The organism is Streptomyces sp. NPDC039480, assembly GCF_055597165.1.
In genome coordinates this window covers 332460-390130 of sequence record NZ_JBVITX010000007.1, presented here as the reverse complement: position 1 = coordinate 390130, position 57671 = coordinate 332460, and the positions used below count along the sequence as shown (strand labels likewise).

Annotated in this window: 41 protein-coding genes (1 of these 41 only partly in view); 21 read left to right on the top strand and 20 right to left on the bottom strand. The window is 72.3% G+C overall.

What is annotated here, in order from left to right; all coding sequences use genetic code 11:
• The 6 genes from ACZ56E_RS23685 to ACZ56E_RS23660 form a co-directional block, all read left to right on the top strand.
• Positions 1-1529, top strand: partial view of a transglycosylase domain-containing protein gene (locus ACZ56E_RS23685; RefSeq protein WP_471217045.1) — the 3' portion only. 415 nt of this gene lie to the left of the window's left edge; 1529 of the gene's 1944 nt are visible here — the last part of the coding sequence; its start codon lies off the left edge, out of view; it ends in the stop codon at positions 1527-1529.
• Positions 1530-1645: 116 nt separating this feature from the next.
• The gene (locus tag ACZ56E_RS23680; protein ID WP_471217043.1) at positions 1646-3439 is read left to right on the top strand and encodes a trypsin-like peptidase domain-containing protein; all 1794 of its coding nucleotides are present in this window, start codon (positions 1646-1648) and stop codon (positions 3437-3439) included.
• Complete coding sequence (locus tag ACZ56E_RS23675) at positions 3436-5925, top strand: tetratricopeptide repeat protein (RefSeq protein WP_471217041.1); 2490 nt, start codon at positions 3436-3438, stop codon at positions 5923-5925. The genes ACZ56E_RS23680 and ACZ56E_RS23675 overlap by 4 nt, the downstream gene beginning before the upstream one ends.
• Positions 5874-7568 carry a VWA domain-containing protein gene (locus ACZ56E_RS23670; RefSeq protein WP_471217039.1) on the top strand — a complete coding sequence of 565 codons (1695 nt, stop codon included), beginning with the start codon at positions 5874-5876 and terminating at the stop codon, positions 7566-7568. The genes ACZ56E_RS23675 and ACZ56E_RS23670 overlap by 52 nt, the downstream gene beginning before the upstream one ends.
• On the top strand, positions 7565-8746 hold the full coding sequence (locus tag ACZ56E_RS23665) for a hypothetical protein (RefSeq protein WP_471217037.1): 1182 nt from the start codon (positions 7565-7567) through the stop codon (positions 8744-8746). The genes ACZ56E_RS23670 and ACZ56E_RS23665 overlap by 4 nt, the downstream gene beginning before the upstream one ends.
• Positions 8743-10059 (top strand): extracellular solute-binding protein, encoded by a 1317-nt coding sequence (locus tag ACZ56E_RS23660; protein ID WP_471217035.1) that lies wholly within the window; start codon positions 8743-8745, stop codon positions 10057-10059. The genes ACZ56E_RS23665 and ACZ56E_RS23660 overlap by 4 nt, the downstream gene beginning before the upstream one ends.
• 9 nt (positions 10060-10068) lie before the next feature.
• Here the strand turns inward: ACZ56E_RS23660 and ACZ56E_RS23655 are convergent, their stop codons facing one another.
• Both ACZ56E_RS23655 and ACZ56E_RS23650 read right to left on the bottom strand, forming a co-directional pair.
• On the bottom strand, positions 10069-11919 hold the full coding sequence (locus ACZ56E_RS23655; protein WP_471217033.1) for an MFS transporter: 1851 nt from the start codon (positions 11917-11919) through the stop codon (positions 10069-10071).
• A gap of 180 nt (positions 11920-12099) precedes the next feature.
• Entirely contained in the window at positions 12100-14457 is a 2358-nt protein-coding gene (locus ACZ56E_RS23650; RefSeq protein ID WP_471217031.1) for a D-alanyl-D-alanine carboxypeptidase, read from the bottom strand.
• A 219-nt stretch (positions 14458-14676) separates the two neighbouring features.
• Here ACZ56E_RS23650 and ACZ56E_RS23645 point away from each other — a divergent pair, with 219 nt between their 5' ends.
• From ACZ56E_RS23645 to ACZ56E_RS23635, 3 genes are all read left to right on the top strand, one after another.
• Positions 14677-15441, top strand: coding sequence for a GOLPH3/VPS74 family protein (locus tag ACZ56E_RS23645; protein WP_362999208.1), 765 nt, complete (start codon positions 14677-14679; stop codon positions 15439-15441).
• A 392-nt stretch (positions 15442-15833) separates the two neighbouring features.
• Positions 15834-16691: a helix-turn-helix domain-containing protein gene (locus tag ACZ56E_RS23640; protein WP_468610413.1), complete on the top strand. Its 858-nt coding sequence runs from the start codon at positions 15834-15836 to the stop codon at positions 16689-16691.
• A gap of 247 nt (positions 16692-16938) precedes the next feature.
• Complete coding sequence (locus ACZ56E_RS23635; RefSeq protein WP_471217029.1) at positions 16939-17148, top strand: DUF397 domain-containing protein; 210 nt, start codon at positions 16939-16941, stop codon at positions 17146-17148.
• A gap of 182 nt (positions 17149-17330) precedes the next feature.
• Here the strand turns inward: ACZ56E_RS23635 and ACZ56E_RS23630 are convergent, their stop codons facing one another.
• Positions 17331-18170, bottom strand: a complete 840-nt coding sequence (locus ACZ56E_RS23630; RefSeq protein WP_471217027.1) for a hypothetical protein — start codon at positions 18168-18170, stop codon at positions 17331-17333.
• A 99-nt stretch (positions 18171-18269) separates the two neighbouring features.
• Here ACZ56E_RS23630 and ACZ56E_RS23625 point away from each other — a divergent pair, with 99 nt between their 5' ends.
• Together ACZ56E_RS23625 and ACZ56E_RS23620 are read left to right on the top strand one after the other, a co-directional pair.
• Positions 18270-19064 (top strand): SDR family oxidoreductase, encoded by a 795-nt coding sequence (locus ACZ56E_RS23625; RefSeq protein WP_471217025.1) that lies wholly within the window; start codon positions 18270-18272, stop codon positions 19062-19064.
• Between the two features lie 267 nt (positions 19065-19331).
• On the top strand, positions 19332-20912 hold the full coding sequence (locus ACZ56E_RS23620; RefSeq protein ID WP_471217023.1) for a sodium:solute symporter family protein: 1581 nt from the start codon (positions 19332-19334) through the stop codon (positions 20910-20912).
• Between the two features lie 504 nt (positions 20913-21416).
• On the opposite strand, the gene ACZ56E_RS23615 is transcribed toward ACZ56E_RS23620, so the two are convergent.
• Positions 21417-22913, bottom strand: coding sequence for an MFS transporter (locus tag ACZ56E_RS23615; RefSeq protein ID WP_471217021.1), 1497 nt, complete (start codon positions 22911-22913; stop codon positions 21417-21419).
• Positions 22914-23063: 150 nt separating this feature from the next.
• On the opposite strand from ACZ56E_RS23615, the gene ACZ56E_RS23610 reads away from it, so the two are divergent.
• Positions 23064-23501 (top strand): MarR family winged helix-turn-helix transcriptional regulator, encoded by a 438-nt coding sequence (locus ACZ56E_RS23610; RefSeq protein ID WP_471217019.1) that lies wholly within the window; start codon positions 23064-23066, stop codon positions 23499-23501.
• Between the two features lie 6 nt (positions 23502-23507).
• On the opposite strand, the gene ACZ56E_RS23605 is transcribed toward ACZ56E_RS23610, so the two are convergent.
• The 3 genes from ACZ56E_RS23605 to ACZ56E_RS23595 all read right to left on the bottom strand — a co-directional run bounded on the left by ACZ56E_RS23605 (position 23508) and on the right by ACZ56E_RS23595 (position 30661).
• Positions 23508-24626 (bottom strand): ADP-ribosylglycohydrolase family protein, encoded by a 1119-nt coding sequence (locus ACZ56E_RS23605; protein WP_468610427.1) that lies wholly within the window; start codon positions 24624-24626, stop codon positions 23508-23510.
• A gap of 187 nt (positions 24627-24813) precedes the next feature.
• A complete protein-coding gene (locus ACZ56E_RS23600) occupies positions 24814-28215 on the bottom strand; it encodes a tetratricopeptide repeat protein (protein ID WP_471217016.1) in 3402 nt (1133 codons plus the stop codon).
• A gap of 49 nt (positions 28216-28264) precedes the next feature.
• Positions 28265-30661: a tetratricopeptide repeat protein gene (locus tag ACZ56E_RS23595; protein WP_471217014.1), complete on the bottom strand. Its 2397-nt coding sequence runs from the start codon at positions 30659-30661 to the stop codon at positions 28265-28267.
• Positions 30662-30844: 183 nt separating this feature from the next.
• Between ACZ56E_RS23595 and ACZ56E_RS23590 the strand changes: the two genes are divergently transcribed.
• From ACZ56E_RS23590 to ACZ56E_RS23580, 3 genes are all read left to right on the top strand, one after another.
• Positions 30845-32275: a hypothetical protein gene (locus ACZ56E_RS23590; RefSeq protein WP_471217012.1), complete on the top strand. Its 1431-nt coding sequence runs from the start codon at positions 30845-30847 to the stop codon at positions 32273-32275.
• A gap of 65 nt (positions 32276-32340) precedes the next feature.
• The gene (locus ACZ56E_RS23585; protein ID WP_471217011.1) at positions 32341-33747 is read left to right on the top strand and encodes an FG-GAP-like repeat-containing protein; all 1407 of its coding nucleotides are present in this window, start codon (positions 32341-32343) and stop codon (positions 33745-33747) included.
• 14 nt (positions 33748-33761) lie between these two features.
• On the top strand, positions 33762-35174 hold the full coding sequence (locus ACZ56E_RS23580) for an FG-GAP and VCBS repeat-containing protein (RefSeq protein ID WP_471217220.1): 1413 nt from the start codon (positions 33762-33764) through the stop codon (positions 35172-35174).
• Between the two features lie 204 nt (positions 35175-35378).
• Here ACZ56E_RS23580 and ACZ56E_RS23575 read toward each other — a convergent pair whose 3' ends face one another.
• Both ACZ56E_RS23575 and ACZ56E_RS23570 read right to left on the bottom strand, forming a co-directional pair.
• A complete protein-coding gene (locus ACZ56E_RS23575) occupies positions 35379-37976 on the bottom strand; it encodes a bifunctional FO biosynthesis protein CofGH (protein ID WP_471217009.1) in 2598 nt (865 codons plus the stop codon).
• A gap of 175 nt (positions 37977-38151) precedes the next feature.
• Entirely contained in the window at positions 38152-39015 is an 864-nt protein-coding gene (locus ACZ56E_RS23570) for a TIGR03619 family F420-dependent LLM class oxidoreductase (RefSeq protein WP_471217007.1), read from the bottom strand.
• Between the two features lie 86 nt (positions 39016-39101).
• Between ACZ56E_RS23570 and ACZ56E_RS23565 the strand changes: the two genes are divergently transcribed.
• The 3 genes from ACZ56E_RS23565 to ACZ56E_RS23555 all read left to right on the top strand — a co-directional run bounded on the left by ACZ56E_RS23565 (position 39102) and on the right by ACZ56E_RS23555 (position 41667).
• Entirely contained in the window at positions 39102-39530 is a 429-nt protein-coding gene (locus ACZ56E_RS23565; protein ID WP_471217005.1) for an ankyrin repeat domain-containing protein, read from the top strand.
• Between the two features lie 61 nt (positions 39531-39591).
• Complete coding sequence (locus ACZ56E_RS23560) at positions 39592-39963, top strand: antibiotic biosynthesis monooxygenase family protein (RefSeq protein ID WP_471217003.1); 372 nt, start codon at positions 39592-39594, stop codon at positions 39961-39963.
• A 150-nt stretch (positions 39964-40113) separates the two neighbouring features.
• Complete coding sequence (locus ACZ56E_RS23555; RefSeq protein ID WP_471217001.1) at positions 40114-41667, top strand: CehA/McbA family metallohydrolase; 1554 nt, start codon at positions 40114-40116, stop codon at positions 41665-41667.
• Between the two features lie 11 nt (positions 41668-41678).
• On the opposite strand, the gene ACZ56E_RS23550 is transcribed toward ACZ56E_RS23555, so the two are convergent.
• The 11 genes from ACZ56E_RS23550 to ACZ56E_RS23500 all read right to left on the bottom strand — a co-directional run bounded on the left by ACZ56E_RS23550 (position 41679) and on the right by ACZ56E_RS23500 (position 53369).
• The gene (locus ACZ56E_RS23550; protein WP_471216999.1) at positions 41679-42311 is read right to left on the bottom strand and encodes a hypothetical protein; all 633 of its coding nucleotides are present in this window, start codon (positions 42309-42311) and stop codon (positions 41679-41681) included.
• 44 nt (positions 42312-42355) lie between these two features.
• Complete coding sequence (locus ACZ56E_RS23545; RefSeq protein WP_471216997.1) at positions 42356-42988, bottom strand: hypothetical protein; 633 nt, start codon at positions 42986-42988, stop codon at positions 42356-42358.
• Positions 42975-43388, bottom strand: coding sequence for a hypothetical protein (locus tag ACZ56E_RS23540; RefSeq protein ID WP_471216995.1), 414 nt, complete (start codon positions 43386-43388; stop codon positions 42975-42977). Before ACZ56E_RS23540 ends, ACZ56E_RS23545 begins: the two co-directional genes overlap by 14 nt.
• An 8-nt stretch (positions 43389-43396) precedes the next feature.
• Positions 43397-44752 carry a hypothetical protein gene (locus ACZ56E_RS23535; protein WP_471216993.1) on the bottom strand — a complete coding sequence of 452 codons (1356 nt, stop codon included), beginning with the start codon at positions 44750-44752 and terminating at the stop codon, positions 43397-43399.
• Between the two features lie 4 nt (positions 44753-44756).
• Positions 44757-45056, bottom strand: coding sequence for a WXG100 family type VII secretion target (locus tag ACZ56E_RS23530; RefSeq protein ID WP_468087081.1), 300 nt, complete (start codon positions 45054-45056; stop codon positions 44757-44759).
• Positions 45057-45221: 165 nt separating this feature from the next.
• Entirely contained in the window at positions 45222-46736 is a 1515-nt protein-coding gene (locus ACZ56E_RS23525) for an aldehyde dehydrogenase family protein (RefSeq protein ID WP_471216990.1), read from the bottom strand.
• Positions 46733-48472 (bottom strand): N-acyl-D-amino-acid deacylase family protein, encoded by a 1740-nt coding sequence (locus ACZ56E_RS23520; protein ID WP_471216988.1) that lies wholly within the window; start codon positions 48470-48472, stop codon positions 46733-46735. Before ACZ56E_RS23520 ends, ACZ56E_RS23525 begins: the two co-directional genes overlap by 4 nt.
• Positions 48473-48583: 111 nt before the next feature.
• On the bottom strand, positions 48584-49711 hold the full coding sequence (locus ACZ56E_RS23515) for an LLM class flavin-dependent oxidoreductase (RefSeq protein WP_468610452.1): 1128 nt from the start codon (positions 49709-49711) through the stop codon (positions 48584-48586).
• A gap of 133 nt (positions 49712-49844) precedes the next feature.
• Positions 49845-50630 carry an SDR family NAD(P)-dependent oxidoreductase gene (locus ACZ56E_RS23510; RefSeq protein WP_471216985.1) on the bottom strand — a complete coding sequence of 262 codons (786 nt, stop codon included), beginning with the start codon at positions 50628-50630 and terminating at the stop codon, positions 49845-49847.
• 21 nt (positions 50631-50651) lie between these two features.
• Complete coding sequence (locus ACZ56E_RS23505) at positions 50652-51560, bottom strand: LLM class F420-dependent oxidoreductase (protein WP_471216983.1); 909 nt, start codon at positions 51558-51560, stop codon at positions 50652-50654.
• 558 nt (positions 51561-52118) lie between these two features.
• A complete protein-coding gene (locus ACZ56E_RS23500) occupies positions 52119-53369 on the bottom strand; it encodes an amidohydrolase family protein (protein ID WP_471216981.1) in 1251 nt (416 codons plus the stop codon).
• A 346-nt stretch (positions 53370-53715) separates the two neighbouring features.
• On the opposite strand from ACZ56E_RS23500, the gene afsR reads away from it, so the two are divergent.
• The 3 genes from afsR to ACZ56E_RS23485 all read left to right on the top strand — a co-directional run bounded on the left by afsR (position 53716) and on the right by ACZ56E_RS23485 (position 57437).
• Positions 53716-56694 (top strand): SARP-family global regulator AfsR, encoded by a 2979-nt coding sequence (afsR, locus tag ACZ56E_RS23495; protein WP_471216978.1) that lies wholly within the window; start codon positions 53716-53718, stop codon positions 56692-56694.
• Between the two features lie 204 nt (positions 56695-56898).
• The gene (locus ACZ56E_RS23490) at positions 56899-57075 is read left to right on the top strand and encodes a sigma-like protein (RefSeq protein ID WP_471216976.1); all 177 of its coding nucleotides are present in this window, start codon (positions 56899-56901) and stop codon (positions 57073-57075) included.
• Between the two features lie 188 nt (positions 57076-57263).
• The gene (locus ACZ56E_RS23485; RefSeq protein WP_471216975.1) at positions 57264-57437 is read left to right on the top strand and encodes a hypothetical protein; all 174 of its coding nucleotides are present in this window, start codon (positions 57264-57266) and stop codon (positions 57435-57437) included.
• Positions 57438-57671: the final 234 nt, after the last annotated feature.

Sequence of the window (57671 nt, the reverse complement as noted above, 5' to 3'; positions counted from 1 at the left end):
AGGAGACGCAGGGCGGCTCCACCATCACCCAGCAGTACGTGAAGAACACCTACCTCTCGCAGGACCAGACGGTCACGCGGAAGGTCAAGGAGTTCGTGATCGCGCTGAAGGTGGACCGCGTGAAGGAGAAGGAGGAGATCCTCAAGGGGTATCTCAACACCAGCTGGTTCGGGCGGGGGGCCAACGGGATCGAGGCCGCCGCCCACGCCTACTACGGCATCCCCGCCAAGAAGCTGAACCCCAGCCAGGGCGCACTCCTCGCCGCCCTCCTGAAGGGCGCCGAGCTGTACGACCCCTCGGTCGGCGCCGCCAACCACGAGCGGGCGCGGCAGCGCTGGGCGTGGATCCTCGACCGGCAGGTCGACGTGGGGCTGATGAGCAAGAAGGAGCGGGCGAAGTACCGCACCTTCCCCGAGCCCCGCCGCCAGTCGCGCTCCACCAGCCTCGGCGGCCAGACCGGCTACCTCGTCGACGTCGCGAACCGGTACGTCAAGCAGCACACCGGCCTCACCGACGAGGAGCTGGCCCGCGGCGGCCACGAGATCCACACCACCTTCGACAAGGACGAGGTGCGCCGCCTGGAGCGGGCCGTGCGGCGCGTCATCGACCGCGACCTCGACCCGAAGAAGCGCCCGGCCGACCGGCACGTGCAGGTAGGCGCCGCGTCCGTGCGGCCCTCCGACGGGGCGGTCGTCGCGCTGTACGGCGGGCCCGACGCGACCCGGCACTTCACCAACAACGCCGACACGTCGGGGGTGCCGGTCGGCTCGGCGTTCAAGCCGTTCGTGCTGGCCGCCGCGTTGCAGCACGGGGTGTCGGTGCGGGACGAGCCGCCGGTCGCCGAGGCCCACCTGAAGGGCCGCGTGCCCGGCGTACGGCAGAACGTCCTGGCCGACAGCCGCTACGCCGCCGACGGCACCCTGCGTCCGGCCGCCGGGCTCCCCGACCCCGACCGCCCCACGCTCCGCGAGGCCCTGGTGTCGGGCGGCAACGCGACGTACGTACGCCTCGGCGGGGACGTCGGCCGGGACACGGTCCGCCGGACGGCCGTCGCGGCCGGGCTGCTGCGGCACAGCATGGCCCGCCTGGAGCCGACGTTCTCCATCGGCACGTCGACGCCCAGCGCGATCCGGATGGCTTCCGCGTACGGGACGTTCGCGAACGACGGCGTGCAGCGCGACCCCTACTCCGTGACGAAGGTCGTGAAGGACGGCGAGGAGCTGCCCGGGCTTGCCCCGCCGTCGTCCCGGCGCGCGCTGGACCCGCAGGTGGCGCAGGAGGTCACCGGCGCGCTGCGGACGGGCGGCAAGAAGCTGGGGCTGAACGTCGCGGCGGGCCGCACCGGCGACCAGGACCGCCTCAAGTCGGCCTGGTTCACGGGCTTCACCGAGGACCTGTCGACGGCGGTGACGATGTTCCGGGTGCGTCCCGGAGAGCCGCGGCTGCTGCCGATGTCGGGCGTCGGCGGCGCGAAGTCGCAGCGCGGCAGCGTTCTGCCGCCGCGGATCTGGCGGGAGTACACGGAGTAGGTGGCGGGGAGCGGTCGCGTGCGCTCCGTTCGCGCTCCGCGCGTGCGCGGTCCCCCCACTACCTCCCCATGCAGCCCAGGAGTCATCGGCGTGCACCGCGCCTATTCTGAGGAAGCATGGAGGGGGATGCGGTGTCCGCCGCCGACGGGGTCAACTCTCCGCTTGACCATTCGAGTTGGCGTGTCCGGCTGCGACAGTGGGCTGCCTCGGGCAGCGGTGACGTGCTGGGCGCCGGGGTGCTGTTCGGCACCGACCGGGTGCTCACCTGCGCCCATGTGATCCGCGACCCGGCGACGGGGCTGCGGCCCGACCGCGTGCGGGTCGAGTTCCCGCTGCTCCAGGGCCTGGCAAGGACCCCGCACCGCACCGCGACCGTGGAGGCCGGGCACTGGGTGCCCTCCTTCGGCAAGGCGCAGGGCGACCTCGCGGTGCTCGTCCTGGACCGGCCCGCGCCCGTGCCCTCACCGGTCACCCTGCACCGCACGCTCGACTACCGGGGCGCCACGGTCCTCATCGACGGGTTCCCCGAGTACCAGTCGGGCGGCCAGTGGCTCACCGGTGCCTGCCGGGGGCCCGGCGGGCAGGGCGACGAGCGGGTGCAGATCGACCTCACGGGAGCGGGGGCCGGGGCGGGGGCCGGGTCCGGGCAGCGGCTGCGGGGCGGGTTCAGCGGGGCGGGCGTGCGGGAGGAGGGCACGGACCGGCTGCTCGGCATCCTGGCGCAGGCCGACGAGCGCGGCGAGCACGGGTACATGATCCCGGCGGCGACGGTCGCCAAGTACTTCCGGCGGTTCGCCGAGCGGTACGTGACCGGGCCGCACGCCATCCCCGGCCACCGCGTCGTCTCGGCGGACGCGGCCCGCACGGCCCGCCCGCACGGCCTGCAGCGCACCGTCACCCGCTGGCTGAACGGCGATGCGGACGCCTGGGACACCGAGGTCCTCTTCATCGCCGAGGACGACGACCGGGCACGCCAGGCCCTGTACGTCGTCCTGAACATGGCAGACCGCGAACAGTCGCCCCAACTGGCCGTCCAGCCCGTCGAGGTGGGCGCGGGCGGCGACTCGCTCCTGTCGCGTGCCGGCATCGCACCCCGGGTCGGCAGCATCGGGCTCGTCCTCGACCTGGAGGGCGCCGCCCTGGAGGACCCCGGTCAGCCGGAGCTGCGCGAGGCCCTCGCCGTGCTGCGGCACGAGCTGCGGCACGCGGCACGCCGGCACACCGCCCCGCGCCGCCGCCCCGCCGTCGCCGTGCTCTACGCCGACCGGTCCGCCACCGAACCGGCCGCCGCGGCCCGCATACTCGGCGAACTGGCCGACTCCGGCGCCCGGCTGCTGCTCGTGGTGCGCTCCAGCACGCACGGCTTCACCTACGCCCTCGCGGAGAAACTGCTGCCCGCCGAGCGCGCCGCGCAGTGGCTCCAGCGGCTCGGCACCCGCGTCGACGCCCTCGCCGACAGCGAGCGCAGGGCCCGGCGCCTCTTCCACCGCGTCGAGCCGCACGTAGTCGACCCGCCGGTCGCCACCGGGTACGCGGCGCGGGCCGCGCTGTGGACGGTGCAGCTCAGCAACGAACTGCGGCCGCAGACCGGGCGGGGCGGGCCGCGGTTCCTGGAGAAGCTGTCGTACGCCGAACAGGCCGTGGACACCTACCTGTTGCGGGCCGAGCGCGCCGAGAGCGAGCTACGGGGCGTACTGGACGAGCATCTGCGGCTGCGCGGGCTGCTCCGAGACCATCTGGCGCGGCTCGCCCGGCGCGGCCTCGCCGAGCACCCCGACGCCGTCGGGCCCTACCGCGAGGCGCAGCAGCTCCTGATGGCGGGGCCCTGCCCGCTGGCCGACGCCGAGCGGGCGGTGACGGCGTTCGCCCGGGTGGTACGGCGCCTCGCCGAGGCGGAGGGTGACGCGTGACACCGGTCAGGTCCTGCCCGCACCCCGGCTGCGCGGGCACCGTCACGCCGACCGGGTACTGCCTGGCCAGCGGCGAGCGCGTCGACCCGGACACCGGCCTGCACTCGGCCGCGGAACGGGAGTGGCCCGGCAGCGGCACGCCCCGTCCGCCGGCCGGTGCGGGGCTGCCGGCCGGCTCCGAGCCCCCGGAGTCCTTCCAGGAGTGGATCGTCGCCCCGGGCGTCGCCGCGTCCCCGCCGCGCCCCGCCCGCGTCGTCCTGCCGCCGGAGCACCCCGATCCCACGGTCCTGCCGGAGATCACCCTCCTGGACCGGGCGGACAGCGCGGACGGCACGGGCAGCACGGACACGCCCGCCCTCAGCGGGCTGCCGCTGCCGCCCGGCACGCTGCTCGCCGGGCAGTACCGCCTCGTGCGGCCGCTCGGCTACGGCGGGATGGGCGAGGTCTGCCTGGCCCACGACACCAAGGTCGACGACCGGGCCGTCGCCGTGAAGATGCTGCACGCCGAGCTCGCCGCGGACTCGTACAGCCTCCTCAGGGGCGAGCGCAAGGAACTGGTCGAGCTCAACCACGACGGGTTCATCCGCGTGTTCAACTACGGGCACCACGCCGGGGTGGGCGACTTCCTCGTCCTCCAGTACGTCGACGGGCTCAACCTCGAAGAGGTGCGGGCCCGCGCGCACGAGCACCCCGAGGAGTTCGGCCGCGAACGCTTCCTGGAGTTCGTGCTCGCGTACGGCGTGCGGATCCTCGGCGCGCTCGCCCATCTGCACGCCCCCGAGCGCGGCAAGGTGTACGGCGACCTGAAGCCGCCGAACGTCATGCACGACGGCTCCACCACCAAACTCGTCGACGTCGGCAGCGTCCGCCGCGCCGGCGCGCCCGGCCTCACCACCGCCCTGTACCGCGCCCCGAGCGTCGGCCCGCACGGCGAATCGCAGCCGCAGGACGACCTGTTCAGCCTCGGCGAGACGCTGCGCACCCTGTGCGGCCTCGGCGCCACCCGCCACGATCTGGCGGACCTCGCGGCGCTCGACCCGCTGAACGAAGCGCCCGGCACCGGCCCGGCCGGGCACCACGCCACCGGCAACCACCGCGGCCTCGGCCTGGTCTCCCTCGCCAGGGCCCTGCGCCGCGCCACCCGCACCGCGCGCGCCGGACGCTTCGCCACGGCCCGCGAGATGGACGAGCAACTACGGGGTGTGTTCCGCGAGCTGCGGTCGCTGCGCACCGGCGCCGAGACCTTCGAGCCGTCGCCGCTCTTCCTCCAGTCCCCGTACGCGCTCGACGGCGGGCTCGGCGCCGCCCCCGACGTCTCCCGCTGGGCGGCCCCGCCGACCGCGCCCCAGCACCCCGCGCCCGCCCCGCCCGAGGTCGCCCGGCGCCTTCCGGTGCCGCGCCCCGACCCGGACGACGACCACCACGGCGAGCTCAGCAGGCTCAGCGACGACGACCCCGAGGCGCTGCTCCAGCACACCGGCGACTGGCGGGACTCCCCCGAGGTGCACCTGCTGCGGTGCAGGCTGCGGCTGCGGCTCGCGCCGCGCACCGACGGCGGGGCGCTCACCGGCGCCGAGACCGCCCTCGCCCTGGCCGAGGGTGCGATAGGGCCCGCGCACGCCCCGCACGACTGGCGGCTCGACTGGCACCGCGGGCTCCTCGCGCTGGCCCGCTCCCGGGTGCCGGAGGCCCGCGGCCACTTCGACCGCGTCTACGCCGCGATCCCCGGCGAGTACGCGCCGAAGCTGGCCCTCGGCCACTGCGCCGAACGTCTCGGGCGCCTGCACGAGGCCCTGTCCTTCTACGAGGCCGTGCGGCTGCGCAATCCGTCGCTGGGCAGCGCGGCGTTCGGCGCGGTCCGGGCGCGGCTCGCCCTCGGCGGCCCCGCCGCCCTCACGGACGCCATCGCCGCGCTGGACGCGGTGCCGCAGCACTCCCGGCACCGCACCGCCGCCCGTACGGCCGCCGTGCGTATCCGCGTCGACCACGCGCGGGACGCCGACGGCCTGGCCGCGGCGGTGCGGGCGCTCGCCCAGCTCTTCTCCGCGCACGGGCTGACCGACGAACAGGCCCGCGTACGGATGAAGGCGGAGGTGTGGGGCGCGGCGCACCGCCTGCTCGGCGCGGGCACCGGGACCGGCACCGGCACCGGCGGCGGGACGGAGCGGGGCGGGCCCCGCATGACCGCCTCCGAGCTGCGCGCCGTCGCCGCGCAGGCCGACCCGCTGCTCGAATTCCCCGCCGACGAGCGGGCCCTGCGGACCGACCTGTCCCGCTTCTACCGCGGCCTCGCACACCAGGCCGCGCGGGACGCGCCGGGCGCGGACGACGGCACCGGCATCACCGGCATACCGCTCGCCGAGATCCTCCTGGACCGCGCCTACGCGGTACGTCCCTTCGGCTTCCGGCACTCCCGATTCGGCAAGGACACCCCATGGCTGGGCAAGAAGATCAGGAACTGGCCGCCTCGGTCGGCCTGGAGGTGAGCCAGGTCGTCGAGCTCCCCCGGCCCCGCACCCCGGACGCGGAGGAGACGGCACGGATGTACGCCGTCCTCACGGTGACGGTGCACAGGCCGGGGACGGCGAGGGCGCCGCACGCCGCGAAGGCACCGGGGGCCGCGACGGTGCCGCATCCGGTGGGCGGTACGGCTGACGCGGCGGAGGGAAAGGGCGCGGGCGAGGGGGCGGGTGCGGGGACGGGTGCAGGCTTGGGGGCCGGTGCGGGCGGGGCGGGCGGTGCAGCCGGTGCGGGCAGTGAGGCCGGTGCGGGCAGGGCGGGCGGGACCGCCGGTGCGGGCGGGGCGGCCGGTGCGATCGGTGTGGGCGGTGTGGGCGGTGTGGGCGGCGCAGCCAGTGCGGGCAGGGCGGGCGGGGCGGCCGGTGTGGGCAGGGTGGGTGCGGCGCGGCTTGTTGAGGTGTTGCTTATTGATCACTCCTCCTCGATGGTGATGCCGCCGAGCCGACTCGCCGCCGCCCGCGCCGCCGCCGTCAGCGCGCTGGCCCGTATCCCCGACGGCTCGCTGTTCGCCCTCGTCGCGGGCGGCGACAGGACCGCGATGATCTACCCGAGACGGCCCGGCCTCGCCGTCGCGCACGCCGAGTCGCGGGCCGCCGCCGAGGCCGCCCTGCACGACTGCACCCCGGGCGGCGGCACCGCCATGGGCACCTGGCTGGAGCGCGCCCGGCAGCTCTTCCGCGAGCTGCCCGCCCCGGACGCCGGCGGTTACGTACGCCACGCGCTGCTGCTCACCGACGGCAAGAACGAACCGGGCTACGAGACGCGCGCGGAACTGCACGAGCGCGTCGAGCGGTGCGCGCGGGCCTTCGTCTGCGACGTCGTGGGCATCGGGGACGCCTGGGAGACCGAGGAACTCCTCCTCATCGCGCGGACGTTGGGGGGCCGCATCCGTGCCGTGGCGGACCTGACGCGGCTGCCGGACGAGCTGGCCTCGCTCACCGGGCGGGCCGCCGACCGCGACGTCACCGGCCTCCGGCTGCGCCTCTACCACCGCGCCGGGGTGCGCCCGCACTCCTTCGAACAGGTCCACCCGACACGGGTCGCGCTCAGCCCCGACCACGTCGACCTGTCCGGCGTCGGCACGGGCGCGGGCGGGCCTGTCCACGAGTACGACATCGGCCCGTGCGGCGAGGAGACCCGCGCCTATCTGCTCTGCGTCGGCGTGCCCTACGACCCCGCCCAGACCGGCAAGGAGCTCCTCCTGACGGAGGTGGAGCTGGACACGGACACCGCACCGCCCACCGGCCTGCGGCTCCCCGCGCCCCAGCCCGTGCTGATGCGCTGGACCGACGACGCGGACCTCTACAGCCGGCTCGACCCCCAGGTCGCCCACTACCGGCACGAGGAGGAGCTGCACCGCACCTTCGAGGAGGCCTGCGCCGAGCTGAAGCACGGCAGGCGCGCGGCGGCCGAGACCCTGCTCGGCACGGCCTGGCGGCTCGCCGTCGAGACGGGCGACACCGCCATGCAGGACCACCTGCGCCGCCTCGTCCGCGTCCGGGACCCGGCCCGTGGCGCGGTCGAACTCCGTGACCGCATCACCAAGTTCGACGTGGAGGCGGCCCGTATCCAGTCGAGCACGACGGTCCTCCCCGGCGGCCCCCGATGACCAGCCCCGCACGCACCGCACACACCGCCCCGCCGCTCGTCGGCGAGCTGCTGCGCGCGCTGCGCCGCCACGTGTGGCCCACGCCGCTCGCCGAACGGCCGCGCAACCGCGCCTACTTGCGGGAGCGGCTCATCGCGCTGCCGGTGCTCACCGTCGTCGTGGCCGTCACCTTCGGGTGGGCGTACGGGGACGTGCGGGCGGGGTCGGCGGAGCTGGGGGACAGTTTCGCGCCCGCGCTCGTCGGGCTCGCCGAGGCCGAGACGTCGCTGCGGATCGCCGACCGCGAGGCCGGGGAGAGCCTGCGCGCCGGGGAGGCGGTGCGGCTCGGCGGGCTCAGCAAGCGGTACAGCACGCGCACCACCCGGGCGGTGCAGCGCCTCAACCAGGTGGCCCGCAGCGGCGCCCTGACCACCGCGGAACGCCAGGAGCTCGACGTCGTCTCCGGGCTCGTCGTCGACTACGGCAACTGGATCGCCTTCGCCCAGAACAACGTCGGCGACCCCGCGCTGCGCGACGCCGGACTCTCGTACGCCCGCAGCATGCTCTGCTCCACCCCCGGGCCCGCCGAGGAGACGGACGCGGACGGCTATCCGCCCTGCCGCCCCGACACCGGCTCCGATTCCGACGCGACCGCGGTCGTGGACCGCATCTCCACCCTGGAGGACCGGCTGCGCGGCAGGCTCGCGGACCGGGCGGCGCCCGGCGGCGGCGTGCTCGCCGCGGGTGCCGTCGCCGCGCTCGCCCTCGTCCTGCTCGCGGTCGGCCTGTGGCGCACCCAGTTGTTCCTGCGCCACCGGCTGCGTCTGCACGTCAGCGTCCCGCTCCTTGCCGCGGCCGTGCCGCTGCTCGCGCTGCCGTTCCTGGCGGCCGACGCCGTGCTCGCCCACCGGGCTCAGCAGCGCGTGGTGTCCACGGCGGACGAGCTGGCCGCCCGTACGTCACCCGCGGTCGAGTCGACCATCGACGAGCAGCCCTTCGGCGAGCGCCACCCCCTGCTGATCCAGGTCCTGGAGGAGCGCGTCCGGCGCGACCTGGCCGAGGGCCGCCTCGCCGCGCTGGACGGGGCCGCGCCGTGGGTGACGCCCACCGGTCTGCTCTGCGCGGCCGTCATGGGCGGCACGCTGTACGCCTACCGCCGCGAGTACGTCCTCATCTCCCGTTCAGGAGCCACCGCATGAGCCGCCGCACGAGCCGCCCGCACCCCGTGCTCCGCGCCTGCGTCGCGGCCTGCCTGCTCGCCGTCACGGCCGTCACCGCCGGGGCCTGCGGCGGCACGCGGCCCGACACGCTCGTCGTGCTCGGCCCCTGGACCGGTCCCGAGGGCGACGCGTTCGAGGCGATGCTGCACCGACTCGACGACGGCACGGGCCGGACGTACACCTATCAGGGGACCCGTTCCCTGCGGGAGACGCTCGTCGCCCAGCTGGAGGCGGGCGACCCGCCGGACGTCGCGATCCTCAACAGCATCGGGGAACTCACCGAGTACGCCCGCGCCAACCGCCTCACCCCCCTCGACCGCGCCGCCACCGCCCGCGCCTACCCGCCCTGGGCCCCGCGTCTCGACGTGAACGGCATGCGCCGCACCTACTGGGTGCCGCTGAAGGTCGACCTCAAGAGCCTGGTGTGGAGCAAGGAGGGCCGGTCGGCCGCGGCCCCCGAGTGGTGCGTGGGACTCGCCTCGCAGGCCACGTCGGGCTGGCCGGGCACCGACTGGGTCGAGGACATCCTGCTGCACCAGGCGGGCCCCGCGACGTACACGGAATGGGCCGTCGGACGGCTCAGCTGGCGCGATCCGCGGGTCCGCAGGGCGTGGACGACGTGGGCAGAACTCCTCGGCGACCGCTCCAAGGCGTCGATCGACCGGTCGCTGACCACGTCGTACGAGGGGACGGCGGACCCGGCGAAGGGCGACGGCAAGGGCGCGGGCGGCCCGCGCGGGCTCCTCGACTCCTTCCGGCCCCGCTGCACGCACGAGCACCAGAGCGCCTTCATCCGCTACGTGTACGCGGACAAACGGGTCCGCGTCGACCCGGCGGCGGGCTTCCTCGACGGCAGCCCCGCCTACGACGGTGCCTATGAGGTGGCGGGCGACATGGCCGCCGTGTTCACCGGGGAACCGGCGGCCCGCGCGCTCGTCGACCGCCTGTCGAGCAAGCGGGCCCGCACGCTGTGGCGGGCCGGGGCGGCGGACGAGCTGCGGCCGTTCTTCCCCGACGCGACCGACCCGCAGCCGACCGACCCGACCGGGCGGCGCATCGCGGAGATCCTCACCGACAAGGCCCGCACGCTCTGCTTCGACGCCTCGGACGTGATGCCGCCGGGCGTCCGCGACGCGTTCCACCGGGCCGTCCTGCAGCACTTCAGACAGCCGTCCGGGGACCGGCTCGACGAGCTCCTCGGCCAGCTGGACACCGTGCGCACGGAGGCCGCGGCGGACGCGGGCCCGGGACGGCTGCCCGAATCCGGGATCTGCGCGCCGCCGGGCGGCTGAGAGCCTGTCTCAGCGCGCCAGTTCCTCCGGGCAGGGCGTGCCGCGGGGCAGCTGGTAGGGCGAGCCGAGCCGGTAGGTGCCGGCCTTCGGGGCGAGCAGCTCGACCCACTTGTCGCCGGCCTGGTCCTCGCGGGCCTCCACCAGACAGCCGTGGACGTTCTCGTACTTCTTCGGGCGCTTCTCGTTCAGCTCCCGCTGCCGCTTCGACGCCTCGGTCTCCTGGGGCCGCTCGACGCCCTTGCCCTTGGCGTCGACGACGCTCAGCCACGGCGAGTACGGGATGCGGATCAGGATGCGGCCCGGCTTGTCCACGCGGAGCGTCATCTCGCCCTGCTCGGCGCGCTCCACGACGGCGTTCGGCTCGACGAGCGGCCGCGGGTCGACGACCTCGTACAGCTGCCAGTTGGTGTCGACCCACACCTTCTTCAGATACGGCAGCCCGTCCGTGATGAGCTGCGCCTCGCGCTTGCCGCCGTCGCCGTCGGGCTCGCCCTTGGGGAGCGCCACGTAATGCACGGACCAGCGCTGCAGCCACTCGTGGTAGTTCGCGGAGTTGAGGGTGTCGTCGTAGAAGAGCGGGTTGCGCTCCATGTCGGCCTGCCGGTTCCAGCCGCGCGCGAGCTGGACGTACGCGGGGAGCGCGGACGCCTCGCGGTGGCTGCGGGCCGGCACGACCTCGACCCGGCCCTTGGCCGCGCCCCGCTCCTTCAGCTCGTTCACCAGCGGGGCGACCTCACGCGTCCAGGAGGCGTCGGAGCGGGTGTGCACGATGTCGTCGACGGCCTTGAAGCCGATCCAGCCGGTGAAGCCGACGAACGCCACGATGATCACGTACCACTTGCGGGACTTCGGCACGGTGTACGGCAGCGCGGCGAGCAGCGCGACGCCCGTGAAGCACATCGCGAGGCGCGAGATGTTGGAGCCGATCTGCGAGCTGATCAGCCAGACGCCGAGCACGAACGCCGCGTACACGGCGGTGGTGATCCGCACGGTCTTCCACTGCTTCGGCACGAGGAAGTAGACGAGGACGGCGCTGATCAGCGGCAGCGACGCCGAGCCGAACGACATCGGCTGCGTGCCGGAGAACGGGAAGAGCCACGCGGAGAGACCCACCACGACGGACGGCGCGATGCCCAGCGCGTACGCGCCCGGGTAGCGCTTGCTGAGGAACAGCGCGACGGCGACGAGACCGACGAAGAGCCCGGCCACCGGGCTGCCCATCGTCGCGAGCGCCGCGAACGGGGCGGCGACCAGCGCCTTCGCCCACCGCTTGTACCGCCAGCGGTGCGGCCAGCAGAAGACGGCGGCGACCGCCATCAGCGCGAACATCTGGCCGAGGCCGTAGGTCACGCGGCCCGACACGGCGTTGCACAGCAGCGCGAAGAGGCCCGCGACGACCGGCCACAGCAGCTGCTTCACCGCCCGGCTGCGCATGAGGATCATCGTGAGCAGCGCCGCGGAGACGGTGCCGGCGATCATCATCGTCGTCCGCACGCCGAGCACCGACATCAGGTACGGCGAGACGACGCTGTACGACACCGGGTGCATGCCGCCGTACCAGGCGAGGTTGTACGCCGAGTCGGGGTGCCTGCCGACGAACTCGGCCCAGGCGTCCTGCGCCGCGAGGTCGCCGCCGCTGTTGGCGAAGACGAAGAACCAGACGATGTGCAGCACGCCGGCGACGATCGTCGTGATGGTCACCGGGTGGCGCAGGAAGCGCTGCTGCCACGGGGCGTCGGGCCCGCTCTCGGGCGCGCGGCGCTGGGCCGGCAGCTTTATTCGCGCACCGGTGCGGCGGCCGCCGCCCTGCTCAGGCGCGGCGGCGGCGTCGTCGGCGCGCGTCGGCTCCGCAGTGGCCACTGGAGGCTCTCCCCGTGTCGTCCTTGTATCCGGAGTACCCGGGGTTTCGTGCCGACGAGAGTTCGTCCCGGAACACTCGTCCTCCGCCCCGGCGTACCACCCCCGAGCTTGTGACGCTAGCACGCGCGCGCGAGGGGAGGCCCGGGGGCGGACCTCCCCTCGCGGTGCTCTGCCGCAGTCTCAGCCGACGCGGGTCAGCTTGGCGCCGAAGCCCGGTTCGCTGAGGTCCTCCTTGAGCGCGACCGGCACCTCGACGGCGTCGCCCTTGCCGTCGCCGACGCTCAGCACGCCGACCTTGGTGCCCGCCTTCGCCGTGTGCGGGACGGACTTGCCCTTGTTGTCGTCGAGCCGCAGCTTCACGGTCAGTCCGGACCAGCCCACCGCGGAGACGTCCTTGGTGGCGACGAGCGGTGTCGTGCCGCCCAGACCGTCGTCCACCTGCCCGACGACGGCGCCCTTCTTCACGATGGTCTTGGCCGTGAGGGCGTCCTGACCGGCCTCGATGAGCTTGCGGGTGACGCCGGTGACCTGGTCGATGTTGGCGACGCCGTTCTTCCCGTACTGGCCGAGGGCCGCGCCGATGATCGTCTGCGTCTTGCCGTCGACCACCTTCTCCGCGGCGAAGAGGATGTTGCCCCCGGCCGCGGTGGTGGTGCCGGTCTTGATGCCGACGGCGACGGTCGGCACGAGGCCGAAGAAATTGTTCTGCTTGTCGCCGTTGAGGTCGACGTAGCTGCGCTGCTGGGAGATCTCGGCGAAGACGGGGTTCTCCATGGCCGCCCGGCCCAGCTTCACCAGGTCCTCGGCGGTCGAGACGGTCGTCTTGTCGAGGCCGCTGGGGTCCGTGTAGTGGGTGTTCTTCATCCCCAGCTCCTTGGCGGTCTTGTTCATCTTGGCGACGAACGCGTCCTCGGAGCCGCTCTTGGTGTCCCAGCGGGCGAGCAGCTTGGCGATGTTGTTGGCGGACGGCAGCATGACCGCCTGCAGCGCCTCGTACTCGGTGATCTTCTGGCCCTCGGTGACCTTGACGACGGACTCGTTCTCCGGCTTGCCGGTCTCGTAGTGCTTCTGCGCGGCGGCGTCGATCGGGATCTTCGGGCCGTCCTCACCCTTCTTCAGCGGGTGGTCGCGCAGGACGAGGTAGACCGTCATGACCTTGGCGATGCTCGCGATCGGCACGGGCTTCTGGGCGCCCGACGTGCCGAACGAGCCGATGCCGTTGACGTCCATCGCGGCCTGGCCGTCGGCCGGCCACGGCAGGCTCGGCTTGCCGCCCTCGAAGGACACGGACTGCTGCGCGGTGAGCTTCAGGGTGGGCGTCGGCAGCGGGCGTACGGCCTGTACGACTGCAAAGACGACCACGAGGAGCAGCACCAGCGGCGTCCAGATCTTGACCCGGCGCACGGCGGTGCGGACGGGGGTCTCCGGCGGCGGCGGGGTGTTGGTCAGCTCCGCGAGCAGGTCGATGGGCGGCTTGGGGGGCAGAGGCTGCTGGGTGGTGCGCTCCGCGGGCGGGGGCGACGGGGGCCCGGCCGGGGCGGAGGCCGATGCCGGGGCGGAGGCCGAGGCGGCCGCCCACTTCGGGGCGTCCTTCTGCCCGCCCTTGCCCGTCTTGGGCTCGGGCTTGTCCGCCTTGGGCTCGGGCTTGGCGGTGGGCTCCGGCTTGGGGGTCGCCTTGGGGGCCGCCTTGGGCGCGGTGCGGGAGGACGGCTCGTCGAGCGGCTTCAGCGCGACGAACTTACTGGTCCGCTCGGCGTCGGCCTCGGGCTTTGCAGTTCCCTTTGCAGCCTTGCCCTCGGGAGCCTTGTCCTCGCTCTCGGGGGTCTTGCTCTTGCTCTCGGGGGTCTTGTGATCGCCCAGCTTGAGCATGGTGGTGGGCTGGTCGACGGGCTTGCCGGGGGCCTTGAAGACGGCCGTGGCCTGGTCGACGCCGGTGGACTTGGGGGCGTCGTCGCCCTTGTCCGGGGTGTCGTCGTCCGGGGCGTCGTCGTCCGGGGCGTCGTCGTCCGGGGCGTCCGCGGTTTCGGCCTCGGCCTCGGTCTTGGTCTCCGGGACGTCGGCTTCATCGGAGGCTTCCGATTCGGCTTCCGCTTGCGCTTCGGCCTCGTCGGAACCTTCCTTCGCCGACTCCGACTCCGGGTCCGGGTCCGACTCGGCGTCCGGCTCCGGCTCGTCCGAGGTCGCGACCCACGCCGCCACCGCGTTGCGCAGCCGCGCGTCACCCTCGCCCTTCGGGGCTTCCTCCGCCCCGGCCTCACCGGTCTCACCGGAGTCACCGGTCTTCCCGGGACCGTCGCTCTCCTCCGGGTCGTCGGAGCCGTCGGAACCGGCCGCCGCCTCAGCGACGTCCTTCGTCGAGAAGACGGCGGTCGCCCGGTCCTCCCGCACCTGCGGCGTCTCGCGGGTGATCGCGAGACGCGGGTCGCGTTCCTCCGGCGCCGGCTCGGAGGACTCCGCCCCGGTCGGGTTCCCCGACGACTTCCGCTGCTTCGATCTGTCGGGGGTCTCGCCCGCCACCGATGCCTCCTCGTACGCCATGCCGTTTGCCGATGCTGATGCTTGCCGTGTGCTGACCGTGCGCCAAATCCGGCCGGACGCCACTGTCCGAACCGTGTACCAGTGTCCTGTGTGAGGGCTTAACCCCCGTGGTAGACGAGAACGACATACCTACTGGTTCCCGTACATCCCGCCCACGCGCTCTCGACAGACCAATGTGAGAGGGGTCACCCTGTCATTCATCCACGCGGGGAGGCATGGATGGGCAGGAGCCGCAGAACAATTCCGGAGGAGCTTCTGCTGCTCGCTTTGGACCCGGCCACGGGCACCACAGCGCAGCCGCAGTCGCTCGACCTCGGTCTGGCCGGAGCACAGCTAGTGGAGCTGGCGCTGGCCGGACGGATAGCCCCAGACGGGGATCGTATCGCCGTGGTGATGCCACGGCCGACCGGAGATCCGACATTGGACTCCGCACTGGAACTGCTGCGCAGGCGCGGCAGCCCGGTCCGGGCGGTCCACTGGATCGGCGGGCCCCGACTGGGGCTCCGCCAGACGTACCTCTCGCACCTGGAGCGGTGCGGCATGGTTCATGCCGTGGCGGGCCAGATGTGCGGGGTGCTGCCGACGACGCGCTACCAAGCGACGGAGACGGCCATCAGCCGGGAAATCAGGTCCCGGCTCGATTCGGCGATCCGCACCGGTGTACCGCCGGACCCGCGGACCGCCGCGCTCGCCGCCCTGGCCCACGCGGTCGGTCTCGGCAAGCATCTGTACCCGGGGAACGAGGGGCGTTCATCGCGCTCCCGGCTCCGGGACCTCATCAGGCACGACCCCATGGGCGGCCTCGTGGCGCACGCCGTGATGGACGTCCAGAACGGCGTGGCGGCTCAGCCGCGCCGCAGCGCCGCACCGGCGGGTCCCCAGGGACCGGGCGGTGGCCGGCAACCGGCCAGGGCGACAGCGGACCCCGGCGGGGTGCCGATGCAGCCGCGCCGCGGATCCATGGCACGCGCCGTCGCTCACTGAGCACGGCTCGGCACCATCTCGTCACACGCACCACGAGTACGGCACCACGCACCACGCACCACGCACCACGCACCACCAGCACGTAACCACGCACCACCATCGCGCAACCGCTCAGCACCACCCGTATCAGCGCCGCACCGCAGTCCCCCAGACCCGGTTCGGGAGCCGCTGAGCCGCGCGGGGAGTGACACCGGACCGTCCGGACGACGACACCCCGGTGCCACCGCCCCGCGCGGCCGCACGTCTTTCGGCGCCGCAGGCCGCACCCTTCGCACATCCGCCCGCACGTTCGCATCATCCGCTGTTTCCCAGCGGTGCCGGCCTCGTTGGTGGCACTCTGCTGAGCAGTAGATACGCAAAGTAGAGGCAGGCAAGCCGGAGGTGCACGTCCCGTGGCGTCCAATGTCAATCCCACTGTCAGGCGACGCCGGTTGGGCCAGGAGCTCCGTCGGCTCCGCGAGCTCAAGGGCATGACGGCCGAGGAGGTCGCCGAGCGCCTGCTCGTCTCGCAGTCGAAGATCAGCCGCCTGGAGAACGGCCGCCGTTCGATCAGCCAGCGCGACGTCCGCGATCTGTGCGGTGTCTACGAGGTGGAGGACCACCGGGTCGTCGACTCGCTCATGCAGATGGCGAAGGACTCGCGCCAGCAGGGCTGGTGGCACTCCTTCGGCGACATCCCCTACAGCGTGTACATCGGCCTGGAGACCGACGCCGCGTCCCTGCGCGTGTACGACCCGCAGGTCGTCCCCGGTCTGCTGCAGACCCGCGCGTACGCGGAGGCGCTGATCACCGGCGCGCTCCCGGAGACCACGCCGACCGACATCGAGAAGCGCGTCCAGGTGCGCATGCGCCGTCAGGAGCGCATCGCGGCGCCGGACAACCCGCTGCGCCTGTGGACCGTCCTCGACGAGTCGGCGCTGCGCCGCGTCGTCGGCTCCCGTCATCTCATGCGCGACCAGCTGGAACATCTCGTCGAGCAGTCCCAGCTGCCGCACGTGACGGTGCAGGTGATCCCCTTCGAGATGGGCGCGCACCCGGGGCTCAACGGTCAGTACGCGATCCTGGAGTTCCCCGACGCCGCCGACTCCAGCGTCGTCTACATCGAGGGCGTCACCAGCGACCTGTACCTGGAGAAGGCGAACGACGTCCAGCAGTACAGCGTCATGTACGAGCATCTGCGGGCCCAGGCGCTCAACGTGGAGCAGTCCAGACAGCTCATCGCGGAGATCGCGAAGGACTACGCCCGCTGAGGCTGTGTCCGCCGAGGCTGTGCCCGCTGCATTTCCGGGTCTTCTCGGGGGAAGCGCCGCACGGTACACCCTTGCCCGGTCGGCGCGTAAGACCCCACTGGAATATGCCATCCGGTTGAGTGAACGATCCCTTCACGCCACGAAGTTGGCGAGTAGCGTCATTCACGCCATCGAGCAAGAGCGTTGGCGCCGCCACCGCAGAGTTTGCGGCGGTGGCCACTCATCGATCGGAAAAACCGGAGCGAACATGGCGATTCAGCAAGGTACTTCGCACACGTGGGTCAAGTCCTCCTACTCGACCGGTAACGGCGCGTGCGTCGAGGTCAAGTCCCCCGTGCGGCACGGGATCTCCGTGCGCGACTCCAAGGTCGTCGAGGGCCCGGTCCTGGCCTTCCCCACCGAGTCGTGGAACGCGTTCGTCACCGAGGTGGGCCGGGGGGCTGCCGGCCTCGCGTGAGACGACTGCGCACACCAGCGAAGTACACAAAGCACGCAGAGCAAGCGAAGCACCAGAAGGAACAACCGCATAGGCAGTACCGCACGAGCAGTTCCGTAGTGAGCCCTCTCGACTGGCCCGCCGTCCCGGCCGAGGGGGCTCGGCTCTGCCCGCGCTTCGCGTCCGGGCCGCCGCGGGCCCCGTCAGCGCAGCGCGTCGACGTAGGTGTCCGTCCCCGGCACCGTCGGGATGAACGGCGCGACCAGCTCCACCCGCCCGAGCCCCGACTCCGCCACCGCCGCGTCGCGCCCGGTGAAGTGCGCCTCCCAGCACTCCCGCGGATCTTCCGCCAGGAACCACAGCAGCGTCAGCCGGGTGTCGACGCCCTCGACCTGTTTCACGTACGTCATGCGGTCCCCCGGCAGCGGTGTCGGCCGGAACAGCGTGACCATCGCGGCGGGTGAGCCCGCGAGGGCCCGCGGCAGATGCCGGGACCGCAGCCACTCCAGCAGTCCGGCCCGCTCCTGTGGGCCTTCGGCGTCGATGACTTCGAGGACGAGGCCGCGGTACGGATGATCGAGCGCGTGGAAGTCGCGCGGTCCCGCCGCGCCGTCCCGGTAGACGGTCGCCTCGTGGTCCTGGAAGGCGGTGAAGACGTGCGTGCGGTCCTGGTAGACCCGGCCGTCGCGGTTGAGCCGCTTGTTGATGCCGACGGTCCACTTCATGTGGTCGTCGTAGCGGCCGTCCGTCACCCAGTACGTGGAGAGGTAGCACCCCGCGGTGACCGGCTCGGCCACCGCGGACTTGTCGGGATAGCGCAGGAGCTGGAGCTCGCGCGTGGCCACCCAGCGGCGCCCCGCGTACATCCAGGGCATGGCCATCGCGCCGGCGTAGTAGTGGTCGTCCTCGTACCAGCGGTTGTACGCGAACTCGTGCCCCGGGTGCGGTTCGACCAGGGTGATCAGGGCGTGCCCCGGGTGCACGCCGTAGGGTCCGACGGCGGCCAGCTCGGCGTAGACATCGCTCCGGGTGTCCTCGCTCATACCACTCCCTGCCTTCCTCTTCCGGTCCCTTCCGTCCTCCGGCATGCGGCCCTACTCTGACGCCCCGTCAGTAAAACTGCCAGAGCCGGGAGGCGCCCCATGCCGTCGTCGCTCCTCGAAGGGAAGACCGCCGTCGTCTCGGGCGTCGGCGCCGGGCTCGGCCACCAGGTCGCGGCGGCCGTCGTGCGCGACGGCGGCAACGCCGTGCTCGGGGCGCGCACGGAGGCGAACCTCGCCAAGTGCGCCGCCGAGATCGACCCGGAGGGCGCGCACACCGCGTACCGGGCGACGGACATCACCGACGAGCGGCAGTGCGAGGCGCTCGCGGCGCTGGCCCGTGACCGGTTCGGCGGGATCGACGCGGTGGTCCATGTCGCCGCCTGGGACAGCCACTTCGGCGGCCTGGAGGACGCGGACTTCGCCACCTGGCACCAGGTCCTCGACGTCAATCTGCTGGGCACCCTGCGCATGACGCGCGCGTGCCTGCCCGCCCTGAGGGAGCGGCGGGGCGGTTCGGTGGTCGTCATCGGCACGCAGTCGGCGATCGCGGCGCCCACGCAGGTGCGGCAGGCCGCGTACGCGGCGTCCAAGGGGGCGCTGACCTCGGCGATGTACTCGCTGGCGCAGGAGGTGGGCCCGGACCGGATCCGGGTCAACACGGTGCTGCCGGGGTGGATGTGGGGGCCGCCGGTGGAGGCGTACGTGCGGTTCGCCTCGCAGAGCGAGGGGGTCTCCGAGGCGGAGGTCCGGGGGCGGCTCGTCTCCCGGATGGCGCTGCCGGATCTGGCGACGGACGGGGATGTCGCGGATGCGGTGGTCTTTCTTGCGTCTGATCGGGCTCGGGCCATTACGGGGCAGTCGCTGTTGGTCAATGCGGGGGAGATCATGCGGTAGGGCTCTTTGCCTGCGGGTCCGCTCGGGCTGGTCGCGCCGTTCCCCGCGCCCCTTGAAGGGGCCCCTTAAGGGGGCCCCTTTTCGCATGCCCCGCGCCTCGCTCTTTACACATACATGAACGAGGATCAGCTAACCGAACGATTTTACTTCCCCTTGACCTTCCGCACCGTTGTCGCCACCGTGCCCCCGAACCCACGATGAGCGGGCACTTCTGGGCCGCTCTCGTCGGCGTCGGCCCGTTCACCAGGCGGACCCCTGGAGGGCCATATGAACAGTCTCGACTGGGCCGTGCTGATCGGCTACTTCGGTGTGATGGTCGCGATCGGCGTGTGGTCCCACAAGCGGGTCGACAACGTCAGTGACTTCTTCACCGCCGGCGGCAAGATGCCGTGGTGGCTGTCGGGCATCTCGCACCACATGTCCGGATACAGCGCGGTGATGTTCACCGGGTACGCGGGCATCGCGTACACCTACGGCGTGACGTCCTTCGTCACCTGGTCGTTCCCGATCGCGCTCGGCATCGCCATCGGCGCGCGGCTCTTCGCTCCCCGCATCAACCGGCTGCGCTCACGGCTGCACGTCGCCTCCCCGCTGGAGTATCTGAAGAACCGTTACGACCTCAAGACTCAGCAGGCGCTGGCCTGGTCCGGCATGCTGCTGAAGATCGTGGATGTGGGTGCGAAGTGGGCCGCCATCGCGACGCTGCTCTCCGTCTTCACCGGTGTCTCCCTCAACCAGGGCATCCTCATCACCGGTGTCATCACGGCGATCTACTGCACCATCGGCGGGCTGTGGGCCGACGCGCTCACCGAGCTGGGCCAGTTCGTGATCCAGCTCCTGGCCGGCATCGCGATGTTCGTCGCCGTGGTGATGGAGCTCAACGACATGGGCATCGGCTTCTTCGGCGCGTGGGACGAGCCGGCGCTGCAGGGCCACGAGAAGCCGCTCGTCGGGCCGTACGGGACGGTCTTCCTGCTCGCGTTCCTCTTCATCAAGCTCTTCGAGTACAACGGCGGCATGCTGAACCAGGCGCAGCGCTACATGGCGACCGCCAACGCGAAGGAGGCGGCGCGCTCGGCCAAGCTCTCGGCGATCCTGTGGCTGGTCTGGCCCGTGGTGCTGTTCTTCCCCATGTGGATGTCGCCGCTCCTGGTGGAGTCGGAGAAGGCCGACGGCTCGGACTCCTACGGGCTGATGACGGAACAGCTGCTGCCGCACGGGCTGTTGGGGCTGGTCATCGTCGGGTTCTTCTCCCACACCATGGCCATGTGCTCGTCCGACGCCAACGCCATCGCGGCGGTGTTCACGCGGGACTGCGCGCCGGTGGTGTCGGCGAGGGCGCGCGCCTGGACCGAGCGTTCCGGGCTGATCGCGGCGCGGGTCACGACGGTGGTGTTCCTCGGGTTGTCCATGGCGGCGGCCACGCAGGTCAATTCGCCCGCGTTCGGGGACATCATCACGGTTGTGATCAAGTGGGTCGCCGGGCTGATGGGGCCGATGGCGATCCCGATGATGCTGGGGCTTTTGCGGCCGTTCCGCCGCTCCGGGCCGACGGCGGCGCTCACGAGCTGGTCTCTTGGCCTGCTCGCCTTCTGGCTGGTCAACTACCCGATCAGCTGGAACATCGAGGGCGGTGTGCCGCTCCAGTACCAGGTGTCCATCCCCTTGGCGGTGTCCCTGGTCCTGTACATCCTCATCGGCTACATCAAGCCGGAGGACACGCCGGAGCGGGATGCGCTCATCGAGCGCATCAACACGGACGGCGACGGCGGTTCGCCGGGAGCGGCCGCCGTACCCACCCCCGCGGAGCCGCGGGACGGTGCCGTGACGGCACCGTCCAAGGACTGACACCCGCCCGCGCAGGGGCGCCCCGTCAGGGGCGCGGGGAACTGCGCGGCCAGCCAAACGACAAGCCGCAGCCGCCGCTGCAGGAGACCCCGGCAGACGCGACCGCGGCTCTTCTGTGGTTGCTCGCGCAGTTCCCCGCGCCCCTGAGGGAGAACTCCGACCCGGCACGTTTCAGCGCCGCCCGCGCAGGGGGCGCCCTTTAGGGGCGCGGGGAACTGCGCGGCCAGCCAAACGACAAGCCGCAGCCGCCGCTGCAGGCGATCCCGGCAGACGCGACCGCGGCTCCGCTGTGGTTGCTCGCGCAGTTCCCCGCGCCCCTGAGGGAGCACTCCGACCCGGGGCGTTCCAGCGCCGCCCGCGCAGGGGGCGCCCTTTAGGGGCGCGGGGAACTGCGCGGCCAGCCAAACGACAAGCCGCAGCCGCCGCTGCGGGCGATCCCGGCAGACGCGACTGCGGCTTTTCGTGTGGTTGCTCGCGCCGTTCCCCGCGCCCCTTAAGGGGCGCTCAGACCCCGGCGCGTTCCGGTGCCGCCGCCGGGGTCGGAGGGGTGGATTCTGCGAGTTTGCGCAGGCGGGGGGCGTGGTGGGGGGTGAGGCCGGCCAGGGCTACTGCGACTACCAGGACGAACGCCGCGCCGGCGATGGCGAAGCTCAGGGTGAACTGGCTCTCCTGGGGGAGCGCGGGCATCCCGGCCGGCAGCGCGATGGTCTTCGACGCGAGCAGCGACGTGATCATCGCGCTGGCGATGGCACTGCCCACCGAGCGGGAGATGGAGTTGATGCCGTTGGCGATGCCCGTCTGGTGGGCCGGCACGCTGGCCACGATGAGCGCGGGCATCGAGGCGTAACCGAAGCTGATGGCCAGGCCGATGACCATGCCCGCGCCGATGACGGAGGCACTGGTGCCGTGCGCCAGGGTCAGCCAGGCGAAGCCGGCCACGCCGAACGCTGCGCCGACGGCGAGCGTGACGCGGGCCCCGATGCGGCGGACCAGGACGCCGCCGAACTGCGCGGCGACGAGCGAGACGATCGTGGTCGGCAGGAGGTAGACGACGGAGGCGTCGAGCACCGAGGCGCCGAACCCGTACCCGGCCAGCTCCTCGGGCATCTGGACGAGGTACGAGACGCCGATGAACTGGGCGAACATCGCGAAGCCGAGCAGCAGTCCGGCGAGGTTGGTGAAGAGGACCGGGCGGTGGGCGAACATCTTCATGTCGACCATCGGCTCCTTGACCTTCAGCTCGGTCAGGACCCACACGCCGGCCATGACGACCGCGCCCGCGAACGCGCCGAGCGTGCGGCCGGAGGTCCAGCCCCACTCGTGGCCCTGCGAGATCGGCAGGAGGAGCAGGACGAGCAGCAGCGCCAGCGTGCCCGCGCCCAGCCAGTCGGTGCGGCCGCCGGTCTTCGAGCGTGAGGTGGGGACGACGGTCACCACGCCGATGAGCGCCATGACGGCGAGTACGACCGCGAGCCAGAACACACGGTGGTAGTCGGGGTCGGAGCCCTGGGTCAGCAGCCCGGCGCCCACCAGGGCGAGACCGCTGCCGAACGCGAGGGTGCCGCTGACCAGCGCCATGGCGCCGGGCAGCTTGGCCGGCCTGACCTCCTCGCGGAGCACGGAGAGCGCGAGCGGGAAGATCGCGGTGGCGGCGCCCTGCATGATCCGGCCGACGATGAGCCAGGTCAGGGAGGTCGTGGTGGCGGCGAGCACGGAGCCCGCGATCATCACGAGGAGGACGCCGACGAGCGTCGGCTTCTTGCCGTGCTGGTCACCGAAGCGGCCGAGCAGCGGGGTGAAGACGGCGGCGGAGAGCAGGGTGGCGGTGGTCACCCAGCTGACGCCGGACGTGGTGGCGTCCAGGTCGTTCTGGATGATCGACAGGATCGGGACGACCAGCGTCTGCATCATCGAGACGACCATGGCGGCGAGGCCGAGCACCAGGACGAGGGCGGTCTGCCCGGTGGGTTTCGGCGGGGCCGCGTGCTGTGCGTGGGACACGGTGACTTCTTCTCTCCGACTGCTCGGCCAGGGGCCCGGCCGGCTGCTCGACTACTTAAGAATCTCGATACTTGAGTACGTCAAGTAACGTTTAAGAAGGTAAGCCTCAATATTTGAGATCGTCAAGTTTCATGGCGTAAGGTGGCTCACATGTCTGGAACTCCCCGCGTCGACACGGCCCAGCTCATGGAGCTGCTTGCGGTCTCCCTCGGTGCCTATTACGGAGACTTCACGGAGGCGGCGGCGCGGGAGAACCTCACCGCGAGCCAGGGCAAGACGCTGAGCGTGCTGCGCCGGCGGCCCGCCGCGATGCGGGAGCTCGCCCGGACGCTGTCCTGCGACGCGTCGAACGTGACGGGGATCATCGACCGCCTGGAGAAGCGCGGCCTGGTCCACCGGGAGCCGAGCCCCACGGACCGCCGTGTGAAGAACGTGGTCCTGACCCCCGAGGGCGAGCGGGCCGTCGACGCGATCCGCGCCAACATGCACGCCACGGCGGCCGGCCTGGACGCGCTGGACGACGCCGAGCGCGCCACCCTCCACGACCTGCTGAGCCGCACGTTCAAGGCGGCGTCCGCCACCGACTAGGGCCTGTCACGCCCTCGGATAGCGCGCCAGCCAGCCCGGCGACGAGAGCGCGGGCCCGTGCAGCGCGGGCCCCTGGGTCATCTCCATCGCGAAGTCGTCCGCCAGCTCCAGGACCGTGGGCCGGCCCTCCAGCTCCGTGAGCCACCCCGGCGGCAGCGCGGTCTCCCCGTGCAGCGCGCCGAGCAGCGCCCCGCACAGCGCTCCGCAGGCCGCCGAAGGACCCCCGTGGTTCACGGCGAGCCGCAGCCCGTGCCGGATGTCCTCGCCGACCAGGGCGCAGTACACGGCGCCGGCCAGCACCCCTTCGGCCGTGCCGTCCGCCAGCAGCTCCGTCACGCGCGCAGGCGTCGGCATGCCCTGCCGCACGGCGCCCAGCGCGTGCCGGAGCCCGTCCGTGACGGGCTGGTGCCCCGGGCGGGTGGCGAGGAGCGCGAGACACCGCTGGATCGCTCCGTCGAGGGACTCCCCGCGGGCGAGCCCGTGCACGATGACGGTGTGGGCGCCCGCCGCGAGGTAGGCGGTGGGATGGCCGTGCGTCTGGGCGGCGCCCTCGACGGCGAGCTGCAGCACGAGCTGGGGCTCCCAGCCGACGAGGAGGCCGATGGGCGCGGATCTGACGGCGGCCTCGGCGCCGCGCTCCCCGGGATTCTTGGGGGCGTCGAGGGTGCCCATGGTCGCGTCGCCGAGTCCGACGAGGCAGGCGCGGGACGGGTCGCGCCGCGAGTACAGCCACTCCTCGCGGGCCAGCCAGCCGTCCTCCTTGCGCCGTTCGTCCGGGCCCCAGTCGCTCTGGGTGGCGGCCCAGCGGCGGTAGGCGCGGTGCAGGTCGGTCGGCGGGTGCCAGGCGCCGGTGTCGCGCCGCACTTGGGCGCGTATGAGCCCGTCGACGGTGAAGAGGGTGAGCTGGGTGGCCGCGGTGACGGCACCGCGGCGGCCGTACGCGGGGGCGGGCTCGGTGAGCCCCTCGGCGCCGTGCGCCTCGCGGATCGCGTCGAGGGAGAGGCCGTCGACGGGCGCGCCCAGGGCGTCGCCGACGGCGGCTCCGAGGAGCGTGCCGCGCACCCGGCTGCGGAAGTCCTGCTGCTCGGCGCGGCCCCAGACACCGGTGGCTGCTGCGGTACCCACGCGGGTCTCCCTCCCTGCGGTGACGTGCGGTGACGTCCCTCGTCGCGCCTCGAGCGTCGCGCCTCGACCGGTGGCGACTGCGCAGCACTGTAATCGAACAGGAACGGTCGCTTCAGGCACCAAGTGGTATGCGCGGAGTCGCCCTTGAGGTCGCTTTTGAGCGACGTTCACGCGAGCTTCGCAGCCGCTACGAAACCCTGAGGTCACCGGCGCCGACGGGCCCGGTCCCGACGGGTTCCGCGTGGCGTGCGCGGAAGGCGTCCCGCGCCGCGGTGAGGCGGGCGAGGCGGGGTGCGAGGCGGGTGCGGTCGACGGCCGGGGAGAGGGAGAGATTCGTCAGGTGGGAGACCATCTCGGCCAGGTCGTCCCACTCCAGCTCCGGCAGGACCGGGCCGAGGACGCGGGCGAGGCGGGCGTCCGCCGTGGCCCAGTCGCCCCCGGCCAGCGCGGCCAGGGCGTGTCCGTAGTCGCGCCAGGCCGGGTTGGCGGCCGCGGTCTCGAGCAGTTCGGCGAACCTGTGCCACAGGGGCCCGGCGGCGGCCGTGTCCCCGGCGCAGGTCTCCACGACGGCGAGCAGCACCGTGCCGACCTCGTCGTCGTCCGCGCACAGGCGCCGCGCGGCCGCGCGGGCGGGCGCCCACAGCCCCGCCCGGCAGTACACCTGCGCCAGCTCCTCCGCGCCGTCGTCTTCGCCCGGCTCCCCGCTCGTCCCCCGGCTCACCGCCTCCGGCGGCAGCGCGGCGAGCGCCCCGGCCACGTCCCCCAGCCACAGGTGCAGTTCGGCGGTCCGCAGGCGGGCCCACGTCGCGTCCCCGCCGTGCTCGGTGTAGGCGGCGAGGTCGGCCAGGGCCCGGTCGGTCCTGCCGGTGGCCAGCGCGAGCCTGATGCGGGAGTACAGGGCCCAGGTGGCGTCGGGTTTCAGCTCGACGGCCCGGTCGTGGTCGGTGAACGCCTCGTCGTAACGGCGCAGCCGGTGCAGGGTGTCGCCCCGGCTGCAGAGCGCCGCCGTGTACACGGGGTCGAGTTCGAGCGCGCGGTCCAGAGCGGCGAGGGCCTGTTCGTACCGCTCCAGGGCGAAGAGCGTCTCGGCGCGGCGGTAGTGCATCCAGTCGGAGTCGGGGGACAGTTCGACCGCCCGGTCCTCGTCCGCGAGGGCCCGCTCGTACTCCCCCATGTCGTGCAGCAGCATGCCGCGGCGGGCCCGCGCCCAGGCGTAGTCCGGGTCGTGCTCCACGGCCGTGTCCAGGTCGGCGAGCGCCTCGGGGAGTTGTCCCAGGTGATATCTGGACGCGCCGCGGCCGCCGTACGCCGACCAGTTCTCGGCGTCGAGTTCGATCGCCCTGTCGTAGTCGGTCAGGGAGTCCTGCCGGCGGCCCATCCTGCGCAGGACGTCGGCCCGGTTCCGCACGACCCAACTGGACTCGGGGGTCTGTTCGACCGCGCGGTCGCAGTCCGCGAGGGCCTGCTCGTACTCGTCGCGGCCGGCCCGCACGGCGGACCGGAAGACCAGCGCCCACGTGTAGTCCGGCACGAGCCGCAGGGCGCGGTCGAGGTCGGCCAGGGCCTCCTCGTCCCGCCCGAGCGCGTAGCGGACGATGCCCCGGCTGCCCACCGCCTCCGCGTCCGACGGGTCGAGCTCCAGCGCGCGGTCCAGGGCCTCGGCGGCCTCTTCGAAGCGGCCCAGGACACGGAGGACCTCGCCCCGCATCGCGTGGTTCCTGGCGTCCTGCGGCGCGAGCTCCACCGCACGGTCGAGATCGACGAGGGCGGTCTCCTCGTCGTCCATGTACGAGTACGTGACACCTCTGCCGTGGTAGGCCCGCTCCTGTTCGGGATCCAGCGCGACGGCCCGGTCGTACTCGGCGATCGCCTCCGCGTGCGCGCCGCTCTCCCGCAGGTCACGGCCCCGGACCAGCCGTGCGAACGCCTCGTCCCGGGCGTCGAACCCCGCGCGCTCGATGAGGAGTTGCAGGGCGGCGGGGCCCCCGCCGTCCGCCAGCGCCCGCAGCAGGTCGCGGCCCCACGCCCGGACCGGCGCGGACTCCGTGTCCTCCCCCGCGTCCACGAGCAGCTGCGCCCACCGCCGGGCCACCGCCGTGTCCGCGTCGCACGCGTCGACGACGTCCCGCAGGACGACCGGGAGCGCGCTGCGGGGCGACCCGCACAGCAGGTGGTACGACTCCGCGAGCCGCAGCTCGCGCCACTGCTCGTCGCCCCAGCACTCGTACGGCGTGGGGCCGGGCTCGGCCTCCGCGCGCCAGCCCGCGTACGCCTGTGCGAGCAGGCCGTGCAGCTCGGCCCAGCCGCGCGGCGACCGGTGCCGCTGCAGGCGCAGCATCGGTGCGCGCACCACGTCGTGGTACTGGAGCCGGTCGCCCCGGTCGCTCACGAACGGCAGGCTCCGCAGCCAGGCGAAGACGCCCGGCACGTCCGCCGCCGCGCACACGCCGTCGACCGCCGCCGCGACCACGTCCGCGTCGAGCCGCCTCGGCAGCGCGCACGCCAGGGCGGAGGCGCGGCGCACCGGGTCCTGCTCCCACTTCAGGAAGCGCTCCACGGCCGTCGCGCTCGGGTCGCCCACGTCGTCCGGGTCGGCGGGGCGGTTCTCGGCGAGGGTGGAGACGAGCACGGGGAGGCCGCCGGAGAGCCGCAGGACCTCTTCGACGACCGGTTCCGCGACCACGCCCTTGCCCGCGAGGAGCCCGCGGGACTCCTCTTCGGTGAAGGGGCCGAGCGGGACGTCCGCCATGTAGTCCGCGTAGCCGCCCCAGCGTGCGGTGTCGAACGGCTGCTGGCCCGCGGTGACCACGACGACCTTGGCGGGCAGCGCGCCGTGCCGCTCCGTCGTCATCACCTCGTGCAGCCAGCTGTCCAGGAACGGCGCCGTCCGTTCGTACGTGTCGAAGAACAGGACGATCCACGGCACCGACTTCGCGGCCTGCGCCAGCTCCTTCAGGAGGACCGGGGTGAGGACGCGCTCCGGGGAGAGGACCAGCTGGACGTCCTCCTGGTTGCGGAAGCGGGCGCTGAGGCCGGCCCGCAGCCGGTCCGCGCCCTGCACGAGCTGCGCCGGGTCGACCGCCCCCGCGAGGGCGCCGACGCCGGGCACCATGCCGAGCCCGACGAGGCTCGCGCGGGCCGCCGTCAGGCCGGCCGCGGAGGGCGCGGGCGGCGCCGGGGCCTCACCGGGTGCGGGCGGGGGCGCGACCGGCATCGAGTCCGCTTCGTGGCGGCGCTCGCGGTGGGTGGTGAGCAGCTGGTCGAGGTCCTTCGACCGGCGGCCCTGGCGGGCGAACTCGGCGCTGATCGCGGCCATCGCCTCGGGGACGCTGCTCACCCGCTCGTCGACGTACGCGGTCAGGGCGCCGCGCTCGCGGGAGAGCTGCGCCAGCTCGTGGACCAGGGACGTCTTGCCGACGCCCGCGTTGCCGTGGACGTGGAAGAGGAAGCGGTGGCGCAGGTCGGCGGGCGGCACGTCGAAGTTCTCCCGGAACGCCGCGAGTTCACCGCGGCGCCCGATGAACCCGGTCCGCCCCCTGCGGCGTATCAGCTCCTGCATGGACGGCTCGTCCGCGTCGCCCGACGCCATCGGAATCCCCCCGTTCCGCACGGTCGTGTACCCCTGCCAGTCTCCCCCGTCAGCCCGCGTCCGTCCGCAGAATCCGCTCCTTCTGCTCCCGCGCCCACCCGTACTCGGGGTCGATCCGCAGCGCCTCGTCGAGGGAGGCGAGTGCCGCGTCCGTGCGGCCGAGTGCCTCCAGGGACAGGGCCCTGCTGCCCCACGCCCACGCGTAGCCCGGGTCGAGGGCGAGTGCCGTGTCGTAGGCGGCGACGGCTTCCTCGTGGCGGCCCGCGAAGCGCAGGATGTCGCCCCGGTCACCGTGGCTGCCGGGGGCGTCCGGGGCCAGTTCGTGGACGCGGTCGAGGTCGGCGAAGGCGCCCGCCAGGTCGCCGACGGACTGTCTGACGCGGGCTCTGCGGGCCAGCGCCCAGGGGTAGTCGGGCCACAGGTCGATCGCCCGGTCCAGGTCGTCGAGGGCCTCGCGGGGGCGGCCGAGCACGAACTTGACCTGGCCGCGGCTGCCCAGGGTCACCGGCTCGCGGGGGTCGATCTCGTGCGCGCGGTCCAGCCAGGGCAGGGCCTCATCGGGGCGGCCCATGCGGCGGTACGTCTCCCCGCGGTCCCGTGCCACCCACTCCGCGCCCGGCACCACCTCGTCGGCCGCGGCCAGGTGGTGCAGCGCCGTCTCGTACTCGCCGAGGGCGCGGTAGGTGACCGCGAGGCCGTGGTGGCCCCACGGGTCGGCGGGGTCGAGGGCGACGGCACGCTCGTGGTCGACGATCGCCTCGCGCAGCCGGCCGAGGAGGAAGAGCCGCAGACCGTGCGCGTTGTACGCGGCGACGCGGCCCGCGTCGTCGAGCCCGGCGCGCGAGAGGAAGAGCTCGAGGACCCGCAGCGCGCCGAGCCGTTCGTCGGCGAGGGCCGTCCGGCACTCGTCGGACCAGGACCGCAGCTGTTCGGCGTCCGTGTCCTCGGCGGCGTCCGCCACCGCCCGCGCCCACTCGCGGGCCACCGCCGTGTCCACGCGGCAGGCATCGATCCCCTCGCGCAGCGCGCCGGGCAGCGCGGCGCGCGGTCCCGCGCACAGCGAGTGGTACAGCTCCTCGACGCGCAGCGCACGCCACTCCGGGCGCATCCACGGCCGGCCCGGCGCGCCCCGCAGCTCCTCCTCCAGTAGGGCGCGCCGCCGCCCGTACAGCTCGGCGAGCCGGGTGTGGCCCGCGCTCCACAGCTCGGGCGCGGTGTTGCGGCGCAGGCGCAGCATCGGGGCGCGTACGACGTCGTGGTAGCGGGCGGTGCCCCGGCGGTCGGCCCGCACGAACGGCAGGGTGCGCAGCCAGCCGTACAGCTCGGCGGGGTCGTCGTCGCCCCGGTGCGCCGCGGCCCGCACGATCTCCTCGTCGAGGCGCCGGGGCAGCGCGCAGTCCAGGGCCGCCGCGCGCCGCACCGGGTCGGGCTCCCACCGCAGGAAGCGCTCCACGGCGGTGGCGCTCGGGTCGCCGACGTCGGCGGGCGCCGCGGGGCCGGTCCCCGCGAGCGTGGAGACGAGCACGGGGAGCCGTCCCGAGAGCCGCAGGACCTCGGCGACGACCGGTTCGTCGGTGACGCCCCTGGCGGCGAGCAGGCCGCGCGCCTCGGTCTCCGTGAAGGGCCGCAGCGGGAGCTCGGCGGCGAAGTCCGCTGCGCCGTCCCAGCGGTCGGGGTCGAGGGGGCGCTGCCCGGCGGTCACCACGACTACTTCGGCGGGGAGTTCGCCGTACCGGTCGGTCGTCATCACGTCGTACAGCCAGCGGTCGAGGAACGGTGCCGTCCGCTCGTACGTGTCGAAGAGCAGCACGAGCCAGGGCGCGGTGTCCGCCGCGGCGGCCAGTTCCTCCAGGAGCACCGGGGTCAGCGCGCGCTCCGGCTCCAGGACCAGGTGCGCGTCCTCCTGGCTGCGGAGGCGGGCCCACAGCCGGTCCGCGCCGAGCCCGACGCGGTCCGTGTCGACCAGTCCGGCGAAGGCGCCCACGACCGGCACCATGCCGAGCCCGACGGCGCCCGCCCGCGCCAGCGCCGCGCCGCCCGCCGACGGCACGCCGGGCTCGGCCGGTTCGCGGGCGGCGGCCACGACGGCCTCGTGGGCCCGCTGCCGCTGGTGGGCGAGGGCGCGCTCAAGGGACTTCAACCGCCGCCCCTGCTGGGCGAATTGCGCGGCGATCTCGGCCAGGGCCCCGGGGATGTCCGGCGCCGCGTCGTCCATGTACGCGACGAGAGCGCCCCGGTCCGTCGCCAGTTGCCCCAGCTCGCGCACGAGTGACGTCTTGCCGACGCCCGCCGGGCCGTGCACATGGAAGAGGAAGCGGTGCCGCTCGTCCTCCGGCGGCAGTTCCAAGTTCTCCCGGAAGAGCCGGAGCTCCTCGCGCCGCCCCACGAAACCCGCCCGCCGTCTGCGGCGGATGAGCTCCTGCATCGACACCCTCGCCCGCGCCATCCGGTCCCCTCCCGCACTCCACGGCCCGCGACCAGTCTCCCGCACACCCCCGTGACACGAGGTGAACGGCGGCCGTCATCCGCCGAACGTCCGGATCACGTAACGGAGTTCCTGTGGTGTACAACCTCTTCTCTCGAACGCCCGTCTCCCGTTGTGTCACAGACGTTCGCCCCAGGAGGACCCGTGCCCCGCCGCACACTCATCAGCGCCATCGCCGTCGCCGCGCTGGCCGCCCCGCTCGCGATCTCCGCCACCTCCGGCACCGCAGTCGCCGCCCCGCAGCCGCCCCGCACGCCGGCGACCGACTTCAACCACGACGGGTACGCCGACCTCGCGGTCGCCGCGCCCCACGGCACCGTCGACGGCGTCGCGAAGACGGGCTACATCTCCGTCGTCTACGGCACGGCCACCGGACCCGGCACGGCGAAGCACCAGCTCATCAGCCGGGCCACGCCGGGCGTCCCGGGCGAGCTCGCCGGCACGTACGCCTTCGGTTACGAGATGGTCCCCGCCGACCTGGACGGCGACGCGTACACCGACCTGCTCGTGTCCGGCGGCGACGACAACGGCAACAAGGCGACCGTCCTGTGGGGCTCCAAGGACGGCCTGACCGGCAAGGACACTCTCCTGCCGTACCGGAACGCCGAGTTCGCGTCGGGCGACTTCAACGGCGACGGCAAGCGCGACCTCGTCGTCAACGACGACCCGAGCACCGACCCCGACGTCTCCGGGATGACCATCCAGTACGGGCCGTTCACCCGCGACGGCAAGCCCGCCAAGAAGGACAGCATCACCACGGACGACGGCCCCTCCGGCCTCGCCTCCTTCATCACCGGTGATCTGACGGGCGACGGCGTCGACGACATCGTCACCACGCACGGCTTCGAGGAGATGACCCACAACGCCCGCTTCTGGAAGGGCGGCAGGAGCGGCGTCAGCCACACCGCCAAGTCGCTCGGCACCGCGTACAGCGGCACCGTCGGCGACGTCGACGGCGACGGGTACGGCGACCTGATCACCCGCGACATCGGCGACGTCACCGAGGTCATCGACACCCACCCGGGCAGCATCACCATCCAGTACGGCAGCTCCACCGGGCCGACCGACGCGCGCAAGAAGGTCATCACCCAGGCCACCGCGGGCGTCCCCGGCGCCAGCGAGAACGACGACGCGTTCGGCGCCTCCCTCAGCGCGGGCGACGTGAACGGCGACGGCAGGGCGGAGGTCGCCGTCGGCGTCCCCGGCGAGAGCCTCGACGCGAGCACCGGCACCGGCGCGGTGGTCCTCCTCAAGGGCGCCTCCAAGGCGGACGGCGGCATGACCGGCAAGGGCGCCGTCGCCTACAACCAGTCCACCGCCGGAGTTCCCGGCGTCTCCGAGTCGGGCGACGACTTCGGCCGCCAGGTCGCCCTCACCGACCTGAACAAGGACGGCAAGGCCGACCTGACCGCCACGGCACCCGGCGAGGACGGCACCCACGCCGACTCGGGCGCCCTGTGGAACCTCTTCGGCTCCGCGAGCGGCCTGACCACCACCGGTGCCGGAACCCTCAGCCCGGTGAAGCTCGGCGACCCCGAGAAGGACGCCGGGTTCGGCCTGCGGCTCGGCAGCTGACCCGCACCTCACCACCGCACACCGCACACCGCACACCGACCATTCACACGCTCTCTGGAGGACCAGTGCGCCGCTCCCTCATCGCCGCCGTGGCCGTCGCCTCGCTCGCGGCCCCGATCGCCCTCGCCACCGCGGGTTCCGCCGCGGCCGCGCCCGTACCGCCCAAGACCCCGGTCACCGACTTCAACCACGACGGATACGCCGACCTCGCCATATCCGCGCCGGGCGGCACCTCCGGCGCCACCCCCGGCCAGGTCTCCGTCGTCTACGGCTCGGCCGCGGGCCCCGACACCGCGCACGCCAAGACCATCACCCGCGGCACGCCCGGCGTGCCCGGCACCCCGGAGAACGGCGACCGGTTCGGCAACCACACGGCCGCCGCCGACCTCGACGGCGACGGCTACACCGACCTCGTCGTCAACGGCGGCGACAAGTCCGTCGTCCTGTGGGGCTCCGCCCAGGGTCTCACCGGCGAGGGCAGCACCGAGCTGGCCTCGAACGGCGCGCGTGTCACCGCGGGCGACTTCAACGGCGACGGCAAGCGGGACCTGGTCACGGCCGAGTACCCGGAGCCCGAGGACCCGATGGACAACGACGACCAGGGCATGACCATCTCGTACGGCCCGTTCGAGCGCGACGGGAAGCCCGCGAGCAGCCAGCAGGTCGTCACCAGCCAGACCTTCGGCCCCGGCGACTTCGTCGTGGGCGACCTCACGGGCGACGGCGCCGACGACATCGTCACCAGCCACGGATTCGAGGAGGCTGCGTACAAGAGCCAGTTCTGGCAGGGCGGCAAGGACGGGGTGGCCACCGCCTCGCAGAAGCTCGCGCCCTCGCTCGGCGGCGCGATCGCCGACGTCGACGGGGACGGCTACGGCGACCTCGTCGTCCGCGACATCGGCGACAACTTCGAGGACATGCCGTACCAGAAGGGCACGGTCCTCGTCCGGTACGGCTCGGCTGACGGGCCCTCGGCGCGTACCGCCAAGATCACCCAGGACACCGCGGGCGTCCCCGGCGTCGGTGAGGACGGCGACGAGTTCGGCTCCTCCATCAGCGCGGGCGACGCGAACGGCGACGGCTTCGCCGACATCGCCGTCGGCATCCCCGGCGAGGACATCGACGCGGTCGCGGACGCCGGCAGCTCCGTGCTGCTCAAGGGCTCGCGCGCCGGTCTCACCGGCACGGGCGCGCAGGCCTTCCAGCAGTCCACGGAGGGTGTGCCCGGCGCCGCCGAGAAGGGCGACAAGTTCGGCAGCCAGGTCCTGCTCTCCGACACGAACAAGGACGGCAGGGCCGACCTGACCGTGACCGCTCCGCTGGAGGACGGCGCGTACGCCGACTCGGGCGCCGTCTGGCACCTGCGCGGTGCCGCGGGCGGCCTGACCGTCACGGGCGTCAAGTCCTTCGGCCCGGCGGCGATCGGCGCCGACGACAAGGGCGTCCGGTTCGGCGAGCACCTGGCCCGCTGAGGAGGCCGGTGACGATGCGTACGCGGCGCCGCCGTCGCTGGTGGCCCTGGTGGACGGCGGCGCTGTGCGTGGCGCTGGTCGCGGGCGCGGTCGTGTTCGGCTCCGGGACCGGGGTCGAGGACGAGGGGCCCGCGAAGGCGCGCGGCAAGCGGATCGTCACCGACTTCGACGCGGACGGCTACGCCGACCTCGTCGTCCCCGCCCCGCTCTCCACGGTCGAGGGCGTGCGGCGCGCGGGGTCCGTCTCCGTCGTGTACGGCTCCGCGACGGGCCCCGACGTCCGCCGCCGCCACGTCTTCGACCGCTCGACGAAGGGTCCGGCAGGCGAACTGGCGGCGCGGGAGGAGTACTTCGGCACGGACGCCGTGGCCCGGGACCTCGACAGCGACGGCTTCACGGACCTCGCGCTCGGCCGCACCGTGCTGTGGGGCTCGCGGGACGGGCTGCGGACCGCGGGCACGCTGACCGCGGCCGGTGTCCGGGGCGGCGACTTCGACGGGGACGGCCACGCCGACCTGCTCGCGGCGGACCTCACCGTCCGGTACGGCCCGTTCGACCGCGAGGGCGAACCGCGCAGGACGGGCGAGAAGCCGCGCGGCGACTGGGGCGACAGCGAGGTGCCCCGCACCATCACGGTCGGCGACCTCACCGGCGACGGCCGCGACGACGTCGTCACCGGCCAGGGCTTCGAGGAGATGCAGTACCGGGGCCACTTCTTCCAGGGCCGCTCGGCGGGCCTCGCCCTCGAACCGAAGGACGTGAACACCTACAACGGGATCGGCACCGTGGGCGACGTGAACGGCGACGGATTCGGCGACCTCGTCGTCCGCGAAGTCGGTTCCGTCTCGGAGGACGCGGTGAGCCACCTGGGCGAGATCCGCGTGCTGCACGGCTCCCCTTCGGGCCCCGGGCGCAAGGCGACCGTCGTCGACCAGGAGACCGCGGGCATCCCCGGCACCGGCCTGAGCGGCGACCAGTTCGGCGCCGCCCTCGCCGCGGGCGACGTGGACGGCGACGGGTGGGCGGACGTCGCGGTCGGCGTCCCCGGCGAGGACGGCGCGGCGGGCCGCGTGGTGCTCCTGCACGGCTCCCGCACCGGCCTCACCGGCGCGGGCGCGCGCTCCTACACCCAGGACACGCCCGGCATGCCCGGCACCGGCGAGCGCGACGACCGCTTCGGCGCTGCGCTCCGCATCGCCGATCTGACGGGCGACCGGCGCCCCGAGCTGGTGGTGGGCGCGCCCGGCGAGGACGGCGCCCATCCGGACTCGGGGGCGGTGTGGGTGCTCCCGGGCACGTCGGCCGGCCCCGCGGTGCGGGGGGTGGCCTCCTTCGGTCCTGCGGCGCTCGGGGCGCCCGAGCGGGGCTCGGACGACGAGGAGATCAACTGGAAGGGCACGTTCTTCGGCGAGGACTTTCCTGGCTGAGGGGGCGTCTTCGGGGTCGCTCGGGCCAAGTGTTCGTCTGCGGAGTCGCTCGGGCTGAGGACTCGTTTGCGGGATCGCTCGGGCTGGGTCTTCGTCTGCGGCGCCTCTTGGGCTGAGCGCGCAGTTCCCCGCGCCCCTTACGGGGCGCGCCCGGCACGGCGCGGCCCCAGAGGCGACAGCCCCTTTGCGACAGCCCCGCCCTCCTCAGCCCTCCGCCACCGGCAGCAGCTCCGGCAGGTGGCCGTCCGAGGCCAGTGCCGCGCGCTGCCGCTCCTCCGGGACCTCCCCGTACAGCGTCGTGCGCGGCTTCGCGGGGCGGCCTGCCGCCTCCGCGATGGCCACCAGGTCCGCCACGGACCGGTACGAGCCGTAACTGGAGCCCGCCATACGGGAGATGGTTTCCTCCATCAGCGTCCCGCCGAGGTCGTTCGCGCCGGACCGGAGCATCTCGGCGGCGCCCTCCTGGCCCAGCTTCACCCAGCTGGTCTGGATGTTGGGGATGTGCGGGTGGAGCAGGACGCGCGCCATCGCCGTCACCGCGCGGTTGTCGCGGGTGGTCGGGCCCGGCCGGGCGATGCCCGCCAGATAGACGGGCGCGTTGGTGTGGATGAAGGGCAGCGTCACGAACTCCGTGAAGCCGCCGGTCTCCTGCTGGATCGCGGCCAGCGTCCGGAAGTGGCCGAGCCAGTGCCGGGGCTGGTCCACATGCCCGTACATCATCGTGGACGAGGAGCGGAGGCCCAGCTCGTGCGCGGTCTTGATGACCTCGATCCAGGTGGCCGTCGGCAGTTTGCCCTTGGTGAGGACCCAGCGCACCTCGTCGTCGAGGATCTCGGCGGCCGTCCCGGGGATGGAGCCGAGGCCCGCCTCCTTGGCGGCGGTGAGCCACTCACGGATGGAGAGGCCGGTGCGGGTGGCGCCGTTGACGACCTCCATCGGCGAGAAGGCGTGCACGTGCATCCCGGGCACGCGCTCCTTCACCGCCCGCGCGATGTCGAAGTACGCGGTGCCGGGCAAGTCGGGGTGGATGCCGCCCTGCATGCACACCTCGACGGCGCCGACGTCCCAGGCCTGCGCGGCCCGGTCGGCGACCTGGTCCAGGGAGAGCGTGTAGGCGTCCGCGTCGGTCCTGCGCTGCGCGAAGGCGCAGAAGCGGCAGCCGGTGTAACAGACGTTGGTGAAGTTGATGTTGCGGGTGACGATGTACGTGACGTCGTCGCCGTTGACCGTCTTGCGGATGTCGTCCGCGATGCCGCACAGCGCGTCGAGCGCGGGCCCGTCGGCGTGCAGCAGCGCCAGCGCCTCGTCGTCGGTGAGCTTCGTGGGGTCGTCGGCGGCCGTGGCGAGGGCCGCGCGGACGTCGCCGTCGATGCGGGACGGCACCATGCCGGGCGCCGCTTGCTCGCGCAGGGCCTCCCAGTCGCCGTACACCTCGTCGAAGTCGTCGCGCCGGTCGGCGGTGCGGCCGTCCGTGTCGATGGTGCGGTGCAGGTCGGTGCGGCCTGAGGAGGCGACGTACCCCTCGTCGGGCTCCTGCCAGGGGTGGCCCTCGACGACCGCGTCGGGCCGGGCGAGGCCGGTCTCGGGGTCGGCGAGCGCCCGCAGGTGAGGGAGGAGCCGCGGGTCGAGCCAGGGCTCGCCGCGCTGCACGAACTCGGGGTAGACACAGAGGCGTTCGGCGAGCGTGAAGCCCGCCGCCCGGGACCGCTTGGCGAGCTCGTCGAGCTGCGGCCACGGCTTCTCGGGGTTGACGTGGTCGATGGTGACCGGCGACACCCCGCCCCAGTCGTCGATGCCGGCGCCGATCAGCCGCTCGTACTCACCGGCGATGAGGTTCGGCGGCGCCTGCAGATTCCCCGCCGGGCCCATGATGTGGCGGGCGACGGCGATCGTGGCGACCAGGTCGTCGATCTCCGCGTCGGGCATGCCGCGCATCGCCGTGTCCGGCTTGGCGCGGAAGTTCTGGATGATCAGCTCCTGGACGCCGTGGTACGAGCGGGCGACGCGGCGCAGCGCGAACAGCGAGTCGGCGCGCTCCTCGTACGTCTCGCCGATCCCGATGAGCAGCCCGCTGGTGAAGGGCACGGACGAGCGGCCGGCGTCCTCCAGGACCCGCAGCCGTACGGCGGGTTCCTTGTCCGGGGAGCCGTAGTGCGGCTGCCCCGGCTCGCTCCACAGCCGCTCGGAGGTCGTCTCCAGCATCATCCCCATGCTGGGCGCGACGGGCTTGAGCCGCTGGAAGTCCGTCCACGTCATGACGCCCGGGTTGAGGTGCGGAAGCAGACCCGTCTCCTCCAGGATGCGGATCGAGATGGCACGGACGTACGCGATGGTGTCGTCGTACCCCTCCGCCTCCAGCCACTCGCGGGCCTCGGGCCAGCGGTCCTCGGGCTTGTCGCCGAGGGTGATGAGGGCTTCCTTGCAGCCGAGTTCGGCGCCGCGCCGCGCGATGTCGAGCACTTCGTCGGGGGACATGAACATGCCGTGGCCGTCCCGGCGGAGCTTGCCGGGCACGGTCGCGAACGTGCAGTAGTGGCACTTGTCGCGGCAGAGCCGGGTGAGCGGGATGAACACGCTCTTCGAGTACGTGATGACGCCCGGCCGCCCCGCCGCTTCGAGCCCCGCGTCCCGCACCCGGGCCGCGGACGCCGTGAGGTCGTCGAGGTCCGCGCCGCGCGCCTGGAGCAGGACCGCGGCTTCCGTCACGTCGAGCGCGACGCCGTCCCTGGCCCTCTTGAGCGCGCGCCGCATGGCGTTCTCGGTGGGTCGTCCGGGGCCGGGGGGCTGTGCGCTGTTGGTCATGTCTCCGAGCATACGAGCGAGAACACCGGCCTCCGCCGGATACTTCCGCCCCGCGTACCCCCGCCCGGTACCGCCGCCCACGCCCCCGTACTTCCGGGCCCTTCTGGGCTCTACTGGGCTCTTGGCTCTCTGGGCTCTCTGGGCTCTTCCAGGCTGCTCTTCCGGGCTCGAAGGCTCAGGGGGTGACGTACCGTCCGAGCCGGTCGAGGGCCGCGCACACCTCCGCCTCGCCGCCCGGCGGCAGCTGCACGATCACCTCGTGCACGCCGAGGTCCTCGTAGTACGCGAGCTTGCCCGGGTCCGGTTCGACCGCCGTCACCGCCACGTACAGGTCGTCGGCCCCGCGGCCCGCGTCCGCCCACGCCGACCTCAGCACGGGCAGCGCCTCGCGCAGACCGCTGCCGCCGACGGGCATCCAGCCGTCCGCGTACTCCGCGACGTGCGCGAACAGGCCGGGCCCCGCGGCCCCGCCGATGAGCGTGCGCGGCCCGAACAGCGGCCCCTTCGCGAGCCGCTTCCTGGGCACCCGCCGCGGCTTCGGATGGACCTCGCTCGCCCGTACGGCGCCGAACTCGCTGTCGTACGCCTTCGGACGGTCCGCCCACAGCGCCCGCATCACCGCCATCCGGTCCCGTACGAACTCCCGGCGTCGCGGCCACGGGACACCGTGGTCCTCGGCCTCCTCACGGTTCCAGCCGTAGCCGATGCCCAGGGTGACGCGGCCGCCGGAGAGGTGGTCGAGGGTCGCGATCTGCTTGGCGAGGTCGATGGGGTCGTGCTGGGCGACCAGGGCGATGTTCGTGCCGAGGGCGATGCGTGCGGTGACGGCGGCGGCCTGGGCGAGGGCGATGAAGGAGCTGAGCATACGGGCGCACTCGGGCGGCAGTTCACCGCCCGGATAGGGGGTTTCGCGCGGGACCGGGATGTGGGTGTGCTCGGGGAGGTAGAGCCCGGCGAAGCCGCGCCGCTCCAGTTCCCCGGCCAGGCGTACCGGCGTGATCGTCCTGTCGGTCATGTGGAGCGTCGCGGAGATGCGCACGGAGCCCTCCGGGAGTGTCGGGGCACTCTTCCTACCCCGGGGAAAGTCGGTTGGTCCATGCCTGTGCGCTCATTAACCTGGCCCGGGTGAAGAGACGCCGGCAGAAGAAGCTGACCAGGGAGCTCGTGTTCGCCGCGACGCTCGGGGTGACGGGCACGGTCCGTTCCCTGCTGCGGGCCGGCGCCGATCCGGAACTCCCCGACGCCGACGGCACGACGGCCCTGTACGCCGCCTCGGTGCACGGCGCGGCCGACACGGTGCGGGTCCTGCTGCGGGCGGGCGCCCGGCCCGACACGGAGAGCCGCGGCCTGACCGACGGCACGCCGCTGTGCGGGGCCGCCGCCTGGGGCCACGCCGACACGGTCCGCGAACTTCTCGCACACGGCGCCGACCCGAACCTTCGCGAGGACGACGGCACGGGGAGCACGCCCCTGCGCTGGGCCCGCCAGAGCCCTTCGGGGCCGCATCCGGAGACGGAGGCGGCGCTGATCGCGGCGGGGGCGGTGGAGTCCTGATTGCCGCACCCAACGAGGCTTGCCCGGCAGCTGGTTGAAGGCCCTGTCTAGGCTGCGCGACATGATCACAGACAGCCGCCCGGACGACGGCACCGACCGTACTCCCGGCTCCTCCGTCACCTTCATCAACGTCTTCGAGATCGAGGCGGAGGACGTCGACGCCTTCGTGGCGAAGTGGGAGGAGCGGGCCCGCCTCATGCGGGACAAGCCCGGCTTCATCGACTCCCGCATGCACCGGTCCCGCGCGACGGAGACCCGGTTCCAGCTCGTCAACGTCTCCCACTGGGAGAGCCAGGAGGCGTGGGAAGCGGCCACCGCCGACCCCGGCTTCACGTCCGCCACGGATGCCGCGCCCCGGCGGACCAGCCGTCCGGTCACGCCGAACGCGGGGGTGTACGACGTCGTGGTGGACCTGAGCGCACCCCGGACCTGAGCACTCCCGGACCTGCCCCCTCCCGGGGCACGTTCGTCGGCCACCGGGTGGAAAACCGTCACTCGCCTTCCCTTGCCGCGCAGTTCACGGCTCAATACCAGGGTTGCACGCACCACCCATGTCACCACCGACACCCTGGGGAGCCGCAGCATGTGCGAGAACGACGCCGGACACCCGGCGCACAAGGGACCGAACCGGCGCGGACTGTTCGTGACGGGAGCCGCCGCCGCGATTACGTTGGGCAGCGTGAGCTTCGCAAGCGGCGCCGAGCGGCGCGCTGCCGCGCGGGACGGGGCGCCGGGCGGCAAGGAGACGAGAACGGTGCGCGGCACGCTGCCGCCCGGCTCGCCCGACTTCGTGTACCTGCCGGTCGAAGTCCCGCACGGGGTCGCCGAGTTCCACGCCTCGTACACCTACCAGAAGCCGGCCGTGCCACCCGGCACGCAGGGAAACGCCCTCGACATCGGCGTGTTCGACGAGCGCGGCACGGAGCTCGGCGGCAAGGGCTTCCGCGGCTGGTCGGGCGGCGCCCGCACCGAGTTCTTCATCCGCGCCGACGACGCGACGCCCGGCTACATCCCGGGCCGCATCCGCGCGGGCACCTGGCACATCGCGCTCGGCCCGTACACGGTCGCCCCCGAGGGCCTCCCCTACGAGGTGACGATCACCCTGACCTACGGGAAACCGGGCCACACCCCGAAACCGGCCTACCCGCCGGAGCGCGCGAAGGGCCGCGGCCGCGCCTGGTACCGCGGCGACTGCCACCTGCACTCCGTGTACTCGGACGGCAGGCGCACCCTCGCCGAGATCGCCGCCCTGGCCCGGGCGGCGGGCCTCGACTTCATCAACAGCTCCGAGCACAACACGCACTCGGCGCACGCCCACTGGGCGGAGCACGCGGGCGACGACCTCCTGATCATGCTCGGCGAGGAGGTGACGACGCGGAACGGCCACCTCGTCGCCCTCGGCACGGACCCCGGCACGTTCGTCGACTGGCGCTACCGTGCCCGCGACAACCGCTTCGGCAGGTACGCCCGCAGGATCCGCGACGCGGGCGGCCTCGTCGTCCCGGCCCACCCGCACGCCACCTGCGTCGGCTGCAACTGGAAGTTCGGCTTCGGCGAGGCGGACGCGGTCGAGGTGTGGAACGGCGCGTACACGCCCGACGACGAGGTGTCCCTGTCCGACTGGGACAGCATGCTCGTCACGTCCGTACGCGGCGGGGGCCGCCCCTGGATCCCCGCCATGGGCAACAGCGACGCGCACCGCGACCCCGACCGCATCGGCGGCCCGCAGACCGTCGTCCTCGCCGACGACCTGACCCGCGAGGCCATCCAGGACGGCATCCGCCGCGGCCGCTCCTACATCGCCGAATCGAAATCCGTAGAACTCACCTTCACCGCGGCAGGCGGCAGAGGCAGCCACGCAGGCATAGGCGGCCGCCTCCCCGTCGCCCCCGACACCCCGGTCACGGTCCGCCTGACCATCAAGGGCGCCCCCGGCTGCACACCGCGCTTCATCACCGACCAGGGCGTCCTGCACACGGGCCCAGCCCTCCCGGCCTCCGGCACAGGCACCCTGGAATGGCACACAACCCCTTCCTACGCGGCCTACGTCAGAGCAGAAGTCCGCCACCCCGCAACCACCCCGGGCCTCCCGGGCCCCCTGTGCGCCTTCACGAACCCGATCTTCCTGGGCGACTGACCCGCGGCCCCCTACCCGGGAAGCCTGAGCGTCCGCGCGAAGTCGTCCAACGGCTCCATCGCCGCGGCGATCAACTCCGGATCGTCGTGGTGCCCCCGGAGCAGCACATCGGGAAGACCGTCCGGGGTGTGCCAGTGATACGACACCGAGGTCATCATCACGGAACTGTCGGCAGGATAGGACCGGACGACCCGGACTCCATCCCCACCGAGATACGGAGAGGCGAACGGAACGCTGCCGCTCCGCTGCTGCCACTCGGGAATCTCCGCATGCGGCACCGTGAGCGCGGCAACTCCCTCACAGGAGCCCGCGTCACGGGCGCCGCAGTCAATCCGCGTGGCGTGCACCACCAACGGCATATAGGTCAGCGGAACGGGGTGATAAATGAACGCCTCGTCGGCCTGAAGCTTGTCCCTCAGGGTGACGATGGTCTGCTCGTAGAAGCTCTTGTGGAAGCGGCGGAGCTTACGGGTGAGTTCGACGCCGTGGACGATGGCCAGACCGGTCAGGTGGAGGTCCAGCCATTCCTTGAAGTTCTTCTTGTCGATCTGAAGGTGGAGATACCCCCAGAGGTCGGGGTTGGCATCCGTGTCGATATGAAGCGGAGCACCGAGATCGGTGCTCCACAGGGTGCCGTCGGACATGAGCGGTCTCTTTCGTCAGGGCGCGGGCAGGCGGAGGGCGGCGCTCAGGCGTAACTCCAGCGGAAGGTGCTCATGACGGCGTCGAACAGCTCCACGAGCGTGTCGTAGAAGGCGGGATCCGAGCCGGGCGCGATCAGCGCGCTGAAGGAGAAGGTGAGGTATTGGTCGGGCGTGCTGTCCGGGACCGGCACAAAGTACTCGACCCGGCGGTGAGCCACGTCGACGTCCTGAGCCGCGTCCGCGGGTACATCTCGCTCCGAGCGCAGGGCCGCGGTGTCGTCCAGCTCCCGCATCTCGGCACCGGGAGTCTCGGAGGCGAGCGCCGCCAAGACCGCTTCAGGGCCGCTCCGGGGCCTGACCCTCGGAATCTCGATCGGTTCGGAGGCCACGATCGAGACGGGCAGCGCGACGCCATGGAGGCGCTCGGTGGGAAGGTAGAGGGTCATGCCCCCTTTGGCGCGGGCCCGTCGTACGACCTTCTTCATCTCCTGAAGAAGCTTCATCCGGGCTTTCGGAATGTCGTCCTTGGGAAAACCGGCGGGGAGTTGTCTGACCGCCTTGCGGACGATGCGGTCCATCGCCTCCTGGGTACCCGTACGCAGCGGAATCACGTCCCAGCCGGGCGGCGGCACCAGGTTGAAGCCGTTCGGGGTCCGACGTCGCTCAGCGGTGGTCATTGCGCCCCCGTGTCAGTTCCACTGCATAGGTAACGCCTACGAAGAGCGCCCACGCCGGGGCGGCGATCATGCCCGGCCAGAAACCGAAGAACAGCGAGGGCAGGAAGAAGCCACCGCCCATGGCCAGATCCCGGGTGAGGTAGGGCGGACGGTCCGCATGGCGGGGGTATTTCGCGAACACCCAGACGTAGTGCAGGAGGCAGCCGACGATCCCGGCCTCATAAACGTGGAGCACGTCGTTCATCAGGGACTTCGGCACCAGGATCATGATTCCCAGTACCGGCAGGAACAGCGGCATGCCGATGAACAGCGTCAGCCGGAGCCGCCGGTTGGGGCCGGTGCCGATTCCGGTGCGGCCGGCTTCGGCCTCGGCGATGCGTTGCGCCGAGTACAGGTCCATGGTCGTCCTCACCAGTGGGTGTCGGGGGCGGGCTTCAGGGTGTTGTCCTTCCAGTCGGAATATCCCTGGTTGTACGGCTTCTCGCCGCTTCCGAACTTCTCCTCGGTCAAGCTTGTCAGGTCGCTCTTGCCCAGCGCCTTGTCCGTGATGTCCATCCCCATGCCGGCCCACGCGACGGCGAGGCCCGCCTGGTAGGACTTGTACGCCTTGTCCGCGGCGGCCCCGGCGGCCTCCGGGAAGGTGGCCTTGTTCGCCTTCAGCATCTTCGCCATGCCGGCCATCTCCTTGTCGCCGAGGTGCGCCAGCGTCGACAACGGGCTGACTCGCAGCGGGTTCTTGGCCACCAGGCCGACATTCTGGGAGATGGACTTGCGCATCGCGTTGCGAGCCGCCCCGAGAGCCTGCCGCCCCGGTCCTTGCGGCATTTTGGTCATCATCCGCCCCGTGTCGTCCAGGACGCCCTTGACGGCGCCGAGGCCTCGGCTCAGGCCGGCGGTCCGGGCGCCCTGAGCGGCAGCCACGGTGGCCTTGGCGCCGCGGGCGAGCTTCGCGGCGGCCCGGAGGCCACCCACCACCAGCAGCCCGCCCACGACGTCGAAGGCGACATCCGTCCAACTGGCATCACCGGATGCCACCAGCAGAAGTCTCAGCACGATCGTGAGCCCTGCGATACCGAGGACGAGCATGTTCAAGCCGGGAATGGCGAGCGCCAGGAAACCCGCAGCCGTCGCGATCCAGCCGATGACATCTATGAAGGCCTTGATCAGGTCCGCGTTCTCATGGACCCAGCCCTTGACGTCGTCCCACCACGAGTCCTCGATCACGTCGTCGATCTCGTCACGGATCTCGCCCGCGTGATGGTTGGCGCGGGTGTCCCTGTCACTGGTGACGGTGTGCAGGCGGGTCCGGTACGAGTGAAGGGGGTCGTCGGCGGTGCTGGTGCCGCTGGGGGACCCGCCCGGGGCGTCCTTGTCCTCCGAGCCGGACTTCTTGGCCTTGTCGGCCTCGATCTCGTCCTGCTTCTCCTTGGCCTGGTGCAGGATCTTGTCGGCGTCGCTCTGGAAGTCCTCCAGCTCGTTCGACCACTTGGTCAGATGGCCGTGCACCCGCTCGTACCGCCCGGCCACCTCCCGCATGTGCTTCTCCAGCGTCGAGGACTCCTCGCGCAGGGACTGCACGTACTTGCCCTTGAGCGTCTCGTCGTCGCTGATCGCCTTGAGGTTCTTCGCCTGGTCCCGGAGCTTCTTGGCCACCGAGATCATGTGCTTGACCTCGTCGCGGATCTCCTCCGGATCACCGGGAACGGGATCGGAGTCGCACAGCGGCTGCCAGTCCACCGGACGGCGCTTGGATGTCGGTGTCATGGCGTCACTTCTTCTGCTGCTTCTTGCCCGTCTTGGCCAGCTTCTCGTCGAGGTCCTCGAAGGCCTTCTTGCTGCCGGTCACGAGCTTGCCGACCGACTCGATGGACTCGATGAGCCTGGTGCGGTAGTCGTCCCAGTTGTCGACGAAGTCCTCCATGGCCCCGGCGACGGCACCGGAGCCCCAGTGCTCCTTCATGTCGTCCCGGCGGTTCTCGATGTCCTCGAAGGTCTTCTTGAGCTGGCCGAGCTTGCGCTCGCAGTCCGCGAGGAAGTCATAGTCGACCGTCAGGTCCGGGTCGCCCATGCCGTTCCGTTCCCCCCTGTTCGATCACGCTGTGGCGTGCGTCGTGAGACAAAGTTCCGACCAAGACGACTGACGCTAGCGGTGGGGTTGTCGGTTTCGCCAGAGCGAACTTCTGCGACGGTGCTGCAAAGCGGGGCATACGGTACGGATGCCGCTGCCGTGCCCTCACCCCGGCCAGACGAGGGACTGGAGTTCGCTGTATGCGTGCAGGGCGTACGAGCCGACGTCGCGGCCCACTCCGCTCTTTTTGAAGCCGCCGAAGGGGGCCTCCATGTTGCGGCCGATCGTGTTCACGCCTACGCCGCCCGCGCGCAGGCGGTGGGCGATGCGGAAGGCGCGGGCCACGTCGCCGGACCAGACGTAGTCGATGAGGCCGTAGTCGCTGTCGTCGGCGAGGGTGATCGCCGTTTCCTCGGCCTCCTCCGGGGTTGCGGCGTCGAAGGGGACGACGGTGATCACCGGGCCGAAGATCTCCTCTCGGACCGCCCGCATGTCGGGGGTGCAGTCGGCGAGGAGGGTGGGGGCGACGTAGAAGCCGGTCGTGAGTGGGGGGCGGTCGCCGCCTGTGAGGAGTCGGGCGCCCTCCTTGCGGGCGCCCTCGACGTATGCCTCGATGCGGTCGCGGTGTGCTGCGGAGATTACCGGGCCGACCACCGTTCCCCGGTCGGCCGGGTCGCCGACCTTCAGGTGGCCGGCGTAGGTCTTCAGCTTTTCCAATAGGGGTTCGTATATGGGGCGTTGCGCCAGTACTCGTGTTGGGGCCGTGCAGATTTGGCCGCTGTAGAAAGAGAACGTCGTGCCGATGCCCGCCACCGCCGCGTCCAGGTCCGCGTCGTCGAGGACGATCGCCGCCCCCTTGCCGCCGAGCTCCATCAGCTGACGTTTCATGGCGCGGCCGCACACCTCGCCGATGCGCTGTCCGACGGCGGTCGAGCCGGTGAAGCTCACCATGTCGACGTCCGGGGACGCGACGGCCGCCTCGCCGACGGACACGTCCGTGCCGGAGACGACGTTCACCACGCCGGGCGGCACACCCGCCTCCTCCAGGGCCGCCGCCATCCCGTACACCGACAGCGGGTCCTGCGGCGCGGGCTTCACGACGACCGTGTTGCCCATCGCGAGGGCGGGCGCCACCTTGCCCGCGGGGTTGGCCCACGGGTTGTTGTAGGAGGTGACGCAGGTGACGACGCCCACCGGGCGGCGGACGGCGAGCGCCCCCATGACGCCCGCCTTCCCCATGGGCCCGGCCTCGTTGATCTGCGGCGGGAGCGCCGTCTCGACCGGCTCCAGCGCCCCCTTCGCGTACCGCTCGAAGCGCGCCACCGCCACCGCCACCTGCATGCCGTACGCCGTCGCGGTCGTGGCGCCGCTCTCGGCCCGGGCGAGGTCGGCGTACGCGGCCGCGTCGCGCCGCAGGATCTCGGCGGTGCGGGACAGTACCGCCGCGCGCTCCTCGGGCGTCGTGCGCGACCAGCTCGCGAAGGCCTCGCGGGCCGCCGCCGCGGCGGCCAGGGCCTGCTCGGCGCTCGCCTCGGGGGCGAGGCCGACGACGTGCTCGGTCGCGGGGTTCAGCACTTCGTGGTGCCCGTGGTCGGGCTCGACCCACTCGCCCCCGATGAACAGCCGCCGCGCACGCCCCGTTTCGCTCGGCCCCGGTTCGCTCCGTCCGGGCGCGCTCACTTCGTGCTCACCGTCCTGGTGTCGCGCCCCGAGCGCAGCACCTTGCCCGGCACCGCGCCGGTCACCACGTCCTCCCGGATCGTCTCGACCCCGTTGACCCAGACCGCGTTGACGCCGATCGCCTTGGAGTCCAGGCGCGGGCTGTCGCCGGGCAGGTCGTGGACGAGGGTCGCCTTGCCCGCGTCGATCCGCTCGGGGTCGAAGAGGACGAGGTCGGCGTGGTAGCCCTCGGCGATCCGGCCGCGCTCACGCAGCCCGAAGAGCCGGGCCGGATCGTCGGTGAGCATCTTGACGGCCTGTTCGAGGCTCGCCAGTCTGCGGCCGCGCAGGCAGTCGCCGATGAAGCGCGTCGTGTACGGGGCACCGCACATGCGGTCCAGGTGCGCGCCCGCGTCTGAGCCGCCCAGCATCACGTCCTCGTGCTGCCACGCCTCGGCGCGCAGGGCCCACGAGGCGGGGTCGTTGTCGGTGGGCATCGGCCACAGGACGGTACGCAGGTCGTCGGCCGCGCAGATCCCGACCAGGCACTCGAACGGCTCCTGCCCCCGCTCGGCCGCGATGTCGCCGACGACGCGCCCGGTGAGGCCTTCGTTCGCCTCGGAGTACGTGTCTCCGATGACGTACCGGTCGAAGCGGGCGAGCCGCCGGAAGACGCCCGCCTCCTTGCTGCCCGCGCGCCGCAGCATCTCCGCGCGCACCTCCGGGTCGCGCAGCTTCGCGATCCGCTCGGGCACGGGCAGGCCCAGGATGTCGCCCCAGCCCGGGATGAGGTTGAGGGCGCAGAACGTGCCGAGCGACATGTTCATGGGCGTGAGGATCGGCATGGTGAGCGCGACGACGCGGCCGCCGGCCTTGCGGGCGCGCTCGCTCGGCACGAGCTGGCGGGGCACGCGCTCGGGGACGGCGGCGTCGATGGTGAGCACGTTCCAGTTGAGCGGCCTGCCCGCCGCCGCGCTCATCTCCACGAGCAGCTCGATCTCGTCGTCGTCGAACTGGTCGAGGCAGCCCGCGACGATCGCCTCCAGCTGCGTCCCCTCGTGCTCGCCGACGGCGCGGGAGAGCGCGAGCAGCTCCGCGGGCTTCGCGTGCCGTGAGGCGACCGGCTGCCCGTCGCCGTCCGAGTGGGTGGACGACTGGGTGGTGGAGAGCCCCCAGGCGCCCGCGTCCATCGCGTCGTGGAAGAGGCTCAGCATCTCCGCCAGCTGGGCGGGCGTGGGCTGCCCTCCGACGGCGTCCGCGCCCATCACGTACCGGCGCAGCGCGCAGTGCCCCACCATGAACCCGGCGTTGACGGCGATGCGCCCGTCGAGGGCGTCCAGATACTCCCCGAAGGAACTCCACGACCACGGCGCGCCCTCTTCGAGCGCCACCAGCGACATGCCCTCGACCTTCGACATCATCCGCCGCGTGTAGTCGGCGTCGCCGGGCCGGTCCGGGTGCAGCGGCGCGAGCGTGAACCCGCAGTTGCCGCCCGCGACCGTCGTCACGCCGTGGTTGAGCGACGGCGTCGCGTACGGGTCCCAGAACAGCTGGGCGTCGTAGTGCGTGTGCGGATCGACGAACCCGGGCGCGAGGACCCGCCCTTCGGCGTCCTCACTGGTCCTGGCCTCCTCGGTGACGGACCCCGGCTCGGCGACGACGGCTATGCGCCCGTCCCGTATCCCGACGTCGGCGACGCGCGCGGGGGCACCGGTCCCGTCGACGACGGTCGCGCCCTTGATGAGGTGGTCGAGCATGACGGAAGGTCCCCTTTCGAAGGGCGGTACGGGCGGGGCGGTACGGGCGGTACGGGAAGAGGGAGGGCCCCGGCTTCCGTCCGGGAGGGGAAGCCGGGGCGGTCAGGGGGACTACGCGCCGGCGGCCTGCCGGAAGCGCGTCGTGCGGTGGACCGGATCCGTGTCGATCTTCGGAATCACGTGTTCACCGATCAGCTTGATCGTGTTCTTCGTGTCCTCGGGCGAGATCCCGATCGGCAGCCCGAAACTGAGCTGGTCCGCCCCGGCCTGCTCCCACCGCTTGCACTGCGTGAGCACCTCGTCCGGGTCGCCGCAGATCATCAGCTCCTCGGCGATGAGGAGTTCGATGAGCTCCTCGGTGTAGTCGGGGAGCAGCTCGGGCCACTCGGGGATGCCCTCGGGCCGGGGGAAGGTGTCGTGGTAGCGGAAGAGGAGCGACTGGAGGTAGTTGAGCCCGCCGCCGACCGCGATCTCGACGGCCTTGGCGTGCGTCTCCGCGCAGATCGCCGTGGATGTCACCATGACGTTGTCGTTGACGAAGCCGCCGATCGCCTCGGCCTCCTTCACGGCCGTCTTGTACGACTCGACGACCCACTCCATGTCGGAGACCTTCTGCACGCTGAAGCCGAGGACCCCGAGCCCCTTCTTGCCCGCCATGGCGTACGAGGACGGGGACCCGGCGGCGTACCACATGGCCGGGTGCGACTTCCCGTACGGCTTGGGCAGGATCTTGCGGGGCGGCAGCGACCAGTGCTTGCCCTGGAAGCCGACGTACTCGTCCTGGAGCCACATCTTGGGGAATTCGGCGATGGTCTCTTCCCATATCTCCTTGGTGTGGTTCATGTCCGTGATGCCCGGCATGAAGCCGAGAATCTCGTGCGAACCGGCACCGCGCCCCGTCCCGAACTCGAAGCGCCCTTCGGAGAGATGGTCGAGCATGGCGACCTTCTCGGCGACCTTCACCGGGTGGTTCACGGGCGCGAGCGGGTTGAAGATGCCGGAGCCCAGGTGGATGCGGTCGGTCGCGTGGGCGAGGTAGCCGAGGAAGACGTCGTTGGCGGAGAGGTGTGAGTACTCCTCCAGGAAGTGGTGCTCGGACGCCCAGGCGTATTTGAAGCCGGACTTGTCCGCCTGGATGACGTACTCGGTCTCCTCGATGAGCGCCTTGTGCTCCGCTTCGGGGTCGACCTTGGCCCGCTGGGCGGGCACGTATCCCTGTACAAAGAGACCGAATTCCAAGGAGGTTCACCGTCCTCGTGAGAGTCTGACGGTTTCTGACGAGCCGTCAGATTATGATGCGTCGACTGTTCCACTGGCGCGGGAGGGCCGTCAAGGGCCGGGCGGCGGCGGGGTGGTGGTAACTGACGGCACGTCAGATCACACTGACCCCGGCGAGCCAGCCGCCGTCCACGACGAACGGCTGCCCCGTGATGTACGCCGAGTCGTCCCCCGTCAGGAAGAGCGCGAGGGCGGCCACCTCCTGCGGGCGTCCGATCCGCCCGAGCGGCACGAGCTTCTTGTACAGCTCATCGACCGCCTCCCGCGCCGCCGTGGGGTCGGCGGTGGGGTCCAGCTGCGCGGGGTTGGTCATGGGGGTGTCGACGGCCCCCGGGCACACGGCGTTGACGCGGATGTTCCTGGCGGCCAGCTCCAGGGCGGCGACCCGGGTGAGACCGAGGATCGCGTGCTTCGTCGCGGCGTACGCGCCCACGTACGCCATGCCCGTGAGGGCCGTGTACGAGGCCGTGTTCACGATCGTGCCGCCGCCCGCGGCGCCGATCTCGGGCGCGACGGTGCGGATGCCGAGAAAGCAGCCGATCTGGTTGACCTGGATGAGCTGCTGGAACTCTTCGAGGGGGGTGCTGACGAGCTCGTTGAACCGGAGGATGCCAGCGTTGTTCACCAGCCCGTCGACCTTCCCGAAGGCGTCCCTCGCGGCGGCGGTGGCGGCCTGCCAGTCCGCCTCCACTCCTACGTCCAGGTGGACGTAGGCCGCGGAGTCCTCGCCCAGCTCCTTGGCGAGCGCCTCGCCCTGTTCGTCGAGTACGTCGGCGACGACGACGCGGGCTCCCTCCTCCACGAAGAGGCGCGCCTCCTGCTCGCCCTGTCCGCGCGCGGCGCCGGTCACGATGATGACGCGGCCGTCGAGCTTGCCCATGCGGTGCTCCCTACTGGCTCGTCAGTGGTTGAGGTGTGGGGCCACTTCTGTCGCGAACGCCGCCATCTGGTCGGTGAGTTCGGTACGGCTACGGCTGCGGAAGCGCACCTGTATCTGGTCCACGCCCATCGCGGCGTACTCGCGCAGGGACTCGGCGAGGGCGGCCGGCTTTCCGGAGAGCGTGCGGTGGCCCACGGGGTGGGCCGGCTCTCCCACGTACAGCACCTCGGTGATCGCGCCGATGGTGAACGGTTCCTGGACCCCCGCCTCCTCCCGCAGCCGCCTCAGCCTGGCTATCTGCGCGGGCAGTGCGGGACGCGGGTCGCCCTGCGGCAGCCAGCCGTCGCCGCGGGTGGCCGCCCTGCGGACGGCGGCGGGCGAGGAGCCGCCGATCCAGACGGGGACGCGGGGCTGGGCGGGGCGGGGCAGCTGCCCGAGATCCTGGAAGTCGTAGCGGTCACCGTGATGCTCGGGGTACTCGGCCGGGCCGAGGGCCGCCCTCAGTGCGTCGATCGTCTCGTCGAGGATCGGGCCGCGCCGCGTGAAGTCGACGCCGAGCGCCTCGAACTCCTCCTGTACGTGACCGGCGCCGACCCCGAGGATCAGGCGGCCGCCGCTGAGGTGGTCGAGGGTGGCGTACTGCTTGGCGGAGAGGAGGGGGTGACGCAGGCCGACGATGGCGACGTGGCTCAGGAGGCGGACGTTCTCGGTGACGGCGGCGAGGTGGGCGAGGGTGGCGACGGGGTCGTACCAGACGGTGCCCATCGCGTCGGCGAGGCGGCGCGGGATGGCTACGTGGTCGCAGGTCGCGAGGTAGGCGAAGCCCGTGTGGTCCGCGGTGCGGGCGATCTCGACGAGGTCTTCGGGGGTGGCTTGGGCTTCCCATGGTTCGACGTAGATCGAACTCTGTGACTGAACCGGCAACTGCATCCCGTAAAGCATCACGGGCACCCCACCCTTCACCGAAACCTGACGCCCCGTCATACGGGTCGCAGCCGCCATGGTGGGCCCTGACGCCCCGTCAGACAACCCTCGCGGGACGGCTGTCTACGCGTGGCGCTGCTCCCCGGGGCGGGGCAGGGCGTCTTGTGCGGGTCGCGCCTACTGCCCGCCTGTGGGGCGGGGCCGCAGGGGTATGTGCGTACTCGCCATCCCTGCGCCTCGCCGCCCGAACAAAGACGCCACAGCGCGCTCGGTGCTCCGTTCGCACATACCCCCACGTCCCCTCGCGAGCGCTGGCGGCTGCGGCCCGGTGGGGCCTCGGGCCTCCCCCTGCAGACCGTCGCGGGACAACCCCCACCCACCCCGCCCCTACCCCCGCAAGGCATCGCGGGGTGAACGCCCACCCACCCGCCCCTACTCCCGCGGAACGGCGCGGGGCGAACGGGTGGGTGGGTGGGGAACATCCGCCGCGAAGCGGCGGGCTTGGGGGTCCTGCCCCAGCGGGACGGTGCAGGGAAGCCCCCCCCGGCCCCCCGGAGGGCCAGCTCACCGGCCAGGCCAGAGGCCCGCCTCCGTCAGGCCGAGAAGGTCGATCGCGTTGCCGCGGACGATGCGGTCGACCACCTCGGGGGCCAAGTGACCCATCTGCGCCTCCCCCACCTCCCGCGACTTCGGCCACGTCGAATCGGAGTGCGGATAGTCCGTCTCGTACAGGACATTCCCCACCCCGATGGAATCGAGGTTCCGCAGCCCGAACGCGTCATCGAAGAAGCACCCGAAGACATGCGAGGAGAAGAGTTCCGACGGCGGTCGGGTGACCTTGTCGGCGACCCCGCCCCACCCCCTGTTCTCCTCCCACACCACATCCGCCCGCTCCAGGATGTAAGGGATCCACCCGATCTGCCCCTCCGCGTACATGACCTTGAGGTTCGGGAAGCGTTCGAACTTGCCGCTCATCAGCCAGTCGACCATCGAGAAGCAGCAGTTGGCGAAGGTGATCGTGGAGCCGACGGCGGGCGGCGCGTCCGCCGATGTGGACGGCATCTTGCTGGACGAGCCGATGTGCATGGCGACGACCGTGCCGGTCTCGTCGCAGGCACGCAGGAAGGGGTCCCACTCGTCGGTGTGGATGGAGGGCAGCCCGAGATGGGGCGGAATCTCGGAGAAGGCGACCGCCCGCACTCCACGCGCGGCGTTCCTGCGGACCTCCGCGGCGGCGAGCTCCGCGTCCCAGAGCGGGATGAGGGTGAGGGGTATGAGGCGCCCGTGGGCATCGGGACCGCACCATTCCTCCACCATCCAGTCGTTGTACGCCTGGACGGAGAGGAGCCCGAGCTCCCGGTCCTTCGCCTCGGTGAACGTCTGCCCGCAGAAGCGCGGGAAGGTGGGGAAGCAGAGGGCGGACTGGACGTGGTTGACGTCCATGTCGGCGAGCCGGTCGGGGACGGAGAAGGAGCCGGGACGCATCTGCTCGTAGGTGATGACCTCGAGCCGGATCTCGTCCCTGGCGTAGCCCACCGCGGTGTCGAGGCGGGTGAGGGGGCGGTGCAGATCCTCATAGATCCACCAGTCCCCGATGGGCCCTTCCTCCCCTTTCTCCCCCATGACGGGGGCGAACTTCCCGCCCAGGAAGGACATTTCCCTCAGGGGTGCGCGGACGATCCTGGGGCCGCGGTCCCGGTACTTGGCCGGGAGCCGGTCCCGCCAGACGTCGGGGGGTTCGACCGTGTGGTCGTCCACCGAAATGATCTTCGGGAAGGTCGCCGGGGCGGTCTCCGAGCTCTCCATGGTCTCCATGAGAGCCACGGTAGCGCCGATCTGACGACCCGTCAGCTAGTCGTGCGAGGGTGACCGCTCGGGGGGTCGCGGCGGCGACCACGAGGGCATGCCGCGGCCCGTGGCGGGAAAGCGATGCGGAATGTCGTGCGAGGACCCTGTGAGAGCCGTCTCCCACGGCTGACGCATCCGGCATGGACAAGGCAAACTGGCGGGGAGCAGGAACCGGGCCCGACGGGCCGGGCAGCACCGAAGGACCACAGGGCTGCAACACCGTAGGACTACAGGACCGCAGGCATACGTACCACCGCGGGCGGGCAGACCCGCGACCGGCATGATTGGGAACGGCAGGGCGGCAGGGGGAGCGATGGTCGATGTACCGCGAGTACCGGAGCAGCGGCGTCCGGCCTCGGGGAACACCCCCGAGGAGCGGACCGAGGGGCACCCCCCCGAGGTCCGGACGTCGCGCTTCAGCGTGCTCGGACCGGTGCGCGCGTGGCACGGCTCGGAACAGCTCAACACCGGATCCCCCCAGCAGAGGGCGCTGCTCGCGGCCCTCCTGCTGCGGGACGGCCGCACGGCCACGGCGTCGGAACTGATCGACGCGCTCTGGGGCGAGGAGCCACCCTCACAGGCACTGGCAGCGGTACGTACGTACGCGTCCCGGCTCCGCAAGGTGCTGCCTCCCGGCGTGCTCGTCAGCGAGGCCGGCGGCTATGCCGTCCGGGTCGCGGACGGCGCGCTGGACCTGGCCATGGCGGAAGACCTCTGGTCGGCGGCCGAGAAGGCCCGCAGCGTCGGCGACCTCTGCCAGGCGCGCACGCTGGTGAACAAGGCGCTCGGCCTGTGGGACGGCGAACCCCTGGCCAACGTCCCGGGTCCGTACGCCGACACCCAGCGCACCCGCCTCGACGAGTGGCGGCTGCAGCTCGTCGAGACCCGGCTCGACATGGATCTGGACCAGGGCTGCCACGCCGAGGCGGTGTCGGAGCTGACGGCGCTGACGGCGGCGCACCCGCTCCGCGAGCGGCTGCGCGAGCTGCTGATGCTCGCGCTCTACCGCAGCGGACGCCAGGCCGAGGCCCTCGCCGTCTACGCCGACACGCGCCGGCTCCTCGCCGACGAACTCGGCGTGGACCCGAGGCCGGGCCTCAAGGAGCTCCAGCAGCGCATCCTCCAGGCCGACCCCGGCCTCGCCGAGCCCGCCGCCCCCGACCAGGAACCCATCACGACGGCGGTACGCCCGGCACAGCTTCCGGCGACGGTCCCCGACTTCACGGGCCGCGCGTCCTTCGTGGACGAGCTGAGCGACATCCTCTCCACCGCCGAGGGCCGTGTGATGGCGGTGTCGGCGCTGGCGGGCATCGGCGGTGTCGGCAAGACGACGCTGGCCGTCCACGTCGCGCACGTCGCGCGCACCCACTTCCCCGACGGCCAGCTGTACGTGGACCTCCAGGGGGCGGGCGCGCGGGCGGCCGAGCCGGAGACGGTCCTCGGCGCCTTCCTGCGCGCCCTCGGCACGGCCGACTCGGCGATACCGGACTCCCTGGAGGAGCGCGCGGCGCTCTACCGCTCGGTCCTCGACGGCCGGCGCGTCCTCGTGCTGCTGGACAACGCCCGCGACGCGGCGCAGGTCAGGCCCCTGCTTCCCGGCATGGAGGGCTGCGCGGCGCTGGTGACGAGCCGCGTCCGCATGGTGGATCTGGCGGGCGCGCACCTGGTGGACCTGGACGTGATGTCCCCCGAGGAGGCGCTTCTCCTCTTCACCCGCATCGTCGGCGAGGAGCGGGTGACGTCGGAGCGGGAGGCCGCCCTGGACGTGGTGGCGGCCTGCGGTTTCCTGCCGCTCGCCATCCGGATCGCGGCGTCCCGCCTGGCGGCCCGCCGCACCTGGACGGTCTCCACGCTCGCGGCGAAGCTGGCGGACGAGCGGCGCAGGCTGGACGAGCTGCAGGCGGGGGACCTCGCGGTCAAGGCGACGTTCGAGCTGGGGTACGGCCAGTTGGAGCCGGCCCAGGCCCGGGCGTTCCGCCTCCTCGGCCTGGCGGACGGCCCGGACCTCTCCCTGGCGGCGGCCGCCGCGGTCCTGGACCTCCCGGTGGAGGAAACGGAAGACCTCCTGGAGTCCCTGGTCGACACCTCCCTGCTGGAGTCCGCGGCCCCCGGCCGCTACCGCTACCACGACCTCGTACGGCTCTACGCGCGTGCGTGCGCCGAGCGCGACGAGCAGCCGCCCACCGAGCGTGACGCGGCGCTCTCCCGCCTCCTGGACTTCTATCTCGCCTCGGCGGCCCGGGTCTACGCGATCGAACGCCCCGGCGACCGCACGGTGGACCACCTGGAGCCCACGGACCACGCGGGCCAGGGCTTCACGGACGACACGAAGGCCCTGGACTGGCTCCACTCGGAGGCGGCCTGCATCCTGGCCTGCGTCCAGCAGTCCCTGGGCCCGAGCACGCTCCGCCGCGCGGTGGACCTACTGCTGGCTTCCAAGGATCTGGCGGAGTCGGGGGCGAGTTCGTTGCGGTACGAGTCGGCGACGTGCGCGGCTCGGGACGCGGCGGAAGAGCTCGGTGACGCCCACGCGGAGGGGCGCGCGCGGGTCACCCTCAGCCAGGTCCGCGGGAACACCGGACGGTTCGACGAGGCCGCGCCCGAGGCGGACCGCGCGGCCGAGCTGGGTCGTGAGTCCGACGACCCCTGGACCAAGAGCAATGCCCCCAATGAGCAGGGCATCGTGACCTATTGCAGGAGTCATCACGCGGCCAGCGAGGTGTACTTCCGCGAGGCCGTCGCGGCCTTCCGCGCGGACGGGAACCGAGCGGGGGAGGCCAGCGCACTCTGCAACCTGTCCCGCGTCCTGGTCTTCACGGGGCGCACCGCTGCCGCGATCGAGATGGTCCAGCAAGGCATGGCGATCTACGACGAGTTGGGCCTGACGTTTCGGCTCGCCAACGCGCGGTACGCGCTCGGGATCGCCTTCAGCCACGCCGGCCGCCAGTCGGATGCTCTTGAGCAGTTCACCGAGGCTCTGCACGTGTTCGGGGAGAGCCGCCAGCGCTTGTGGGAGGGCACCACCCACTTCCGCATGGCGGAGGCTCTGCTGGCCGCCCATCGAGCGGCACAGGCCGCCCAGCACGCGGAACAGGCTCTCGCCACGGGTTGCATCGGCGGCGACTGGATGCGTGCCAACGTCCTGACCATTCTCGGCAGGTCCCTCCAGAGCCTCGGCCAGACCGACCGGGCAAGGGCCTGCTGGCGAGAGGCCCTCACCATTCACGAGCGGACGGCAGCACCCGAGGCCGACGAGGTGCGCGGCCTTCTGTCCCCCGTCGCAGCGGCCTGACCTGAGCGTCTGCGACGTTCATCGAACGTTTATGGGCGGCTGTCACTCTCTAGTTCATCGATCCGTCGCGTCGGGGGGCAGACGGGTCGCGTGGGCCCCACAGATAGGGTGAGCGGCCCTGGGAACGCCCGTTCGGCGACCCTCGGGGGAGTTGCCGAGCGGGTGTTCTGCCCCAGCGACCGTCACTTCAGGGAGTTGTCAGTCATGAGCGACGACAAGAAGAAGAACCAGGACCTCACCACGCAGGGGGACAGCCACCTGCCCGCTCCGCCCAAGGACGGCATCACCACCATGGGTGACAGCCACCTGCCCACCCCGCCCAAGGACGGCATCACCACCATGGGTGACAGCCACCTGCCCACCCCGCCCAAGGACGCCTAAAGCTGCATTCCTGACGGGGGAACGATCGGCCGCGGCGGCGCGGAGGGGGAGCCGTCGCGGCCGACGCATGTCCGGTGTCTGGTTCAGGCCCACGGCCCGGCGGGAACCGATCAGACAAGACGAACAGCTGTGCCATACGCCGATAGCGTCTCTTCACACCAGAAGTCGAACTGCTCAAGGGAGTTGGAATGATCCGCGCCAAGAAGGTCCTCGTCACCCTGGCCATCGCGGCCGCTGCCGCAGGCGGCGCCGCGAGCCCCGCGCTGGCCGACAGCCACGCGCCGGTCGCCCCGCTCAGCGACAGCCACGCTCCGGTCACCCCGCAGGGTGACAGCCACGCACCGGTCACGCCCCAGGACTAGGCCCCCCGCGCGCGCCAACGCCGTGGCTCCCCTCCGGGGTCGGCGCGCGCCTGGCCCCACGGCTTCGGGGCGTGCGGGAGAACGTCCCGGTCGGGCAGGCCGCGAGGGCAGCGGACCGGAGCCGTTCAGATCGGTGGCACGGCTCCGGCGTCCGGGGTCCGGGGACTGGGAGGAGTGGCGGCCGCGCTGCCATGCTGCCGCGAACTCTCCTTACTTTGTGAGGCTAGGCCTGTC

Bases quoted from the DNA above. Each gene is read 5' to 3' on its own strand.
- ACZ56E_RS23680 (WP_471217043.1), top strand. From the start codon at position 1,646: ATGGAGGGGGATGCGGTGTCCGCCGCCGACGGGGTCAACTCTCCGCTT.
- ACZ56E_RS23645 (WP_362999208.1), top strand. From the start codon at position 14,677: ATGGGCAGGAGCCGCAGAACAATTCCGGAGGAGCTTCTGCTGCTCGCT.
- ACZ56E_RS23575 (WP_471217009.1), bottom strand. From the start codon at position 37,976: ATGACCAACAGCGCACAGCCCCCCGGCCCCGGACGACCCACCGAGAAC.
- ACZ56E_RS23595 (WP_471217014.1), bottom strand. From the start codon at position 30,661: ATGGCGCGGGCGAGGGTGTCGATGCAGGAGCTCATCCGCCGCAGACGG.
- ACZ56E_RS23530 (WP_468087081.1), bottom strand. From the start codon at position 45,056: ATGGGCGACCCGGACCTGACGGTCGACTATGACTTCCTCGCGGACTGC.
- ACZ56E_RS23600 (WP_471217016.1), bottom strand. From the start codon at position 28,215: ATGGCGTCGGGCGACGCGGACGAGCCGTCCATGCAGGAGCTGATACGC.
- ACZ56E_RS23620 (WP_471217023.1), top strand. From the start codon at position 19,332: ATGAACAGTCTCGACTGGGCCGTGCTGATCGGCTACTTCGGTGTGATG.
- ACZ56E_RS23545 (WP_471216997.1), bottom strand. From the start codon at position 42,988: ATGACCACCGCTGAGCGACGTCGGACCCCGAACGGCTTCAACCTGGTG.
- ACZ56E_RS23550 (WP_471216999.1), bottom strand. From the start codon at position 42,311: ATGTCCGACGGCACCCTGTGGAGCACCGATCTCGGTGCTCCGCTTCAT.
- ACZ56E_RS23500 (WP_471216981.1), bottom strand. From the start codon at position 53,369: ATGGAGACCATGGAGAGCTCGGAGACCGCCCCGGCGACCTTCCCGAAG.
- ACZ56E_RS23540 (WP_471216995.1), bottom strand. From the start codon at position 43,388: ATGGACCTGTACTCGGCGCAACGCATCGCCGAGGCCGAAGCCGGCCGC.
- ACZ56E_RS23490 (WP_471216976.1), top strand. From the start codon at position 56,899: ATGAGCGACGACAAGAAGAAGAACCAGGACCTCACCACGCAGGGGGAC.
- ACZ56E_RS23510 (WP_471216985.1), bottom strand. From the start codon at position 50,630: ATGGGCAAGCTCGACGGCCGCGTCATCATCGTGACCGGCGCCGCGCGC.
- ACZ56E_RS23560 (WP_471217003.1), top strand. From the start codon at position 39,592: ATGATCACAGACAGCCGCCCGGACGACGGCACCGACCGTACTCCCGGC.
- ACZ56E_RS23580 (WP_471217220.1), top strand. From the start codon at position 33,762: ATGCGTACGCGGCGCCGCCGTCGCTGGTGGCCCTGGTGGACGGCGGCG.
- ACZ56E_RS23555 (WP_471217001.1), top strand. From the start codon at position 40,114: ATGTGCGAGAACGACGCCGGACACCCGGCGCACAAGGGACCGAACCGG.
- ACZ56E_RS23670 (WP_471217039.1), top strand. From the start codon at position 5,874: ATGGCTGGGCAAGAAGATCAGGAACTGGCCGCCTCGGTCGGCCTGGAG.
- ACZ56E_RS23625 (WP_471217025.1), top strand. From the start codon at position 18,270: ATGCCGTCGTCGCTCCTCGAAGGGAAGACCGCCGTCGTCTCGGGCGTC.
- ACZ56E_RS23505 (WP_471216983.1), bottom strand. From the start codon at position 51,560: ATGCAGTTGCCGGTTCAGTCACAGAGTTCGATCTACGTCGAACCATGG.
- ACZ56E_RS23635 (WP_471217029.1), top strand. From the start codon at position 16,939: ATGGCGATTCAGCAAGGTACTTCGCACACGTGGGTCAAGTCCTCCTAC.
- ACZ56E_RS23665 (WP_471217037.1), top strand. From the start codon at position 7,565: ATGACCAGCCCCGCACGCACCGCACACACCGCCCCGCCGCTCGTCGGC.
- ACZ56E_RS23535 (WP_471216993.1), bottom strand. From the start codon at position 44,752: ATGACACCGACATCCAAGCGCCGTCCGGTGGACTGGCAGCCGCTGTGC.
- ACZ56E_RS23660 (WP_471217035.1), top strand. From the start codon at position 8,743: ATGAGCCGCCGCACGAGCCGCCCGCACCCCGTGCTCCGCGCCTGCGTC.
- ACZ56E_RS23630 (WP_471217027.1), bottom strand. From the start codon at position 18,170: ATGAGCGAGGACACCCGGAGCGATGTCTACGCCGAGCTGGCCGCCGTC.
- ACZ56E_RS23520 (WP_471216988.1), bottom strand. From the start codon at position 48,472: ATGCTCGACCACCTCATCAAGGGCGCGACCGTCGTCGACGGGACCGGT.
- ACZ56E_RS23610 (WP_471217019.1), top strand. From the start codon at position 23,064: ATGTCTGGAACTCCCCGCGTCGACACGGCCCAGCTCATGGAGCTGCTT.
- ACZ56E_RS23650 (WP_471217031.1), bottom strand. From the start codon at position 14,457: ATGGCGTACGAGGAGGCATCGGTGGCGGGCGAGACCCCCGACAGATCG.
- ACZ56E_RS23485 (WP_471216975.1), top strand. From the start codon at position 57,264: ATGATCCGCGCCAAGAAGGTCCTCGTCACCCTGGCCATCGCGGCCGCT.
- afsR (WP_471216978.1), top strand. From the start codon at position 53,716: ATGGTCGATGTACCGCGAGTACCGGAGCAGCGGCGTCCGGCCTCGGGG.